This window comes from Amycolatopsis sp. NPDC024027 (assembly GCF_040638975.1).
In the GTDB taxonomy this organism is placed as follows: Bacteria; Actinomycetota; Actinomycetes; order Mycobacteriales; family Pseudonocardiaceae; genus Amycolatopsis.
In genome coordinates, this window is the sequence record NZ_JBEZYY010000009.1 from 56,371 (window position 1) to 112,610 (window position 56,240).

A 56,240-nucleotide genomic window follows, 5' to 3' on the forward strand; every position below is an offset into this window, starting at 1 on the left:
GTTCGATGATTGTTCTGGGTTCGCCTGTGGCTTCCTGACGCGGGTGTCTCCGGTACGAGTACGTGGTGCTGGAGGTGAGCGGTGGCGGTGCCGGAGGCGCTCACGGCCATCCCCGGGGTGCGCACGGCCGCGCAGCTGCGTGAGCCGGACGCGGGGCCGGGTGAGTTGCTGACGGTGCTGCCCGAGCTGGCCCGCCTGCTCCCCGGCGGCGGGCTGCGGCGCGGCAGCACGATCGCGGTGCGCGGAGGAACATCGCTGGTACTGGCCCTCCTCGCGGCGGCCACCCGCAACGGTTCCTGGGCGGCGGTGACCGGCTTGCCGGAACTGGGCTTGGCCGCGGCCGCCGAACTCGGCGTCGACCTGGAGCGCGTCGCGCTGGTGCCGGACCCGGGCGCGGAGCTGGTGGCGGTGTTGTCGGCGCTGGTCGACGGGTTCGATCTGGTGGTCCTCGGCCCGGCACCGGTGTCGGACCAGACGGCCCGCCGCCTGGCGGGCCGGGTCCGCAACCGGGGAACGGTCCTGCTGACGGCGGGCTCCTGGCCGGGAGCCGACCTGGAGCTGAGGGTGTCGGGCCGCCGCTGGCACGGCCTGACCCAGGACGGCCACGGCCATTTGCGCGCCCGCGACGTGGTGGCGACCAGCCGCGGCCGAGGCGCGGCGGCGCGCCCGTCTTCGGTGGGGCTGCTCCTCCCGGGCCCGGAAGGAGCGGTGACCGGTGGCGACCTCCCGGGGCGGCGCCTGGTCGAGGTGGCCGGGTGACCTCGGCGGCGCGGGTGTGGGTGCCGGGGGTTTCGGGCTGGGTTTTGGGCCGGGTTTTGGGCCGGTCGGGGTCCGGGATGAGCGCGGTGCCGAGGCTGCTTGGGTCGGCTGGGTCGGTGGTCGGCTGGGGTGGCCGGGTCAGGTCGGCGGCGGTGGCCGGTCGGGGTGCGGGATGAGCGCGGTGGCGAGGCTGCGCGCGCTGACCGGGGCGGTGCTCGGCCGAGGGCGCCGGATGAGGTCGGTGGCCGGCCGGTCGAGGCGCGGGATCATTGCCGCGCCGAAGCCGCTTGACTGGTGCGTTGGTGGGCGGGTTCGCTGCCCGAGGTCGGTGCCGGTGGCCGGCCGCGGGGTGAGTGGTGCACCGAGGTTGCTCGTCGCGCTGGTTGGCGGATGAGCGATGCGCCACGGTTGCTCGTGCTGTGGTGCCCGGACTGGCCGGTCGTCGCCGCCGGGGCTGCTGCCGGGACCCCGCCCACCTCTGCCGCCGCCGTTTTCTCCGCCAATCGCGTTGTGGCCTGCTCCGCTTCCGCGCGGCACCAGGGCGTCGGGCGGGGGATGCGGCGCCGGGATGCGCAGTCGCGGTGTCCCGGACTCGTGGTGCACCAGCACGATCCCGATCGGGATGCGCGGCTGTTCGAACCCGTGGCCGCCGCCGTCGAAGCGCAGGCCGTCGGGGTCGAAGTCGTGCGGCCCGGGCTGGTCGCCGTGCCCGTCGACGGGGCCGCCGGGTACTTCGGCGGGGAGGCCGCCCTCGCCGAACTGCTCATCGACGAAGCCGCCGCCCGGGCCGGGGTCGAATGCCAGGTCGGGATCGCCGACGGGCTGTTCGCCGCCACCCTCGCCGCCCGCCGATCGGCGCTCGTTCCGCGTGGCCGGGCGCACGAATTCCTCGCGCCGCTCTCGATCGCCGAGCTGAACCAGCCCGGCGACGACCGCGGGGAGCTCGTCGACCTGCTCAAGCGGCTCGGCCTGCGCACCCTCGGTGCGTTCGGCGCGCTGACCGAGCGCGACGTCGCCGGCCGCTTCCCGAAGGACGCCATCACCGCCCACCGCCTCGCGCGGGGCCTCTCCGAACGGCCGCCGCTGCGCCGCGCCCTCCCGCCGGACCTGGCGGTCACCGAAACCTTCGACGAACCTCTGCGAAGAATCGACGAAGCCGCCTTCGTCGCGAAAACCCTCGGCGAGCGCTTCTTCGCCGGGCTCGCGAACCACGGCCTCGCCTGCACGCGCCTGGCCATCGTCGCCGTCACCGAAGCCGGCGAAGAACGCGTACGCGTCTGGCGCTGCGCCGAGCCCCTCACCGCCCGCTCGACGGCCGATCGCGTGCGGTGGCAGTGCGAAGGCTGGCTCACCGCCCGGGACCGGCCCACCGCCGGCATCGTCCGGCTGCGCCTCGACCCCGAAGAGGTCGTCGGCGGCCAAGCGCTGCAGCTGCAGCTCGGCTCCGTGGGCCGCGACGCCGACGCCGCCGAACGCGCCGGCCGCGCCCTGGTCCGCATCCAGGGCCTGCTGGGCCCGGATGCGGTCGTCACCCCGCTGCTGGACGGCGGCCGCGGCCCGGCCGAACGCGTCCGGCTCATCCCGTGGGGCGAGCCGCGCCGGCCCCTGGCCGCGGACCGGCCGTGGCCGGGACGGCTGCCCGCGCCCTCGCCGACGGTGGTGCCGCCCCGCCCGGTGCCGGCCGAGGTGCTCGACGCGGTCGGCGACGTCGTCCGCTGCACCACGCGCGGCGAACTCGGCTACCCGCCGTCGACGGTCGCCGTCGCCGGGGGACCGCCGCGCCGGGTCATCGGCTCGGCGGGCCCGTGGGTCGTGCACCCGGCCCTCCCCGGCCGCCGCGGCGAGCGGCCCCTCGCCCGCGTCCAGGTGGTGCTGGAGGGCGACACCGCGGAAGACGGTGACATCGCGCTCCTGCTCCGGGTCACCGTCGGAGACGATCCACAGTGGACTGTCGAAGGCTGCTACGACTGACCACGAAAGGGTGACGAGACACCACCGAAAGCGACCATCCGGTGGCGAATTCCCCGAAAGAGAAAGAAAGTGTCAGACTTCCGGCCGATCGACGACGTACCGGATCAACGGCTATAACCGAAAGGATCTCCGGAAAGGACATCGACGTGGCCGGTTCGACGATTCTGCTGGCGTTGACCGGAATTCCGCCGGGGTCGGTGCCCGATGACCAGCTGGCGCGGATCTGCGAGCACCTCGCCGAAGACGGCCACGACGTCGTGCGCGCCGGCACCGGCGACGACGCGCTGGCCCTCGTGCAGAGCCGGGCCGATCTCACCGCCGCCCTCGTCAGCTGGGAGCTGGGTGACAGCGACGCGGCCGCCGAAGCCGTGCTGAAAGCGCTGGTCGGGCGGTTCACCCGGCTGCCGGTGTTCCTGGTGACCACCTCGACGTCGGTGGACGACCTGCCGCTGTGGGTGTCCGAAGTGATCTGCGGGTACGTGTGGCTGCTCGAGGACACGCCGGGGTTCATCGCCGGCCGGATCGGCGTGGCCGCCCGCCGGTACCGGGACGAAATACTGCCGCCGTTCTTCCGGGAACTCCGCCGGTTCGACGACACCCACGAATACTCCTGGCACACGCCGGCCCACGCCGGCGGTGTGGCTTTCCTGAAATCGCCGGTCGGGCGGGCGCTGTTCGACTACTACGGCGAACGGCTGTTCCGCACCGACCTCTCGATTTCCGTGGCGGAGCTCGGCTCGCTGTTCGAGCACACCGGGCCGATCGGCGACGCCGAGCGCAACGCCGCCCGGATCTTCGGCGCGGACCTGACGTACTTCGTGCTGCACGGCGATTCCACCGGTGACCGCATCGCCCTGCACGCCAGCATCGCCACCGACGAGCTGGTGCTCGTCGACCGCAACTGCCACAAGGCGATCTACCACGGGCTGACGCTGACCGGCGGCCGCCCGGTCTACCTCGTGCCCACGCGCAACGGCTACGGGCTGATGGGCCCGATCCCGCCCGCCGCGCTCACCCGCGAAGCGGTCGCCGAACTCGTGCCGAGCAGCCCGCTCGCGGCCGAGGCCGCCGCGCCGGAGCCGGTGTACGCGGTCATCACCAACTCGACCTACGACGGCCTGTGCTACGACGCCGTCCGCGTCGCCGAGCTGCTGGGGGCCAGCGTGCCGCGGCTGCACCTGGACGAGGCGTGGTTCGCCTACGCCCGGTTCCACCCGCTCTACGCCCGCCGCTACGGCATGGCCGTCGACAGCGACGCGGTGCCAGACACCCTCCGGCCCACCGTGTTCAGCACCCAGTCCACCCACAAGCTGCTCGCCGCGATGTCGCAGAGCGCGATGCTGCACGTCAAGAACGCGCCCCGGTCGCCGGTCGAGCACCGGCAGTTCAACGAGACGTTCATGATGCACGCGACCACGTCCCCGCTGTACCCGATGATCGCCGGGCTCGACGTCGCCGCCGGCATGATGGACGGGCCGGGCGGCCGGTGGCTGGTCGACGAGGCCGTCACCGAAGCCATCCGGTTCCGGCAGGCGGTGGCCCGCATCGGCCGCCGGATCGCCGCCGCCGGCGACCGGCCCGCCTGGTTCTTCGGCACGTGGCAGCCGGACGAGGTCGGTGACCCGGAAACCGGGCAGCGGTACCCGTTCGCGGACGCCCCGCTGGACCTGCTGCGCGGCGAACCCGCCTGCTGGAACCTCGAACCGGGGGCGGCCTGGCACGGCTTCCCCGATCTGGAGGAGGGGTACTGCCTGCTCGACCCGGTCAAGGTCAGCGTCACCTGCCCGGGCACCGACGCCGCGGGCACCGTGGCGGAGCAGGGCATCCCGGCGCGGATCCTCACCGCCTACCTCGAGACCCGGCGCATCGTCGTCGAGAAGACCGACGCGTACACCTGCTTGATCCTCTTCTCGATGGGCATCACCAAGGGCAAGTGGGGCACGCTCGTCGACGGCCTCCTCGACTTCAAGGCGCTCTACGACACCGGCGCGCGCCTCGCCGACGTCCTGCCCGCCCTGGTCGCGGCCCACCCGGCCCGCTACGGCGAGCTGACCCTGCGGGAACTGTGCGACCGGATGCACGCCCACCTGCGCGAGAGCGACCTCATCCCGCTGCTCGACGCGGCGTTCACCCACCCGCCGCGCCCGGAGCTCACCCCGGCGCAGACCTACCAGCGCCTGCTGCGCGGCGGCACCGAGCCGGTCCGCCTCGCCGAGCTCGCCCACCGGACGGTCGCCACCCAGGTCGTCACCACCCCGCCGGGGATCCCGGTCCTCATGCCGGGCGAGAACGCCGGTGGGCACGACGAGCCGACGCTGCGGTACCTGCGGGCCTTGGAGGACTTCGACCGGCACTTCCCGGGCTTCCCGAGCGAAACCCACGGTGTCGCGCGGGACACCGACGGCGACTACTGGATCACCTGCCTCCGCACCTGGTGACGGTCTTCGGCGGATTTTTCCCGGGGCGTGTCGAGAACGCGCGGCCGGCTCCGACTGGGGGGCATCGGCGGCCGAACGGGCCGCCCCCACGAGTGGAGCACGAACGATGACCAAGGTGACCGCCCAGATGTCGGTGTCCCTCGACGGCTTTTACACCGGCCCGCGGGACCCGCAGGGCAACCAGGACATGCGTGGCTGGATGCGGGGGCCCGAAGCGCCCGGCTTCTTCCGGGTCACCCGCTGGGCCGTCGACGCCATGGCCTGGCGCGAGCGGCAGGGCTTCGCCGGCGGCGAGCAGTCGATCGACTCGCAGATCATCGAGGAGACGTTCGCCGCGGCCGGGGCCTACGTCATGGGCCGGCGCATGTTCGACGCCGGCGAGGTCCCGTGGGGTGAGGAGCCGCCGTTCCGCGCCCCGGTGTTCGTCGTCACCCACCGGCCTCGGGAGGTCCTCGAACGCCGGGGTGGCACGTCCTTCACCTTCGTCACCGAAGGACCCGAGCGGGCCGTCGAGCTGGCCCGGGCCGCCGCCGGCGGCAAGGACGTGGCGGTGGCCGGCGGCGGGGAGCTCCTGCGCCAGGTGCTGGCCGCCGGGCTGCTCGACCAGCTCGAGCTGCACATCGCGCCGGTGCTGCTGGGCGAGGGCCAGCGCCTGTTCGGCCCCGGGCTCGGCCTCGGCCCGGACGACGGCATCGAGCTGGTCCCGGCCCGGGTCGTCGACGCGCCCGGCGTCACCCACCTCCGCTATACCGTCACCGGGCGGTCGAAACTGGTGCTGGACGACCGCGGGGCCAGCGGCGACCTGGTCGGACCGGCCAAGACCGGGCAGTGAGAGAGAGGACCGCGCCATGAAGTACATGCTGCTGATCTACGGCAACGAAGAAGCCTTCACCTCGATCGGCGCGGAGGCGCTCGCCGAGCTCATCCGCGAGACCGATGCGCTCAACCAGGAGCTGTTCGAGTCGGGCGAGCTGGTCGGCGCCTACGGCGTCGCCGACGAGGAGAACACCAAGATGGTCCGGGTCACCGGCGGGACGCCGGTGGTGACCGACGGTCCCTACGCCGAAGCCAAGGAGTTCCTGGGCAGCTTCATGATCGTCGACTGCGACGGCCTGGACCGGGCCTTGGAGATCGCGGCTCGCGCCCCGTCGGCGCGCTACTGGGGGGTCGAGGTGCGGCCGCTGATGCACGAGGCGAACGTCGGGCCGTGACCGGCTGGCAGGCCGTCCGGCGGCTGGTCCCGGAGGTGCTCGGCGTGCTGGTGCGCCGCTACGGCTTGTTCGACGCCTGCGAGGACGCCGTCCAGGAAGCGCTGGCGGCGGCCGCGGCCCAGTGGCCGGTGGCGGGGTGGCCGGAGAACCCGCGGGCCTGGCTGGTGACGGTGGCGTCGCGCCGCCTCGCCGACCAGGTGCGCAGCGACGCCGCCCGCCGCCGGCGGGAGGAGGCCGATGCCCTCCGCACGCCTCCTCCCGCCGGCGGCGAGGCCGAAGCCGGCGACGACACCCTCACGCTGCTGTTCCTGTGCTGCCACCCGGCGCTGACGCCGTCGTCGCAGGTCGCGCTGACCCTGCGGGCCGTCGGTGGCCTGTCGACCGCCGAGATCGCCCGGGCCTTCCTCGTGCCCGAGGCGACCATGGCCCAGCGCATCAGCCGGGCCAAGCACCGCATCAAGGCAGCCGGAGCCGGCTTCGAGCTGCCGCCGCCCGCCGAGCAGGCGGCGCGGCTCGGCGTCGTGCTCCACGTCGTCTACCTCGTCTTCAACGAGGGCTACACGGCCACGTCGGGGACGCGGCTGGTGCGGGCCGAGCTGACGGCCGAGGCCATCCGGCTGGCCCGCGAGCTGCACCGGCTGGTCCCCGGCGACGGCGAGGTGGCCGGGCTCCTGGCCCTGCTGCTGCTGACCGACGCCCGCCGCCCGGCCCGCACCGCCCCGGACGGGTCGCTCGTGCCGCTGAGCGAGCAGGATCGGACGCTCTGGGACACCGGCGCCATCGCCGAGGGCGTGGCCCTCGTGACCGGTGCCCTGTCGAGCGGCCCGATCGGCCCGTACCAGCTCCAGGCCGCGATCGCCGCCGTCCACGACGAGGCACCCACCGCCGGAGTCACCGACTGGCGGCAGATCCTGGCCCTCTACACGGTGCTGGAGCGCGTGGCCCCCAACCCGGCGGTGACGCTCAACCGGGCGGTGGCGGTGGCCGAGGTCCACGGACCCGCGGCCGGGCTGGCCCTGCTCGACGCCCTCTCCGCCGACGAGCGCATCTCCGCCTCCCACCACCTTCTGTCCGTGCGGGCCCACCTGCTGGAGCTGGCGGGCGACCACGAGGCGGCGCGCGCCGGCTACCGAGCGGCGGCCCGGCGCACCACCAGCGAACCCGAGCGGCGCCACCTGCTGACCCGCGCCGCACGGCTGGAGTGACGACTGTCGCTTGTGGCCGGTCACGGTTGACACCGGAAGCGTGCCGGGCGCAGGATCGGTCCACAGTAGTCGATCGTGTGTTCGAACAGTAGTCGCTGGCTTCCCCACAGCGAACGTGGTGGGAGCTGGTGTTGGCGTTCAACAATCCGAGCGTGCCGTGGTCCGAAGTGGAGCGGATCGCCTCCGGGCGGCCGCCCGTTCCCGGGGACGGCAACGACGCCCCGGCGTGGTCGCGCAAACGCGAAGGCTATGCCGGCGCGCCCGAAGACCTCCGGAACCGGCGCGGGCGGGACGACGGCGGGGACCGGATCCGCGCGCCCTACGCCGAGCTGCACGTCCACTCCAACTTCAGCTTCCTCGACGGCGCCAGCCACCCCGAGACCCTCGTCGAGGAGGCCGCGCGGCTCGAGCTCGACGCGCTCGTCCTCACCGACCACGACGGCATGTACGGTGCCGTGCGGTTCAACGACGCCGCGCGGGAGCTCGGGGTGCGGGTCGGGTTCGGGGCCGAACTCTCGCTCGGGCTGCCCGCGCCGCAGGCCGGGGCGCCCGATCCGGCCGGGTCGCACCTGCTGGTGATCGCCCGGCAGCAGACCGGCTACCACCGGCTGTGCCGCGTCATCTCCCGCGCCCAGCTCGCCGGCGGGGAGAAGGGGCGGCCCGTCTACGACTTCGACGAGCTGGCCGAAGAGCTGGCCGGACACGTCGTCGTGCTCACCGGCTGCCGGAAGGGCGGGGTCCGGCGTGCGCTGGCCGAGCGCGGCCCGGCCGCCGCGCACGCCGAGCTCGCGCGGCTCGTGGACCGGTTCGGGCGCTCGCACGTCGCCGTCGAGCTGATCGACCACCGGCAGCCCCGGGACGACGCCGCCAACGACCTCCTCGCCGCGCTGGCCAAGGAACTCCGGCTGCCGACGGTCGTGTCCGGCAACGTGCACTACGCCCGTCCCGAAGACGCCGTCGTGGCGGACGCGGTCGCCGCCGTCCGGGCCCGGCGGTCGGCCGAGGACCTCGAGGGGTGGCGGCCGCCGTCGGGGCAGGCCTTCCTGCGGTCCGGGATGGAGCAGCGGCGCCGCTTCGAACGCCGCTACCCGGGCGCCGTCGGCCGGGCCGCCGTCCTGGGTGTCGAAGTGGCGTTCGACCTCAACCTCGTCGCGCCGGACCTGCCGCCGTTCCCCGTCCCGGCCGGGCACGACGAGATGTCGTTCCTGACCGAGCTGACCCGGCAGGGCGCGGCGAAGCGCTACGGGCCGCGGGACGAGAACCCGAAGGCCTACGCCCAGCTCGACCACGAACTCGCCGTCATCGAACAGCTCGGTTTCCCCGGCTACTTCCTCGTCGTCTGGGACATCGTCCGGTTCTGCCGGGAATCCGGCATCCTCTGCCAGGGTCGCGGTTCGGCCGCGAACTCCGCGGTCTGCTACGCGCTCGAGATCTGCCACGCCGACCCGGTGAAGTGGAACCTGCTGTTCGAACGGTTCCTCGCGCCGGAGCGCGACGGGCCGCCGGACATCGACGTCGACATCGAGTCCGGCCGCCGCGAGGAAGCCATCCAGTACGTCTACGAAAAGCACGGCCGGTTCCACGCCGCCCAGGTCGCCAACGTCATCACCTACCGGGCGCCCTCGGCCATCCGCGACGCCGCGAAGGCCCTCGGCCACAGCCCCGGGCAGCAGGACGCCTACGGCAAGCTCGTCGATCGCTGGGGCGGGGTCGCCGCCACGAAGCAGCAGGCGGCCGGGGTGATCCCGGACGACGTCCTCGACCTGGCGGCGCGGATCGAGGACTTCCCGCGCCACCTCGGCATCCACTCCGGCGGCATGGTGCTCTCGAAGCAGCCGGTGTCCGAAGTGGTCCCGGTCGAGTGGGCGACCATGAAGGACCGCAGCGTCCTGCAGTGGGACAAGGACGACTGCGCCGCCGTCGGGCTGGTCAAGTTCGACCTGCTCGGCCTCGGCATGCTTTCGGCGCTGCACCACATGATCGACCTCGTCGCCGAACACCACGGATCCACTGTGGACATCGGGAAGCTGGACCTCGCCGACCCGGCGGTGTACGACATGCTCTGCGCGGCGGACGCGGTCGGCGTGTTCCAGGTGGAATCGCGCGCCCAGCTGGCGACGCTGCCGCGGCTGCGGCCCCGGAAGTTCTACGACCTCGTCGTCGAAGTCGCCCTCATCCGCCCCGGCCCGATCCAGGGCGGCTCGGTGCACCCCTACATCCGACGTCGCCGCGGTGACGAGGAATGGGAACACGCGCACCCGCTGCTGGCCGCGTCCCTGGACCGCACCCTCGGGGTGCCGCTGTTCCAGGAGCAGGTGATGCAGATGGCGGTCGACGTCGCCTCGTTCACCGCCGCCGAGGCCGACCAGCTGCGGCGGGCGATGGGGGCGAAGCGGTCGAGCGCCAAGATGAAGGCCTTGATGGCGCGGTTTTTCGCCGGTTGTGCGGCCAACGGACTCGACCGGGAACTGGCGACCCGGATCTTCGAGCAGATCCACGCCTTTTCCGGGTACGGCTTCCCCGAAGCGCACTCGATGTCCTTCGCGCTGCTGGTGTACGCGTCGGCGTGGTTCAAGCGCTACTACCCGGCCGCGTTCTGCGCCGGGCTGCTGCGCGCGCAGCCGATGGGCTTCTACAGCCCGCAGTCCCTGGTCGCCGACGCCCGCCGGCACGGCGTGCGCATCCGCGAGCCCGACATCAACGCGAGCCTCGCCGGCGCCACCCTCGAGCCGGACGCCGGCAGCACCGGCGGCGTCGCGCTCCGGCTCGGGCTCGCCGCGGTCCGCCACCTCGGCGACGACGTCGCCGATCTCATTGTCGCGGAACGGGATGCGCACGGCCCGTACACGAGCATCGGCGACCTGACCCGCCGGGTGCCGCTGAAGAAGAACGTCGCCGAAGCGCTGGCGACGGCGGGCGCGTTCAGCGGATTCGGCGGCGACCGGCGGCAGGACCTGTGGGCCGCCGGCGCGGCCGCGGCGACCCGGCCCGGGCACCTGCCCGGCCTGGCGCCGGGCCTCGACGCGCCCGCGCTGCCGGGGATGACGCGGCTGGAGGTGACGGCGGCGGACCTGTGGGCCACGAGCGTCTCCCCGGACAGCCACCCGGTGGAGTACCTGCGCTCGCTCCTGGACCGGCGCGGCGCGCTCACCGTCGCCGAGCTCATGCGGACGGAGGACGGAACGCGCGTGTGGGTCGGCGGCGCGGTCACCCACCGGCAACGCCCCGCGACGGCCGGCGGGATCACGTTCCTCAACCTCGAAGACGAGACGGGCATGGCCAACGTCCTCGTCTCGCCCGGCCTCTGGCAGCGGCAGCGGCTCGTCGCCCGCACGAGCGCCGCCCTGCTCGTCCGCGGGCAGGTGCAAGCCGCCGAAGGCGTCGTCACGCTCGTCGCCGACCGCATCGAAAACCTCGATCTCTCGATGCGGACCGGGCCCTCGCGCGACTTCCGTTGACTTCGGGCCCCCTCGGTGGTTCTCTCCTGAGAGCGCTCCCAGTCATCCGTTCGTGCCCGACGAGTGAGGATGGACCTTCATGACAGCTCGACGTCTGCGCTGGGCAGCGTGGCCGGTGATCGCCGTGCTCGCCGCGGCGGTGCCGGCGACCGGTACCGCCGGGGCGGCGACCACGCCCGCGGCGACCGTCACCGTCAACGCCCGAGCCGGGCTGGCCACCGTGCCGGACACCGGGATCGGCATCAACCACGCGGTCTGGGACAGCCAGCTGGGGACCGACCAGGTGGCCGACCTGTTCGGCGCCGCCGGTGTCCGCACGATGCGGTACCCCGGTGGTTCCTACGGCGACATCTACCACTGGAAGGACAACACCGCGCCGGGCGGGTACGTGGCGCCGAACACCGATTTCGACACCTTCATGGGCGGCGTGCGCCGAGCCGGGGCGCAGCCGATCATCATCGCCAACTACGGCACCGGCACGCCGGAGGAAGCCGCGGACTGGGTGCGGTACGCCAACGTGACCAAGGGTTACGGCGTCAAGTACTGGGAAATCGGCAACGAGCTCTACGGGAACGGGCACTACGGGGCGAACTGGGAAGCCGACAACCACGCCGACAAGAGCCCTGCCGCCTACGCCAACGGGGTGGTCGCCTACGCCGACGCGATGAAGGCCGCCGATCCGGGCGTCAAGATCGGGGCCGTGCTGACGACCCCGGCGAACTGGCCGGACGGCATCGTCGGCGCCGGGGACACCGCCACCTGGAACCAGACCGTGCTGTCGATCGCGGGCCCGCACATCGACTTCGTCATCCTGCACTGGTACCCCAGCGGCTCGACGGCGGCGGAAGCCCTCGCCAAGCCGGAGCAGATCACCGACATGATCTACCTGGCGCGCGAGCAGATCACCCGGTACGCGGGCGCGAACTCCGGCCGGATCGGCATCTCGATGACCGAAACCAACACGCCGGTCGGCATGGACACCCAGCCCGGCGCCCTGTTCGCCGCCGACACCTACAGCTCGCTGCTGGAGAACGGCGTGTTCACCGTCGACTGGTGGGACACGCACAACGGCGGGACGAAACTGTCCACTGTGGCCGGTTATCCGGACTACGGCGACTCCGGCCTGCTCTCCAGCGCGACCTGCCTCGAGGACGGCGCCTGCGAGCCCGCGCTCAACACGCCGTTCGCGCCCTACTACGGGTTGAAGATGCTGAGCACCTTCGCACGCCCGGGTGACCAGTACGTCCGGGCCGCCGCGGACGACCCGCTCGTCGGCGCGCACGCCGTCCGGCGGCCGAACGGCGACCTCGCCGTGCTGCTGCTCAACAAGGACCCGGACCAGGCCAGGACGGTGACCCTGGACTACGCGGGCTACACCCCGGCGGCCGCCGCGCCGCAGGTGTTCACCTTCACCAACGGCGCGACGGCGATCAGCGGCGCCACGACCGGGACGAGCACTTCCCAGACGCTGCCGCCGTATTCGCTGACCACGGTGGTGCTGCACCCCGCGGCCGCCGCGGCCGCCGGGCCCGGGACGCCCGGGCAGCCGGCCGGCACGGCGACCGACCGGACCGCGACGATCAGCTGGCCCGCGGCCGCGCCCGGCGCCCACCCGATCGCGAAGTACGAGGTCTACCGGCAGGTGGGCGCGGTGAGCGAACAGTGGGGCGAGACGACCGGGACGTCGTTCGACGTCGCGAACCTGGTGCCGGGCAGCCGGTACACGGTCAACGTGCTGGCGCGGGACACCGCCGGGAACGTGTCCGCGGCCTCCCCGCCGTTGACGTTCACGACCGGCGCGCCGGCGGCGAGCAGCTGCACGGTCCGGATGACCGACACCAACGACTGGGCGAGCGGCTTCGTCGGCGCCATCCACGTCACCGGCACCGGGGTGGTGGGGGACTGGACCTTGACGTTCGGCTGGCCGACCGCGCGGCAGCGGCTCACCGGCGGCTGGAACGGCACCTGGGCGCAGAACGGCACGACGGTGACGGTCTCGTCGTCGGCCCCGCCGGCGGCGGGGGTGGACGTCGGGTTCACGGCCGACTACAGCGGGCCGAACATCCTGCCGACGGCGTTCACCCTCAACGGCGTCCTCTGCGCGGCGGGCTAGCGACCGGACTCCACGCGATCGCGCACGGCCCGCAGTTCTTCCCCGACGACCACCATCTGCGCGTCGACCGCCGACGGGTCGGTGCCGTCGGGGAAGAACAGGCTGAAGATCAGCTCGGCGCCGGTCAGGTTCGGCACCACGCGGGTGAACAGGCCGAGGTGCGGGGCGTCGGCGCTGACGACGTCGACGACGCCGTGGTCGGCCGCGACCCGCACGGCCACCCGCTGCGGGCCGCCTTCGGTCTGGACGCGCCAGATGTCGTCGTGGTCGTGGTCGACCGCGGTGGCGAACCCCGGCGCCCACTCGGGGATGTGCCGCGGATCGGCCAGGTATTCGACGACCCGCTCCGGCGGGGTGGCGATGGAGATGGTGCGGGTTTCGGCGCGTCCGAGAGGTGTGGAGGTCATGGCGAAAACGATACGCAGCTGCGTACGATCTGTCCACGCGTAAAATCCCGCCGGTGAACGAGGACGACGATCTCGGAGCCCTCTGCGCCGGGGCGGGCCGCGGCCTGGCCGAGGCCGAGCGGCCGGTGCTGGAGCGGCACGGTCTCTCGATGTGGCAGTACGTCGTGCTGTCGGCCCTGGCCGCCGGAGCGGCGCCGAGCCAGCTGGTGCTGGCCCAGCAGATCCGCTACGACAAGACCCGCTTGATCGCCCTCCTCGACGCGCTCGAAGCGGAGGGCCTGGTGGCCCGCGAACCGGACCCGGCCGACCGCCGCGCCCGGGTGGTCCGCCTGACACCGGAGGGAACCCGGCGGCACGCGGCGGTCCGGGCCGCGATCCGCGAGGTGGAGGAGCGCAAGCTGGCGGGGCTGCCGCCCGAGACCCGCCGGCTGCTGCGGTCGGCCTTGGCCCACCTGGCCAACTCGCCCTGACGACAGCGGCTGCCGGGCAGCAACCACCGCTCAGATCGGCCTGGCCGGTGATCGCAGGGGCGAGGACCGGTGATCGCCGGGGCGAGGAACTGGCGGAGCACGCGGCAAGGTCCGCACGGGGCCGGGGCTGAGCAGCCCCCGATTTCCACGCTAGCGGAGGGCACCGACACACCGGCGCCCTCCACAAGGGCTGTCCACAGGCCACGCGCGAACTGACGGCCGGTGGCCCAAGCGGAAAGCGAACCGCCGGCCGGCGGCGCAAGAGGACCAACGACGTCACCAGACCTCCCCCGCCCCTCATCCCAGCCTTCTCTTCAGTCGACGGTCGGGTTTGTCAAGGCACGCTTTCCCGCCTTGACAAACCTGGGCGGCGGCTGAAACTCCCACCGGAGGGGCGGGGGAGGTCGGACCCGCCCTGCCGCGGTAGGGCCCGTAGTAGAAGCCGCGGCAGAGCCCGCCCCTGCCGCTCCACCGCGGTAAACGAACGCCGTAGGACAAAGCTGTCCTCGCCGGACGGGCAGGCTCTGGGATGGCCACCCGGAGCGCTTGTCTCCCACCTTCGCGTGTTTGGGGCGCTGGGTGGTCATCCCGTCGCCTGATTGAGGCCTATCACTTTGAGCCGGGCCCGCAAGCTTGCGCTGTCGTCTCGCGCTGCGCTCTGTGTTGCGGGCCCGGCTCAAAGTGATTTTTGCGGCCTCAGGCGACGGGATGACCACCCCGCTCCTTTGTTTTCAGGCCAGGGGGTGCCGCTTGGTCTCACTGCCGGCGGATCAGTTCGTCCGCCACCCACTGCGCCACTCCCTCGGGATATGGATTGCCCAACCCGAGCACGAAGTGCCCGAACCCGGCCTCCGCCGCCTCGGCGATCTTGCCCCGCGTCAGCTCCGGTCGCTCGTAGTCCACCGGCAGGAAGATCGACCGCGTGATCTCTGCCGGGTCGCGGCCGATCTCCGCGCAGTACTTGTCCAGCAAGCGGCTGCGCCCCGCCAGATCCGCGATGTCGCCGCCGCCCGGGATGTTCCACAGGTTCGCGTGCTCCGCGACCACCCGCAGTGTGGCGCTCGCCCGGCCGCCGATCATGATCGGCGGGTGTGGGCGCTGCACCGGCTTGGGATTCGCGAATGCTCCGGTCAGCCGGACGTGCGACCCCGCGAAGTCGAACGGCTCCGGAGATGTCCACAAGCGACGGATCACCGTGCACGCCTCCGCCAGCGCCGCCACCGCGTCCGCCTGGTCGTGGTAGGGCAGGCCGTGCGCGTCGTACTCGCGCCGCGCCAGCGGGTGGCTCGGCCGGGAGCCCGCGCCGATGCCGAAGTCGAGCCGGCCGCCGGAGACGATGTCGACCGTTGTGGCGATCTTCGCCAGCATTGCCGGTGGGCGGAACCGGTTGCTGGTGACCAACAGGCCGATGCGCAGCCGGGACGTCTGGGCCGCGAGGGCCGAAAGCAGTGTCCAGCCTTCGAGGATCGGGCCGTCCGGGTCGCCGGCGATCGGCATCAGGTGGTCGAACAGCCACGCGTGCTCGATCTCCGGCACTGTGTCCGCTTCACGCCAGACGCGCAGGATTTCTTCGTACCCCACCTGCATCGGTGCGGTCATGATGCCGAACCTCATCGGCGCCGCCGCAGCGACGGGTCGAGCAGGGCCGGCGGCGTGTCGAACTTCTCGCCCGGCGCCAGGTCGGTGCCCGGGGCGACGATCGCGTCGATCTCGTCGAGGACGTCGGCGGACAACACGGTGCCGGCGGCTTCGAGCTGCGAGCGCAGGTGATCGAGCGTCCGGGGGCCGATGAGGGCGCTCGTCACGCCGGGGTGCGCGGTGACGAAGCCGAGCGCGAGCTGGATCAGGGTCAGCCCGGCCTGCTCGGCGAGCTTGGCCAGCTGTTCGACGGCGTCGAGCCGGGCCCGGTTGGCGGGGACGTCGAGGTCGAAGCGCTCCGGCACGACCGTCGCGCGGCTGGTGGTGATCTCCCGGCCCGCGCGGACCGCGCCCGACAGCCAGCCCGAAGCCAGCGGGCTCCACGCCAGCACGCCCATGCCGTACTCCTCGGTCACCGGCAGCACGTGGGCTTCGATGCCGCGCTGCAGGATCGAGTAGCTCGGCTGCTCGGTGACGTACCGGCCGAGGCGGTGTTCGCGGGCGGCCCACTGCGCCTGGACGATGCGGTACGCGGGGAACGTCGAGGACCCGAAGTACCGGATCTTGCCCGCGCGCTGCAGGTCGGTCAGCGCGGAAAGCGCTTCCTCGTCGCTCGTGGTGGGGTCCCAGCGGTGGATCTGGTAGAGGTCGACGTGGTCGACGTCGAGGCGGCGCAGGCTGTCCTCGAGCGCGCGGACCAGCCAGCGGCGCGAGTTGCCTCGGTGGTTGCGCTCTTCGCCCATCGGCATGGTCGCCTTCGTGGCCAGCACGAGGTCGTCGCGGCGGCCGGCGATCGCCTTGCCGACGATCACCTCCGACTCGCCCTGGCCGTACATGTCGGCGGTGTCGACCAGGTTGATCCCGGCTTCGAGCGCGGCGTCGACGATGGCGGTGGCCTCGTCCTGGGGGACGCGCCCGATGGCGCCGAAGTTCATCGCGCCCAGCGCGAGGGTGCTGACCTGGACGCCGGTGCGGCCCAAGGTGCGGTACTGCATGGGGGGTGCCTCCGTGGCATGATGAGCAAACGGAACGTTGCTCCGCTAACGATACGGAACATTGCTCCGCTTAGCAAGGAGGGGTCGGTGGGTGAGCGCAAGCCCAAGCGGGCGGATGCCCGGCGCAACGAAAAGGCGCTGCTGGACGCGGCGGCCGCGGTCTTCGTCGCGTCCGGCGTGGATGCGCCGGTGCGGGACATTGCGGCGAAGGCCGGGGTCGGGATGGGCACGATCTACCGCCACTTCCCGACCCGCGCGGACCTCGTCATCGCCGTCTTCCGGCACCAGGTGGACGCCTGTACGGAGGCGGGCCCGGCGCTGCTGGCCGCCAGTGAATCGCCGTACGCCGCGCTGGCGCGGTGGATCGACCTGTTCGTCGACTTCCTGGTGACCAAGCACGGGCTCGCCGGGGCGCTCCAGTCCGACAACGCCGGCTTCGAGTCGCTGCACGCGTACTTCCTCGACCGCCTGGTGCCGGTGTGCGCCGAGCTGCTCGACGCCGCCGCCGCGGCCGGCGAGATTCGGGCCGAGGTGCCGCCCCTGGACCTCATGCGCGGCGTCGGCAACCTCTGCATCGGCGCGGACGACCCCCGGTACGACGCGCGCCGGATGGTGAAAGTCCTCGTCGCCGGGCTGCGGTGCGGCACGATGGGCGCATGACGGCGTGGCGGGAGTTCGAAGCGGCGGAGCCGGAGTTCGCGCGGCGGGTGCGGGCCCTGTTCGACGCGCACAAGCACAAGACGATCGCGACCCTGCGGGCCGACGGCTCGCCGCGGATCTCGGGGATCGAAACGGTCTTCGAGGACGGTGAGCTGGCCTTCGGGTCGATGCCGAACGCGCGCAAGGGTGCGGACCTGCGGCGGGATCCGCGGTTCGCGCTGCACAGCGCCACGGTCGACCCCGTCGAGGGCGCCGAGGCGCAGTGGCCGGGGGAGGCGAAGATCGCCGGGCGGGCACGCACCGAGGACGGCGAGCGGTTCCTGGCCGACGTCGCCGAGGTCGTCCACACCCACCTGAACGAGGCAGCGACGCTGCTGGTCGTCGAGTGGTGGACGCCGGAAGGCGGTCTGCGCGAGGTCGAGCGCGAGTAGTCGCCCAGCCCGCCCTCCGGTGGCCAGTGATTAAGTCAACTGCTTGACTTAATCGTGGATCATCGCCATGCTCGGGACAGGGGACATTCACCAACGAGAGGCCCGCGATGACGCCCAGCCACACCGACCCGTTGCCGCGTTTCCCGTTCGAGGCCGCCACCGCGCTGGCGCCGCCGGCCGAGTGGGCCGAGTTCCGGGAGAAGTGCCCGGTCGCGCGCGTGGCGCTGGCCAGCGGGGACGAAGCCGCCCTGATCACCCGCTACGACGACGTCAAGACCGTCCTGTCCGATCCGCGGTTCACCCGCCCGACGCCGTCGGACAACGCGGCCCGCGTCGCGGACACCGAGTCGGGCGGGGTGTTCAACAGCGAGATGGCGACCGTGCTCCCGCAGCACGGCGAAGCGCACCTGAAGTGGCGGCGCCTGCTGGGGAAGTGGTTCACCGCCAAGCGGATGAACGCGCTGCGGCCGGGCATGGCGGCGATGGCCGAGCAGCTCATCGACGAGCTGGTCGCGAAGGGCGCGCCCGGCGACCTCAAGGCCGGCCTCGCCTTCCCGCTGCCGGTCTGGGTCATCTGCGACATGCTCGGCGTGCCGGACACCGACCGCGACCGGTTCGCCCACTGGTCGGACGTCATGCTCAGCATGACCCGCTACACCCAGGCGGAGTTCGACGCGGCGCAGGCGGAGTTCGGCCGGTACATGGGCGCGCACATCGCGGCCAAGCGGGCCGAGCCGGGCGAAGACATCCTCAGCGCGCTGATCGCCGAGGGCGTCGACTGGTCCGACGCGATGCTGACCGCCACCGGCATCGGCCTGCTCATCGCCGGCCACGAGACCACCGCGAACATGATCGCGAAGATGACGGCGATGCTGCTGGCCGACCGGAGCCGGTGGGAGCAGCTGCTGGCCGACCCGTCGCTGGTGCGCACGGCGGTGGAGGAAGCGCTGCGAGCGGACGCCAACGCGGGCGTGGGCATGCAGCGTTACCTCACCGAGGAGTTCGAGGTCGGCGGCACGGTGCTGCCGGCCGGGACCACCGCGATGTGCAGCATGGCCGCGGCCAACCGGGACGAAGGCGCCTTCGAGAACGCCGCCGAAATGGACCTGACCCGCAGCCCGAACCCGCACCTGGCCTTCGGCGCCGGCGCGCACGCGTGCCTCGGGCAGCCGCTGGCCCGCACCGAGCTGCAGGTCGTACTGGAAGTGCTGCTGCGCAAGCTGCCGTCGCTGGAGCTCGCGGTCCCGGCGGACGAGCTGCGCCGGGTCGAAGGGCTCGCGGTCGGCGGCCTGCGGGAACTGCCCGTCCGCTGGTGACGGACCGGGCGCGGGCGACGCGGGAGCGGATCCTCGTGGCGGCGGAACGCCTCTACGCCGAACACGGCGTGCTGGCCGTCTCCAACCGGCAGATCAGCGAGGCGGCCGGGCAGGGGAACAACACCGCCGTCGGCTACCACTTCGGCACCCGGGCCGAGCTGGTGCGGGCCATCGTCCGCAAGCACGCCGGATCGATCGAACGGCTGCGGGAGCGCCGGCTGGGCCACGGCCACGCGGAGCTGCGGGACTGGCTCGGGTGCCTGGTGCACCCGACGACCGAGCACCTGGCCGGGCTGGGCACGCCCACCTGGTTCGCCCGGTTCGCCGCCCAGGTGATGACCGAGCCGTCGCTGCGCGCGGTCATCGTCGAGGAGACGCTGACGTCCCCGTCGCTGGCCCGGACCGTCGCGGGGCTCTACCGGTGCCTGCCCGGGCTGCCCGGGGAGGTCCGCGCCGAACGCAACGACATCACCCGGCTCGTGCTGATGCACGCGATGGCCGAGCGCGAACGCGCCCTCGCCGACGGCGCGGGCTCCCCGACGGCCGGCTGGCGCGACACCGCCACCGCCCTCACCGACGTCCTGGCCGGGCTGTGGCTCGCGCCGGTCACGAAGTAAACCGAACGAAAGGAACGGCCATGAAGGTCACTGTGGACGAAGCCAAGTGCTGCGGGGCAGGCACCTGCGTCATGCTCGCCCCGGACGTGTTCGACCAGCGCGACGACGACGGCATCGTCATCCTGCTCGACGAGCACCCCGGCGAGGCACTGCACGGAGTCGTCCGCGAGGCGGCGAGCGTGTGCCCCGGTGTGGCGATTTCGGTCAGCGAGCAGGGATGACCGGCGACGTCCTGGTCGTCGGCTCCTCGGCCGCCGGGCTCGCGACCGTGGAATCCTTGCGCCGCAAGGGTTACGCCGGGCGCGTGACGGTCCTGGGTGCCGAGGCGCACCTGCCCTACGACCGGCCGCCGCTGTCCAAGCAGGTCCTCGGCGGGAGCTGGTCGCCCGAGCAGGCACAGCTCCGGACGCCGGCCGCACTGTCCGCATTGGACACCGAGTTCGTGCTCGGGGACCCGGCGGTGCGCCTGGACGCCGGGGCGCGGACCGTCCACACCGCGGCCGGGCGGACCCTGACCGCGGACGCGGTCGTGCTCGCCACCGGGCTGCGGCCGCGCACCCTGCCCGGGCAGGACGGCCTCGCCGGCGTCCACGTGCTGCGCACCCTCGACGACACGCTGGGCCTGCGCGCGGACCTCGCGCCGGGCAAGCGGGTGGTGGTCGTCGGCGACGGCGTGCTCGGGGCGGAAATCGCCGCGACCGTGTGCGCGGCGGGCGTGCCGGTCACCCTCGCGGGCCCCCAGCCCGCGCCGCTGGCCTACCAGTTCGGCCCCTTCGCCGCGGGCCTGCTCGCCGGACTGCACGCCGCTCGCGGTGTCGAGCTGCGGCTCGGTTCCGCGGTCACCGGGCTGGCCGCCGGCGACGGCCGGGTCGCGGGAGTGCGGCTGGCCTCCGGCGAGGTGCTGCCCGCCGACGTCGTCGTGGTCGCCTTCGGGGCCGCACCGGCGACGGAGTGGCTGGCGGGCAGCGGCGTGCTGTGCGACAACGGCGTCGTGTGCGACTCCCGCTGCCGGGCGGCGGACGGCATCTACGCGGCCGGAGACGTCGCCCGCTGGCACCACGAGGGCCTCGATGTGCTGCTGCGGCTGGAAAACCGGACCAACGCCACCGAACAGGCGGTCGCCGTCGCGGGGAACATTCTGGGCGAAGACCGCCCGTACACGCCGGTGCCCTACTTCTGGACCCACCAGTTCGACGCCCGGATCCACGTGCACGGGACGCTGTCGGCGGACGCCGAAGTGTCCGTTGTGGAGGGTGACCCGGGTGAGGGCCGGTTCGTGGCGCAGTACCGCCGCGGGGGCGCCGTCACCGGTGTGCTCGGCTGGAACATGCCCAAGCAGGCCCGGCTGCGGCGCCAGGACATCGCCGGTGCGGTTCTGGCCGGGCGGCCCTAGTACTGCAACGGCGGTTGGCGGTGTGGTGGTAGATCATCCTGGTGGTGGTCGATGTGGTGATGGATCAGCTGGACCGGGTGCATGAGCGGATCGCGGGCCGGTTCGGACGGTCTGAACAGCGGAATCGGGCTAGGGAGTACGTGGCCCGTGCGCCCCGGCCCCGGCCGACAACCGCCGCCACGCCCGAGCGGGCAACTCCGCGATCAGCTCATCAGCCGCGAGTATGACTGGGCGCGGGTGCCGATCCGGATCGCTGGCAGGCCGGGCGTGGGCACTGGCTGCTCGCCCGCCGCTCGCTCTCAAACCCGACCGAGATCGCCTACTGCGGACCTCGCCGCTCGACGCTGCTGGATCTGGCCCGGATCGCCGGGGCTCGCCGGCGGATCGAGGAGTGCTTCCAGCAAGCCGAGAACGAAGCTTGACTCGATCAATATCAGGTCCGGTCCTGGCGAGCGTGGTATGCCCCACTCGCCCTGTCCATGCTTGCCCACGCCTGGCTCGCCGTCTCTCGATTCCTTGTCACAAAGGGGAACGACGTCGCTGAGCCGGGCATGATCGGTTCACGCCACCGGAGATCCGGCGCCTGCTCACCAAGTTGGTCTTGCGCGCCACCGACACCGCCCGCCGCGTCTGGGCCTGGTCCCGCTGGCGCCGCCGACGACAACACCAAGCCCGGCTCAGCCACTACAAACGCCGCGGCTACCCACTCACCTGACTGCCGTTGCGGCCCTAGCCGAAACCCCCCATCCGTCGGTTGACGGCGGTGCGGCGGCGGCCGATCCTGGTTCGCGTCAACACCGCGGGAAGGGTGCGCCATGGCCACGAAGAGAGCGCTTTCCAGGATCCTCGGCGTGCTGGTGGCCGCGGCCCTGCCGCTGCTGCCCGCCGCGCCCGCCGAGGCGGCCGTCTCCGTGGTCAAGATCGCCGACACCCAGCTCGACGCGAAGGCGCTGTACTTTGTCTCCTACGACGGGCTGGTGAACAACGACTCCTTCCAGCAGAGCGGGATCTTCGGCTACGCGGGCTACCAGTACGCGGCCTGGTACACCGCGGACCGCAGCGCCGTGGTCGCCCGGCGGGCCGGGGGCGCCGGCGCGTGGCAGACCGTCGCGCTGCCGCACAAGCTGTCCGTGGACGACTCGCACAACGTCATTTCGATGGGCGTCTCGGCCGACGACGGCCGGCTGCACGTGGCCATGGACACGCACGGCAACCAGGTCTACTACGTCGAGTCGGTGGCCGGGCTGCTGTCCGCGCCCGCTTCGCACGCCTGGACGTCCTCGGCGTTCGGGGCGGTGCAGCGCACGCTGAACGGCGTCGACCTCGGCGCGATCACGTACCCGCAGTTCGTCGTCACGCCGGAGCGGAAGCTGCAGCTCAGCTACCGGACCGGGGCGTCGGGCAACGGCACCAACGAGCTCGCGGAGTACAGCGGGGGCAGTTGGCGCAAGCTCGGCAAGTGGTCGTCGGCGACCGGCTCGTGGACGTCGGGCAACGGCGTGACCAGCACGACCCGCAACATGTACCTGCACGGCATCACCTACGGACCCGGCGGCCGGCTGCACAGCACGTTCACCTGGCGTGAAGGCAATTCCGGGGTGCTCTGCAACTCCGGCGGGCTGGCCAACCACGACACCGGCTACGTCTACAGCGACGACCGCGGCCGGACCTGGCGGAACAACGCCGGCACCGTCGTCGCGACGACGGGCGGCACGTCGGTGGCCGTGTCTTCGCCGGGCACGGTCGTCGACCCGCTCGGCGTCGACCACGCGCTGATGAACCAGGAGAGCCAGGCCGTCGACTCCGCGGGGCAGCCGCACGCGGTGATCAGCTACGTGCCCGGCCGGTTCACCCAGTGCGTCACGAACTACTCCGCGCAGCGCAAGCAGGACGGCCGGACCTTCTTCCTCAGCCGGGCGGCCGACGGCAGCTGGACCAAGCGCGAAGTGCCGGTCGCGCCCGAGTCCACCCAGCGGACGAAGCTGGTCTTCGACCGCGCCGACAACGCCTACCTCGTCATGCCGTACGGGCGGATCGTCGCGGCCACCAAGGCGAGCGGCTGGACCGACTGGAAGACGGTGTACAGCCCGGACTTGCGCGCTTTCGGCGAGGTCGACGTCGACGACTCGCGGCTGGCCACCGACGGCGTGCTCTCCGTGATGTACCAGCAGGTGTCGAGCGGGACGACGCCGTCGCCGATCCGGGTGGCCGACTTCCGCCTGGGCTGACCGTCACTCCACGGTGACGGACTTGGCCAGGTTGCGCGGCTTGTCGATGTCGTAGCCCAGAGTCAGCGCGGCGTGGTAGGCGAGCAGCTGCAGCGGGATGGTCAGCAGGATCGGGTCGAGCTCCGGCTCGGTCTTGGGCACGACGATCCGCGGGACGTCCAGTTCGCCGAAGTCGACGTTCGCGTGGGTCACCGCCAGTACCGCGCCGCCGCGGGCCTTGATCTGCTGGACCGCGGCCAGGTTGCGCCCGGTCAGCTCGTCCGACGGCACGATGGCGACCGTCGGGAGTGCTTCGTCGATCAGCGCGAGCGGGCCGTGCTTGAGCTCGGAGGTCTGGTACGCCTCGGCGTGGCGGTAGGAGATCTCCTTGAACTTCTGCGCGCCCTCCCGGGCCACCGGGAAGCCGCGGACCCGGCCGACGAAGAAGAGGCTCTTCGCGGCGGCGACGGTTTTCGCGTGCTCGGCGATCTCCGGCTCGAAGTCCAGGATGGACTTGATCTGGCCGGGCAGCGCGCGGATCGCGTCGATGATCCGCTGACCGTCCGCATTGGACAGATCGCGCACCCGGCCGAGGGCCAGCGCGATCAGCGCGAACCCGACGGCCATGTTGGTCAGCGCCTTGGTCGAGGCGACCGCGATCTCCGGGCCGGCGTGCAGGTAGACGCCGCCTTCGCAGGCGCGGGCGATCGTCGAGCCGACGACGTTGACCAGGCCGACGACCCGGCCGCCCTTGCGCTTGATCTCCTCGACGGCGAAGGCGGTGTCGATCGTCTCGCCGGACTGGCTGACCGCGATGTAGAGCGTGTCGGCTTCGATGATCGGGTTGCGGTAGCGGAACTCCGACGCGGCTTCGGCGTCGGCCGGGATCCTCGCCAGCTCCTCGATCATCGTCGCGCCGATCTGGCCGACGTAGTAGGCCGAGCCGCAGCCGAGGATCTTCACGCGGGCGAAGCCGCGCAGCTCCCGCGGCGTCAGGTTGAGGCCGTCCAGGCGGGCGACGCCGAACCGGTCGTCCAGCCGGCCGCGGATGATCCGCTCGACGGATTCGGGCTGTTCCTGGATCTCCTTGGCCATGTAGTGCGGGTAGCCGCCCAGGTCGAGGTCCTCGGCGTCGATGTCGATCTCGGTGGCGGGCTTGGTCGTGTCGCTCTCGTCGACGGTGAAGGTGCGGTAGCCGGTGGCGAAGACGGTCGCGAACTCGCCGTCGTCGAGGTGGGCGACCTGCGAGGTGTGCCGGACGAGCGCGGCGAGGTCGCTGGCGACGAACATCTCCCGCTCGCCGACGCCGATGATCAGTGGCGAGCCGTTGCGCGCGATGACCAGGCGGTCCGGGTGCGCGCTGTCGGTGACGGCGATCGCGTAGGTGCCGGTGATCCGCGAGACCGCCTCCACGACGGCGTCCTCGAGGTTTTCGGCGGTCGAACGCGCGATCAGGTGGGCGAGGACCTCGGTGTCGGTCTCGGAGGTGAGGGTGACGCCGGCGTCGGCGAGCTGGGCGCGCAGCGTGTCGGCGTTGTCGATGATGCCGTTGTGGACGACGCTGATCCGGCCGTCTTCGGACGTGTGCGGGTGGGCGTTGGCTTCCGACGCGGGTCCGTGCGTGGCCCAGCGCGTGTGCCCGATGCCGGCCTTCCCGGCGAGCCGCTTGGGCAGCGCCGCGGTGAGGTTGCGCACCCGGCCGACGACCCGGTGGACCTGGGTGCCGCCCTTGGCGCCGAGGACGGCGATGCCCGCCGAGTCGTACCCGCGGTACTCGAGCCGGGTCAGGCCCTCGAGCAGGATGGGGGCGGCGTTCTGGCCGCCGATGTAGCCGACGATCCCGCACATGGCGAACCTCTTCCTAGCCGTAGACGATGCGGCGCAGCTGCCGCTCGGAGAGGACCGGCGCGGCCACCAGCCGGCCACGGAGCTCGGCGGCGATCAGCGGGAAGATCTCGGGGTTCTTCCGGCCCTGGCCCTGCAGCTCGGCGTGCCGGTGGCGCACGTAGTCCTCGGTGGGAGTCCGGTAGAAGGCCAGGACGTCGTCGACGACCCGGGCGGCGACCCCGGGCGGCAGCCCGGTGGACGCGGCCACGCGCTCGACGATGTCGGTGTCCTCCACGCGGGTCATCATGCCTCTTCGCGCGGTGAACCCCAAATTCTTGCCCGAAATCGGGCAAGTCTTAATTGGTTGGACAGTTTCCGCGGCTTCGGACCAGGGTGGAGGACGTGCGACAAGACGAGATCTGGGACGCCGAAACGGCCGAGCGGTACGACACCCCCGGCAGCGGCATGTTCGCCCCCGAAGTCGTCGGACCCGCGGTGGAGCGCCTGGCCGCGCTGGCGGACGGCGGGCGGGCGCTGGAGTTCGCCATCGGCACCGGGCGGATAGCCGTCCCGCTCGCCGAGCGCGGAGTTTCCGTCACCGGCATCGAACTGTCCGAGCCGATGCTGGACCGGCTGCGGGCCAAGGCCGCGATCCCGGTGGTCGCCGGTGACATGGCGACGGCCACCGCGCCGGGCCGGTTTTCGCTGGTCTACCTCGTGTACAACACGATCTCGAACCTGCTGACCCAGGACGAGCAGGTGGCCTGCTTCCGCAACGCCGCCCGGCACCTGGACCCGGGCGGGCGGTTCGTGATCGAGCTCGGCATCCCCGAACTGCGGCGGCTCCCGCCGGGGCAGGACGGCCTGGTGTTCCGGGCCGAAGACGGGTACGCCGGGGTGGACACTTACGACACCGTGCGCCAGCACCTGGTGTCCCACCACTTCACGTTCGGTTCGGGGCGGCGGGCGAGGGTGAGCCGCTGTCCCCAGCGCTACATCTGGCCGGCCGAGCTCGACCTGATGGGCCGGCTGGGCGGCTTCGAGCTGGAGTCCCGGCACGCGGATTGGACCGGCGCGGAGTTCACGGCGGAGTCGCGATCGCACGTTTCGGTGTACCGGCTGCCCTGATCGCGTCGGCCGGGCCGAGTTCGGCCAGCACCGCCCGGATCGCCGGGCTCGCCTCCGCACTGCGCCGCCACACCGCGTGCACCTCCCGCTTCGGCGGCCGCCGCAACGGCCGCGCCACCAAGCCGTCGCCCAACGGTGGCCGCGCGAGCCGCGGGATCAACGCCACCACTTCGCCCGGAACCACCAGCGACAGCTGCGTCGCGAAGTCGTCCACCGAGTGGCGCACGTCCGGCTGAGCCTGCGCGAACAACCGCCGGAACCACTGGTGGCACACGGTTCCCGGCGGGCTGGTCACCCACGCGTGCCCGGCCAGCGCGGCCTCGTCGAGCGGCGCGTCGAGCCGGGCCAGCGGGTGCGCGCGGCTCATCACCACGTCGCCGAGGTCCGTGTGCACCCAGCGCCGCACCAGCGATGGCGGCAGCGGCGCCGGCAGCAACCCGTCGGCGTCGTGGACGAGCGCCAGGTCCGCCGTTCCCGCGCCGACGCTGTGCAACGCCTCGCCGGGGTCCTGTTCCGTGAGCTCCACGCGCAGCTCCGGGCACCGCGCCGCCAGCCGGGGCACGACCGGGGCGAGCAGGCCGCGGATGGCCGTCGAAAACGCCACCACCCGCAGCGTGCCGCGCGGTGCGGCCGCCGACACCGACCGGGCCGCTTCGGCGCAGCGTTCCAGCGCCTGGAACACCTCGGGCGCCGAGTCGGCGATCGCCTGCCCGGCCGGGGTCAGCACCACCCCGCGGCCCGCCGGTGCCAGCACCGGTACCCCGATCCGGCGTTCCAGCCGCTTGATCTGCTGCGACACCGCCGACGCCGTGAACCCGAGCTCCTCGGCCGCCCGGGCCAGCGTCCCCAGTGCCGCCACCGCCCGCAACGCCCGCAGCGCACCCACCTCGATCATGAAGCGAGGCTACGCAATACCCGCAAAAAAGCATCGCTGGACCGCAGCAGACGCGCTGGGCAAGGTCAGGACATGACCGAATTCGGCGCCAACCTCGTCGCGATGGTGACTCCCATGCAGCCCGGCGGCGCGCTCTGCGAACCCGGCCTCGCCCGGCTCGTCGAACACCTGCTGGCCACCGGGTGCGACGGCCTCGTCGTCGGCGGCACCACCGGCGAGTCCCCGACGCTGTCCGGCGCCGAGTCCGCCGGCCTGATCCGGGCGGTGGTGGCCCGGACCGGAGGCCGCGCGCGGGTGATCGCCGGGGTCGGCACCCATGACACGGCGACGAGCGTCCGCCGCGCCCGCGAAGCCGAGGCGGCCGGCGCCGGCGCCCTGCTGCTCGTCTGCCCCTACTACTCGCGGCCGACGCAGGCCGGGGTGCTCGCCCACTGCCGGGCCGTGGCGGACGCCACCGAGCTGCCGGTGATGCTCTACGACGTCCCCGCGCGCACCGGCCTCGCGATGACGCCGGCGACCCTGATCGAACTGGCCGGCCACCCGCGGATCCGGGCGGTCAAGGACGCCAAGGGCGACCTGTCCGAAGCGATGACGGTCATGTCCCGGACGTCGCTGGCGTACTACTGCGGCATCGACGAGCTCAACCTGCCCTACCTCGCGTGCGGCGCCGCGGGCCTGGTCAGCGTCGTGGCCAACGTGGCCGCCGGGCGCACCGCCGACCTCATCCGCACCGTCCGCGCCGGCGACCTCGAGCGGGCGCGCGCGATCAACGAGGAGCTGATCCCGTTGACGGACCGCCTGATGCGCGCCGGCACGGGCGCGGCGAACGCCAAAGCCGCCCTGGCGGACCTCGGGATCATCCCGCACGCGAGCGTGCGGCTCCCGCTGGTCGAAGCGCAGACCGCCTGATCAGCCCGCCGTCCGGTCGGCAATCGTCTTCGGATCGTCAGTCTCTGAAGGCGTCTTCGGCGCTCGGGTACGTGGGGAAGAAGTCCGCGAGGCCGATCAGCCCGAACGTCCGGCTCAGCCGGGCCGGGAGGGCGGCCAGCGCGACGGCCGCTCCGGCCGCCTCGGCGACGTTGCGGGCCGCGATGAGCGCGGAGATTCCGCTGGAGTCGCAGAACGTCACTCCGGCCAGGTCCACGACCAGCACCTGACCGGGCTTCAGGACGAGCGCGGCCACCTCGGCACGCAGGCGCGGTGCGGTGGCCACGTCGAGCTCTCCCTCGACGGTCACCACCGCGCCGGCTCCGGTGGTGCGCGTCGCGACGGAGAACGGGGTGCCGGTCACGGTCGTTCACCTCCGGGAAGCGGGATGCTCAGCGCGAGCAGGGCCGTGTCGTCCTCGACACCTTCGCCGAAGCCGGCGAGCAGGCCGGTGACCGCCGTGATCACCGCCGGTGCCGTCGTCGGCGCCAGGCCGGTCAGGTGCTCCTGCAGCTGTTCTTCGCTGTAGCGGACGCGGCCCTGCGCGCGGGCTTCGGTCAACCCGTCGGTGTACAGCAGCAGGGTGTCGCCCGGGGTCAGGAAGACGTCCACGGCGGCGAAGCACGCGCGGGGCAGCGCGCCCACCAGCTGGCCGCCCGGGACGGGCAGGAACGCGGACGTGCCGTCGGCGCGGATCAGCAGCGCCGGCGGGTGGCCGCCGGTGGCCAGGGTGATCGCCGCGCCGCCGTCGCCGGGCCGGAGGTGGCCCTGGATGACGGTGCAGTAGCGCGGGTCCGGGCCGCGGTACTCACGGTGCAGCACGGTGTTGAGGTGAGCCAGCACGGTGGCCGGGTCCGGGTCGTGCACCGCGGCGGCGCGCAGCGTGTAGCGCGCCAGCGACGTCACCACGGCCGCGGCGGCGCCCTTCCCGGACACGTCGCCGAGGAAGAACCCCCACGTGTCGCCGGTCAGCGGGAACAGGTCGTAGAAGTCGCCGCCGACCTCGTCGGCCGACGCCGGGTGGTAGTAGGCGGCGACCTGCACCCCGGGCACCTCCGCCAGGGTGGGCGGCAGCAGGGTCTGCTGCAGCGTCCGCGCGAGCCGCTGCACCCGGTCGCGTTCGCGCTCGGCTTCTTCGCGCGCCCGCAGCAGTTCCTGCTCGTAGGCCCGCCGGTCGCGCGCGTCGAAGATCGTGGTCCGGATCAGCTGCGCCTGCCCGCCGGAGCCGGTCTTGACCGTCGAGGTCACCAGCACCGGCAGCCGGCTCCCGTCCGCGGCCTTCAGCTCGAAGGCGACCCCGCCGAGCTGACCCTGCATGCGCAGGAGCGGCGCGAAGTGCGTCTCGTGGTAGATCCGGCCGCCGACGGTGAGCAGATCGGCGAACCGGCGCCGGCCCACGACGTCGTCGCGGTCGTAGCCGAGCCAGCCGAGCAGCGTCGCGTTGATCTTCGCGATCGTGCCGTCCAGCAGTGTCGAGAGGTACCCGCAGGGGGCGTGCTCGTAGAGGTCTTCCGCGCTGTCCTCCAACAAGGCCGAGAATTCCGGTGCGGCGCTTTCCTGACCACCCGGGCCCGGGTGGTCTTCGCACATCATGGCCCGCCCACGAACGCCGTGATCGCGTCGGCCGTCGCCTCCGGCGCGCTGAGCTGGGGGCAGTGCCCGGTCGCGGCCAGCGTCACCAGGGTGCTGCCGCTGATCTGCTCGTGGGTGAACCGCCCCACCTCGGGTGGCGCGATGGCGTCGTTCGAGCATTCGAGCACGAGCGTCGGCACGGCGACCTTCGCCAGATCGGCCCGGTTGTCGGAGAGGAACGTCACCCGGGCGAAGACGCGCGCGATCGCGGGATCGGTGCGGCAGAAGCTGTTCGTCAGCTCCTCGCCCAGCTCCGGCCGGTCCGGGTTGCCCATGATCACCGGCGCCATCGTCGCCGACCAGCCCAGGTAGTTCGATTCGAGCGAGGCGAGCAGCTCGTCGATGTCTTCGCGGCTGAACCCGCCGCGGTAACCGTCGTCGTCGAGGTAGCAGGGGGACGGCGTGAGCAGCACCAGCTTCGCGAACCGCTCCGGTTCCCGGTTGGCGGCCAGCACCGCGATCATCGCGCTGACCGAGTGGCCCACCAGCACGACGTCTCGCAGGTCCAGCTCGTGGCAGATGGCCAGGACGTCGTCGGCGTAGCCGTCGAGGCTGCCGTAGCGCTCGGGCGTCCAGGCGGCCAGGTCCGAGCGCCCGGCGCCGGTGTGGTCGAACAGCACGACCCGGTACCGCCGCGCGAGTTCGGGGACGACGAGGCGCCACAGGTTCTGGTCACAGCCGAAACCGTGGGCGAGCAGGACGGTGGGGCCGTCTTCCCGGCCGGTGACGGTCACGTTGTTCCTGGCGCGCATGCTCACCGCGCACATCCTGCCACCCACCCGGCGCCGCCGTGGGCTGAGCGCGGGTGCCGGCGGCTTCGAGCTCACCGCAGGCGCTGGGCGAAGCCGTCGAGCAGGCAGTCCAGGCCGAGCTCGAAGCGGGCGTCCGCCGTCAGGTCCGGCAGGTCCGGGAGCCAGGCGGCGAGCGAGTCGTCGGCCATCTCGCCCGCGTACGCCTCCAGGTCCTCGGTCGAGCCGATGCCGAACCGCTCGAGCATCACCAGCTCGCGGCTGACGCTCATCGCCGTCCCGGTGACGTAGTTGTCCAGCAGCGAGGCGTAGGCGACGGCCGGTGCGAGGCCCGCGCCGTCGAGGACCGTCAGCAGGAAGGCGGCGCGGCGCAGGGTGCGGGGGCCGAACGGCGGCCGGCCGTCCACGAGCTCGGCGTACCAGCGGTGCCGGCCGATCATCGCCCACAGGCTGGTGGCGAGCCCGCGCAGGTCGCCGCGCCAGTCGCCGCTCGGGGCCGCGGGCACCGCGACCTCGGCCGACACCTCGTCGAGCATCAGGTCGACCAGGCCGTCCTTGTTCAAGACGTACCGGTACAGCGACATCGGCGCCGAGACGCCGAGTGCGTCCGCCACCGCCCGCATGGTCAGGGCGGCGACCCCGCCGGTGTCGGCGACTTCGATGGCCGCGCGCACGACCGACGCGCGGGTCAGGGCGTTCTTCCGGCCCGGCGGCTCCGGGTGGTGCCAGATGAGGCGTGGCATGCGCGGAGTGTACAGCGTACATTCGAGTGTACTACGTACATTCGGGAGGGCGGATGCAGCTCAGGGGGATCAACTACGACACCGGCTTCGGCGGCGCGGTCGGGGACCGGTCGCGCCGGGACTTCGAGCCCGCGGTCGTGCGGCGGGAACTCGAAATCATCGCGACGGACCTGCACTGCGACGCGGTCCGGATCAGCGGCGACGATCCGGACCGGCTCGCGGTGGCCGCGCACGCCGCGATCGACGCCGGGCTGCGCGTGTGGTTTTCGCCGTTCCCGATGGACCGCACGCCGCCGCAGCTGACGCCCTACTTCGCCGAATGTGCCCGGCGGGCGGAGGAGATCCGGGCGCGGGACCCGGAAACGGTGCTCGTGCTCGGCTGCGAAATGTCGCTGTTCTGCACCGGGTTCGTGCCCGGCGCCTTCCTGCTGGAGCGCTTGCGCAACGCGGCGGATCCCGCCGCCTGGGCCGGGTTCTCCCACGAGTGGGACTTCGGCACGGTGCTCCGCGAGCTCGCCACGGTCGCGCGGCGGCACTTCGGCGGCCAGCTCACCTACGCGGCGGGCGAGTGGGAGGAGATCGACTGGGCGGACTTCGATTTCGCCGCCGTCAACCTCTACCGCTCGGCCGCCAACGCCGGCGACTTCGCCCAGCACGTCCGCGCTCATCGGAGCCACGGAAAGCCGCTGGTCGTCACGGAATTCGGCTGTTGCACCCACCGGGGCGCGGCCGACGCGGGCGGGATGGGGTGGACGATCGTCGACTTCGGCGCCCGCCCGCGGGCGCTGAACGGCGACTACGACCGCGACGAGGCCGGTCAGGCGGCGTACTTCACCGAACTGATGGACGTCTTCGAGGCCGAGGGCGTGCACGGCGCGTTCTGGTTCACCTTCGCCGGGTACGAATGCCCGTCCGGTCCGGAGCCCCGGCACGACCTCGACCTGGCGAGCTACGGCGTCGTCAGAGTCCTCGGCGAATCGGACGGCACGGCGTACCCGGGGCTGACGTGGGAGCCGAAGGAGGTCTTCCACGCCGTCGCGGCCCGGTTCGCCCGGCCTTGATCAGCCGAGCGCGTCGTCCCGGGTGGTGGCGACGGCCAGCGCCTCGTGCAGGCCGGTCAGCCGCAGGGTGCGGTTGACGACGCCGCCTTCGGGGGCGACGACCCGGACCCGGGTGCGGGGACCGGCCTCGCGCCGGGCCTCGAGCAGTGCCGTGATGCCGATGGAGGCGAGGAAGGACACCTCGGACAGGTCGATGACCAGCAGTTCCGGCGCGTCGGCGAGGGCGGTGGTGACGCCGTCGCCGAGCACGGGGGCACTGAGCAGGTCGATCTCGCCCGCCACCGCCAGCACGACCGCGCCGCCCGAGTGGTGGGCCGTCACGCGCAGGAGGTCCTGGGGCCGGACCCGGTTGCCCTCAGCGGTCACGATCACCCCTGGGCTGCATGCGGAAATCCCTTCTTCGCCGAGCGGCCGGTCCGCTCCGGGTCGGTGGTACCCCGGGGTCGCAATGACGAAACATCGGGCAACGACCCGAACGGAGTCATCCGAGGGCGGCGAGGCGTCCTGCCGGGCCTCGTCGGGCCGCGCATCGAACGCGATCACGGTGATCGGGGAGGCATCTCGCGTGATCAGCGGGGCATCTCGCGTGACTGGAGGGGCATCACGGTGGAGGTGCGGTCCGGAGGTCAGATCAGCGGCTCCGCCCGGTACCGCCCGATCCGGTCGACCAGGGCACCCACCGCCGCGTCGCCGCGATGCGCGCGCAGGAGCCGCTCCAACGGCGCCAGCCGGTCCTTCGGCCGGACCGAGCCCACGTGCCCGGCCAGCGTGACCGCTTCCCCGCCGATCCGGGTGGCCTCGTCGAGGTCGCCCCGGAGCGCGTGGTTCTGGGCCAGCATGATCAACGTCAACGACCGGCTCCGGGCCATGTCCGCGCCGTAGCGGTCCGCCGCTCCGGTCAGCTGGGTGATCGCTTCGCCGCTGTGGCGGGCCGCCACCACGGTGGCCAGCTCCGTCAGGACCGTGCCGCGCATCGCCGCCATGTCCGTCTCGCGGAAGAACGCCTCCCACGGCCTCGGGTCCGGCCACGAACCCGCCGCCGCGAACGCCGTCTCGGCCTCCGCCAGCCGGGTCAGGGCCGTGCGCTCGTCGCCACCCATCGCGAACGCCCACGCCTCGTTGGCCGCGAGGATCGCCAGGGCCCGGCGGGAATCCGAGCGCCGCGCGGCCGCCCGGCCCCGGGCGAACTCACCCAGCGCACCGGGGACGTCGTGGCGGTGCAGGTGCACGCGGCCGAGCCGGTAGCGGATGTTCGCCACCAGGCTGTCGTTGCCCGCCTCGGCCGCGATGTCCAGCGCGTGTTCGAACCGGCGCCGTGCCGGTTCGTCGTGCCCGATGTCGAACTCCGTCCAGCCCAGCAGGTTGTGCACATCGGCCAGCACTGTGGACAGCCTGGCCCGCAACGGATCCGGGACCGTACCCCAGTGCAGCAGCAGGCTCGCCGTCTTGACCACCCGGACGGCGTCCCGGCAGAACCCGCCGCCCTGCCGGTAATCCAGCGCCCGCAGGACTCCGACAGCCGCTTCCAGCTGGGCGACGTCGGTGTTTTCGATGCTGATCGGAAGCGGAAAACCATCACCTGTCGTCGTCACCATGACCTCACCTCGCGCAAGGGCGCACGCATGGTCGGGTTACCGGCGCAGGAGGAATACCCAGGAGGGGCCCGGCGAAAACGGCCGTCACCCGTCGGGGGACGTCAAGGACGCCGGAACCGCGCGAGCGGCAACCGGGCCTCGGCCATCGCCCGCGCGACGAGCGTGGCGAACTGCTCGGCGCCGTACCGGCTGAGGTGGGTCGCGTCGTCGACACCGTCGTGCGCGAGCGTCAGGTACAGCGGCCAGGACGCGGCTTCGCCCAGGCTTTCCAGCAGCGCCTGGCTGCGGGCGGTCAGGTCGAGCAGCGGGATCTTCTGCTGCCGGGCGACGTCCCGCATCACCGCGGGCAGGTCCACGCCGATGTTGTTGACGACGAGACCGAGCGGGGTGAGCTTGCCGTCCGCGCCGAACCGGTGCCGCACCGGGGGCGTGACCATGACCGGCAGCCCGCCCTGGTCCCGGACCCCGGTGGCCAGGGCGGCGAGGTTGGCGCGGTAGACGTCTTCGGTCGTCTGCTTGTCGTTGTGCGCCAGCTGGATCAGGACCGTGTCCCCGCGCCGGATCATCGGCCGCACCCGGGCGAAGTAGCGCGGGTCGGCGAGGTAGCTGACCGTGCTCGCGCCGGATTGGGCGTAGTTCCGCACGCTCGGCCCGGCGCGGAAGAACTCCGGCAGCGCCTGGGCCCAGCCGTTCTTCGGCAGGTACGCCCAGTCCGACGCGGTGGAGTCGCTGATGACGAAGATCCGCGGGGCCTTCGGTTCCGGTGTCACGGCGATCCGGACCGGCTGCGGCGCCGGACCGGTGAGGTGCACCTGCAGTCCCGGCGTGCCCGGGCCGTCCTGACCGCTCGGCATGCCCTCGGGCGTGCGCACCTCGACCGTCACCGAACGTTCGACGTACTGTCCCGCCCTGGTGGGCACCGGGGCGAGCGCGATCCGCCGGGCCTCGACGTCCAGCCCGGTCGACCCGGCGTCCCGGCCGCCCAGGACCACGTCGATCCGGTAGTCGCCCGCCGGCACGTCGAACGAGCACGAGCCGGTGCACACGGTCCACCGTGGAGCCGCGTCCGCGACGGCCGGGAGAGCGCCGAACGCGAGCAAGGCGGCCAAGGCGAGTCCGAGGATCTTCACGGCGCTTCCTCCGGGGCGATGGCGAGCAGGGCGATGGTGGCGAGGTTCCGCTGGGCGAAGTCGTTGGTGGCGAACGTGGCGAAGTCGCCGGCGGGGTTTGTCGTGGTCCGGGTGGGGATCTCCGTCACCGGACCGGCGACGGCGGAACCGGTGACGCGTTCCGCGGGTGGCCACGGCTTGCCGGCCGGGTCGCCGGTGAACTGGTCCCAGCCGCGCTTGCGCAGGTTCGCGTCGCCGAGCTGCTCGCCCGCCCAGGCCGTCACGCGGGAGTAGATCGTCTTGAACAGCCCCGGGTTGAAGTCGCGGCCGTACCGGGCGATCTTCTCGGCCGACGGCGCCTGCGCGTACCGGGCGAAGTCCAGGTAGGTCCGGCGGAACTCCGGGACGTCGACCAGGTCGAGGGCTTCCCAGAGGATCTGCTCGCCGAGGAAGGCCATCGCCAGGTTGTAGCCGCCGTCGAAGTCGCCCTTCTCCAGGTTCACCAGGTGGCCGGTCGCCGGGTCGAAGCCGACCGCGCCGCCCGCCTCGCCGGTGAACAGCCCGGCGGGGAACGTGGCGATGTCCTTCATGCCGGTGACGATCCGGTCGCGCCAGCGGACGTCGCCGGTGCGCTCCCACTCCGTCAGCCAGTTGCCGACCAGCGCGTACCAGTCCGGTCCGATGCGGACGCGGGCCGGCGCCTTCGTCTGCGGTGGCAGGACTTCGCGCAGCGGGTCCACCGTGCGCAGCGTCTCGTCCACCTGCAGCGACGACCGGATCAGCTCGCCCAGCAGCTCGTCGGCGGTGAGGTAGTAGGAGAACCGCTTCGTGAACGACTCGCCGACCCGCGCCTCCTTGGCGCCGTCGCCCCAGTGCACGACGGCGTGGCGCGACCCGAGCCCGGCGAACCGGCCGCTGTGGTGGGTGTCCACTTCGGACACGTGCTGGGTCATGGCGTGCGCCAGCCGGAACGTCCGGGGATCGCCCGAGCGCAGGAAGGCGTACCAGAGCAGGGCGTCCGTGCCGAGCTCGGCGTTGTCCCAGGCGTACCCGCCGACGTCGTAGCGCCATTCGTGGCGGTCCGCGTCGTAGGTGTGCATGACGTCGCCGTAGTGCCAGAACCCGTACCACTCGCGCTCGTCGACCTGGTCGGCGTAGAACCCGATCTCCCGCGCGATCCCGTCTTCGAGGGCCGCGCGGGCGGGCGTGCTGCGGTCGGGCAGGCTCCAGCGGCCGAACACCCCGGCCGCGTGGTAGGTGCCCGGATCGGCGACGAGCTGCGGCGGCGCGGTCAGGGTGGCCGAGAACGCGGCGATCGTGTCCCGGGGCGGGGTGGCCGCCAGGGCCCACAGCCGCAGCTCGGTCGAGCGCACCATGCCCTGCGGCGTCGCGAAGCCTTCTTGGACGTCTTCGTAGGACAGGTCGAGCCCGTGGGCGACGGTGTCGTAGGTGCGCAGGTCCATCGCCGGGGCCAGCGGGGAGTACGACCAGAGCGTCACCGACGCCGTGTCCGTGGCCGCACCGCGGATGTCCAGGGACCGCGGGGCGCGCTGCCAGAAGTCACGCAGCCCGAAGCCCAGCCCGCCGGCGGGACCGCCGACGTAGCCGAAGCCGGACGCGCGGTCGCCGTGGCCCGCGTGCTTGAGCCAGCTGCCCGCGGCGCTGGTGCGCTTCCACACCGCGAAGTGGCGGGCGGACTCCTGGAACAGCGTGAAGTCGTTCCACAGGGCGAGGTTCTGGTAGCCGTCGCGCACCTGCTGGCCCCACTGCGCGACCGGCGGGGTGGCGGTGCCGTCGGTCTGGGCCTTCCGGACGGCCGTGCCGGGGTCGCGGCGCAGGCCGGTCAGCACCCGGACGGGTTCGCCCCAAACGCCGCCCGCGGCCGTGCCGAAGCGGACGTGCCGGTTGTGCGGCTCGTCGGTCAGCGGAACGGCGAACCGCAGGCCGAGCCCGCGGACGAAGTCGTGGTTTTCGTCGGCGTCCCAGCGGAAACTGTGCACCACGCGCAGGGACTCGTCGCCCGCGCCGAGGTAGACGCGCAGGGTCCAGGGCAGGATCGCGCGGGTGCCGCGCCCGCGGTCGCGCCGGTACCGGCCGGTCAGCTTGACCACCGCGCGCACCGGGCCCGCCTGCTCGACCTCGGCGCGTTCGACGATGCCGGTCCAGTCCTCGCGGCGGGGCACCCGGGTGTCGCCGTCGTCGTCCGGCTGGTCCTGCAGCCGCAGCACCAGCTCACCGTCGCGGGCGACGACCCGACCGGCCCGGGACAGCGACGGCAGCGCGACGGCGCCGGTCGTGGCGAGCTTCAGTTCGACCGTTCCGTTGGCCACGACGATTTCGCGCGGCGAGCGGCGGACGGTGACCGGAACCGGTGGCGGCGCGGGTGCGCCGGGGGCCAGCGCGAAGGTGTCCGCGGTGGCGGCCGACGTCACGGCGTGCCCGGTCCACTTGACCGAGCCGTCCGGCCAGTACGCCAGCGGCCACGACTGCAGCGGGACTCCGCTGCCGTCCCCGGCGTGCAGGGTCAGCGGGACGTTCCTGGACAGCGTTCCCCGCGGCCACGGGACGCCGAAGGCGCAGCCCACCGGGGCGGCGGGGCGGCCGTCCAGCCAGTGCAGGCGCACTTCGCCGCCGCCGGGCGCAGTGGCGGCGTCCGGGGAGGTGGCCGCCGCGGCGGCCACCGGTGGGGTGACGGCGGTGGCGGCCAGTGCCGACACGCCGCCGAGGAAGACTCTGCGGGAAAGGGGGAACTGCGGGGACATCGTCGGCCTCCGGATCAGCTCGTCGCTGCCGCGATGAACCGATTCAAGCCAGACCGTTCCCGGGTTGTCAACCCGGTCGACCCGATCAGTCCAGTCCCTTGAGTAAGCGCTTTCTCGATGATCGGAGGAACGCGTGCGGCCGTTCGACCGATTCGAAAGTTTCGGCGCTTTCGGGGCGATCATTGCTGGTTGACGCCGCCCGCGCGCGGACTTACCGTGCTTGAACCGATTCAAGACCGAATTCCGGTGAGCTCGCCCGGGTGGTGGTCGCCAGAAGGGAAATTCGATGAACGGACGGTTCGGGGTGCGCGCCGGCTGGGCGGCGGTCGTGGCGGTCACGCTGGCGGGACTGGTCACCGGGTGCGGTGGCGGCGGCGACGCGGCGGGACCCACGACGATCCGCTTCGTCTGGTGGGGCAACGAAGACCGCGCCAAGGTCACCAAGGCCGCGGTGGACCTGTTCATGAAAGACAATCCGGGCATCACGGTCCAGACGGAGTACGCCGCGTACGACGCCTACTTCCAGAAGCTCTCGACCCAGGTCGCCGGCGGCGCGTCGCCGGACCTGATCCAGCTGGACCGCGCGACGCTCGGCGAGTACCAGCACCGGCACGTGCTCGAGGACCTGAGCCCGTACGTGGGCAAGGCGGTCGACGTCACCGGGATCGCGCCCGCGCTGCTGGCCGGGGGGAAGATCGACGGGAAGCAGTACGCCGTGCCCGGCGGCCAGACCACGCAGATGCTCGCCTACGACGCGGGCGTCTTCACGAAGGCGGGCGTCGAACCGCCGTCCGGGCCCGGCAAGACCTGGACCTGGGCGCAGTTCGGCGACGGCTTGCGCAAGGTGGCCGCGACCGGGGTGGCCGGCACGACCGACTTCGGCTGGGCGATCGACTGGTTCGAGGTCTGGCTGCACCAGCACGGCAAGCAGCTCTACACCGACGACGGCAAGCTCGGCTTCACCGCCGCCGAGCTGACGCGGTTCTGGACGCTGACCGGCGGCCTGCGCGCGGCCAAGGCCGTCACCGCGCCCGAGGTCACCACGAAGATGGACGGCTCCATGCCGAACTCGGGCCTGGTCACCAAGCGCGCCGGATCGGAGATCAACTACGACTCCAGCCTCAGCGCCTACCTCTCGAGCTACGGCCCGGGGATCAAGGCGGCGCCGCTGCCCACCGACGGCACGGCGTCCGGCATGGCCGCGATGCCGCCGGTCACCTTCGCCGTCGCGCAACGCTCGGCGCACAAGGAGGCCGCCGCCAAGCTGCTGAGTTTCCTGGTCAACAACCCCGAAGCGGGGAAGCTGCTGGGCGTGGCGCGCGGGCTGCCGCCCAACACGGCGATCCGCGAGCAGGTCTGCGGCGCGGCCCAGGCCGCCACGAAGGCGGTGTGCGACTACGAAAAGTCGGTCGCCGACCGGATCGGCCCGGCCACCGGCCTGTGGCCCACCGGGTCCGCGGCGGTCAAGCGCGACTTCCAGCGCGTCTACGACGACGTGATCTTCGGCCGCACGAGTGTCGCCGACGGGGCCGCGCGCGTGGTGCAGACCGCGCAGCAGTCGCTCGGGTCCTGAGGGAGAACGCACGATGACGCAAGCTGTGCTGGACCGGCCGGTGGCGCCGGACCGGGCCGCACCCCGCCGTCGCCGCGCCGGCCAGGGCACCGGCTACCTGTTCCTGTCGCCGTGGCTGATCGGTGTGCTGGCGCTGACCATCGGCCCGATGATCGCGTCGCTGTACCTGTCGTTCACCGACTACGACCTGTTCGACGCGCCGCACTGGGTCGGCCTGGACAACTACGCCACGATGTTCACCCGCGACGAGCGGTTCTGGCACGCCGCCGGCGTCACCGCCCGGTACGTCGGGCTCTCGGTGCCGCTCAAGCTCGGGCTGGCGCTGGCCGTCGCGATGCTGCTGAACCGCGCCCGCCGCGGCGCCGGGCTGTACCGCTCGGCGTTCTACGCGCCCTCGCTGCTCGGCGCGAGCGTGAGCCTCGCCCTGGTGTGGCGCGCGATGTTCTCCACCGGCGGCACGGCGGACCGGGTGCTGGCCGCGTTCGGCCTCGACACGGGCGGGTGGGTCGACCAGCCGCAGTTCGCGCTGCTCGCCGTGATCGCGCTGGCCGTCTGGCAGTTCGGCGCGCCGATGGTCATCTTCCTGGCCGGGCTCAAGCAGATCCCGAAGGAGCTGTACGAGGCGGCGGAACTCGACGGCGCCGGGGCCGTGCGTCGGTTCCGCTCGGTGACCCTGCCGATGCTTTCCCCGGTGCTGCTGTTCAACCTGGTGCTGGAGACCATCCACGCGTTCCAGTCGTTCACCGGCGCGTTCGTCGTCAGCAGCGGCCGCGGCGGGCCCAGCGACTCGACCCTGCTCTACACCCTCTACCTCTACCAGCGCGGCTTCACGGACTTCCGGATGGGCTTCGCCTCGGCGATGGCCTGGGTGCTGCTGGTGGTGATCGGCGTGCTCACCGCGCTGCTGTTCCGCGGCTCGCGCCGGTGGGTCTTCTACGCGGGGGAGGGGCGATGACCCGCCGGCCGTGGGCGTGGCACCTGCTGATGGTGCTCATCCTGGTGGTGCTGCTGTATCCCGTCGGCTGGCTCGTTTCGGCGTCGTTCAAGCCCGCGGAGGAAGTGCTGGCCGGGCTTTCGCTGCTGCCGTCGCACGCCACCGGGGACAACTACACGCAGGTGTTCGCCGGTGTGGCCGGGTACAGCGTCTGGCACTACTTCGCCAACTCGCTGGTGATCTCCGCCGGCGCAGTGATCGGTAACGTCGTGTCCTGCTCGCTCGCCGCCTACGCGTTCGCCCGGCTGCACTTCCGGGGCCGCGGGCCGATGTTCGGGTTCATGCTGTCCACCATCATGCTGCCGCAGCACGTCGTGCTCATCCCGCAGTACGTGATCTTCCAGAAGCTCGGCCTTGTCAACACGTTCTGGCCGCTGGTCCTGCCGAAGTTCCTGGCCACCGACGCGTTCTTCGTCTTCCTGATGGTCCAGTTCATCCGCGCCCTGCCCGGCGAACTCGACGAGGCCGCGACGATCGACGGCTGCGGGCCGGTGCGGACGTTCCGGTACGTGATCGCGCCGCTGCTGCGCCCGGCGCTGATCACCACCGCCATCTTCACCTTCATCTGGACCTGGAACGACTTCTTCTCCCAGCTGATCTACCTCAACGACCCCGGCCGCTTCACCCTGCCGCTGGCGCTGCAGATCTTCGTCGACCAGACGAGCCAGTCGGCGTTCGGCCCGATGTTCGCCATGTCGGTGCTCGCCCTGCTGCCGATCGGGCTGTTCTTCTTCGCCTTCCAGCGGTACTTGGTCGAGGGCGTGGCGACGTCGGGGCTGAAGGGATGAAGACGCAGTACCGCTCGCTGACGCTGCTCGCCGAGGTCCTCTTCGTCGGCCTCCTGGTCTGTGCGGTCTCGGTGTTCGTCGTGACGGCCCTGGCCGCGGCGGCCGCCGGTTCGGTCCTGGTCACCGAGGTCGCCGCGGACGTCCGGGCCCCGACCGTGCGCCGGTTCGCCCGGCTGTTCCGCACGGCGCTGGCCCACCCGGTGGCCGTCCTGGCCCCGCTGGGTCTGCTGGTCGTCGGGGCCGTCGACGTCGTCGCGGTGCTGGGCGGGCTGCCCGGCGGCCGGGTGTTCGGCGCCGTGCTGGGTCTGGTGCTCGCCGCGCTCCTCGCGGCCGGCCTGCGGGGCGCGGCGGCCTGGCGACCGGAGCGGCGCTGGCCGGCGGTGCTGGCGGCGGCCGGGCGGGAAACGGTCCTGGACTGGCGGGGCAGCCTCGGGCTGGTCGCCGCGATCGTCGTCGTGGCCGTCGTGGTGGGGCAGGCGCCGGCCTTCGTGGTCGTCGCTCCGGGCCTGCTCGTGCTGGCCGCGGTCGCGGTGGGCCTCCGGGAACGCCGGTGAAGCCGCCGATCGGCATCCGGGACGTCGCCGTCCGGGCCGAGGTGTCGGTCGGGACGGTGTCGAACGTGCTGAACCGCCCCGACGTGGTCGCCGCCGCCACCCGCGCGCGGGTCCTCGCCGCCATCGACGCGCTCGGGTACGTCCGCAACGAACCGGCGCGCCAGCTGCGTTCGGGCACCGCCCGCACGATCGGCCTGGTGGTGCTCGACGTGGGCAACCCGTTCTTCACCGACGTCGCCCGCGGTGTCGAAGAGGCGGCGAGCGAGGCCGGGCACGCGGTGATCCTGTGCAACAGCGGCGAATCCGTGGCCAAGGAACGCGGGCACGTGGAGCTGCTGGCTTCCCAGCGGGTGCACGGGGTGCTGATCACGCCGGTCGAGTCCGGGCCGGCGCCGGTGCGGTGGCTGCGGGAGCGGGGCATTTCGGTGGTCCTGCTCGACCACCCGACGGCGGAGGAGGACCTGTGCTCGGTCGCGGTGGACGACCGCCACGGCGGCGAGCTCGCGGTCACCCACCTGCTGGCCGAGGGGTGCGAGCGCATCGTGATGGTCACCGGCCCGGCGGGCATCCACCAGGCCGCCGAACGCCACCGCGGTGCCCGCGACGCGATCCGGCTGGCGGGCCGGCCGCCGGACGTCCTCGAGGTGCTGCCCGCGCCGGCCCTCAACGTGGCGTGCGGCCTGCGGGCCGGCGAGCAGCTGCTGGCCAGGACGGTGCTGCCGGACGCCGTCTTCTGCGCGAACGACCTGCTGGCGCTGGGCCTGCTCCAGGCCGCGGTGCGGGCGGGCGTGCGGGTGCCGGAGGACCTGGCGATCGTCGGCTACGACGACATCGACTTCGCGGCGGCGGCCGCGGTGCCGCTGACGTCGGTCCGCCAGCCGCGGCACGCGATCGGCCGCGCGGCCGCGGACCTGGTCATCGCCGAATCGCTGGCGCCGTCCGAACACGAGCACCGGCACGTGGTGTTCACGCCGGAGCTGGTGGTCCGCGAATCGAGCCGCCGCCCCCGGCCTCGCCGGACAGCTTCGAGAACTCGATCAAAGGAGATCGGATGACCGTGTCCCGCACCGGCCGCCTCGCGACGGCGGCCCTGATCCTGGCGACCCTCGCCCTGCCCGTCCCGGCGGCTTCGGCCGCGAACTCCCTCGGCATGCTGGGCGCTGACGTCTCGACCGCCCAGCGGGCGCTCGACCTCGGCGCGAAGTACACCGACGCCGCCGGGGTGGCTCGCGATCCCCTCGACATCCTCAAGGGCGCTGGCGTCAACTACGTGCGCCTGCGCGTGTGGAACAACCCGCGCAGCGGCTACAACAACAAGGCGAAGGTGCTGCAGTACGCCCGCGCGGTGAAAGCCAAGGGGCTCAAGCTCCTGGTCGACTTCCACTACTCCGACACGTGGGCCGACCCCGATACGCAGACCAAGCCCGCGGCCTGGGCCGCGCACCCCATCGGCCGGCTGCAGACCGACGTGTACGACTACACCCACGACGTCTGTTCCGGGCTCAAGGCCCAGGGCACGACCCCCGACAGCGTGCAGATCGGCAACGAGATCAACGTCGGCATGCTCTGGAACGACGGGAAAGTCGTCAACAACGACTTCACCAACCTCGGCCTGCTCCTCAAGGCCGGGTACAACGCCACCAAGGCCTGCAACAGCGGCACCCAGGTGATCATCCACACCGCGGACGCCGACAGCGACGCGCACGCCCGCTGGTTCTACGACGGGATCCGGGCCCAGGGCGTCCCGTGGGACATCACCGGCCTGTCCTACTACTGCTACTGGCACGGCACGCTGGCGAACCTGGCCGGCGTGGTGTCCGACGTGCGGTCCCGGTACGGCAAGCCGGTCGTCCTCGCCGAAACGGCGTACCCGTACACGACGGCCAACGACGACAGCACACCCAACGCCGTCTCGGCCGCGCAGCCGTGCGCGGGGTACCCGGCCACCCCGGCCGGGCAGGCCGCGAACTTCACCGCGGTCCAGGACACCGCCCGCGGCGCCGGTGCGATCGGCGTCTTCTACTGGGAACCCACCTGGTACGCGGTGCACGGCAACGGCTGGGACCCGGCCGACATCACCGGGTCCGGCGACGGCTGGGAGAACCAAGCCGTCTTCGACCGCTCCGGCCGGTTCAACTCCCAGGTGCGCTGGCGGGCCTGACCGGCCATTGTGAAAACGCTTTCTCGAACTCCGGTCCCGGCCAGCTTAACGTTCAGCGGATTGGCCGGTTTCTGTCTCGCCGCCGGTGTTCCACCCGTGGGTCCCGTGTTACCGTGGGAGCGCTCCCAGCCTGAAACTTTCCTGTCGAGTGGTTCTCCAGGAGGTCGGTAATGAACTGGCGATTCCTCCGCGCGCTCGTGGCCGGCCTCCTGGTGGCCGCCTGCGCTGTCGTCGCCCCCGCCGCGGCCGGGGCGGCCACGCCCACGCGGGTCATGGCGCTCGGCGACTCCATCACCGGGTCGCCCGGCTGCTGGCGCGCGCTGTTGTGGAAACACCTCCAGGAGACCGGCCACACCGACATCGACTTCGTCGGCACCCTGCCCGCGCAGGGCTGCGGCTTCACCTACGACGGTGAGAACGAGGGCCACGGCGGGTTCCTGGCGACCGGGATCGTCCGGGACAACCAGCTGCCCGGCTGGCTGTCGTCCACGCACCCGGACATCGTCCTGATGCACCTGGGCACCAACGACGTCTGGAACAACATCCCGGCGAGCACGGTCCTCGACGCCTACACCACCCTCCTCGGGCAGATGCGGGCCGCCAACCCGGCAACCAAGCTGATCGTCGCGAAGATCATCCCGATGAACCCGGCCAACTGCGCCGCCTGCGGCCAGCGGGTGGTGGACCTGAACAACGCCATCCCCGGGTGGGCGCAGGCACACTCCACGGCCGCGTCGCCGATCACCGTCGTCGACCAGTGGACCGGCTTCGACACCGCGGCCGACACCGGTGACGGCGTCCACCCGAACAACACCACCGGCATCCAGAAGATGGAGAGCCGCTGGTACCCGGCCCTGGTCGCGGCGCTCGGCACCGACACGCCCGGCGCGACCGGCCTGCACGTCGACGGCACCCGGATCCTCGAGGGCAACGGCTCACCGTTCGTGATGCGCGGGGTGAACCACGCGTACGTCTGGTACCCGAGCCAGAACCGGGCCTTCGCCGACATCAAGTCCTTCGGCGCCAACACGGTCCGGGTCGTGCTCGGCAGCGGGCAGCGGTGGGGACCGACCCCGGCCGCCGAAGTCACGAGCGTCATCGGGCAGTGCAAGCAGAACCGGCTGATCTGCGTCCTGGAGGTGCACGACACCACCGGGTACGGCGAGCAGAGCGGGGCCGCCACCCTCGACCAGGCGGCCGGTTACTGGATCAGCGTGGCCGACGCGCTGAAGGGCCAGGAAAACTACGTCGTCATCAACCTCGGCAACGAGCCGTTCGGCAACGACCAGCAGGTCAGCGCGACCTGGACGAGCGCGACGAGCAACGCGATCAAGCGGTTGCGGGCCGCCGGGCTGCAGCACCTGCTGATGGCCGACGCGCCGATGTGGGGCCAGGACTGGCAGAACATCATGCGGGACAACGCCCCGGCGGTGTTCAACGCCGACCCGCAGCACAACACGGTCTTCTCCATCCACATGTACGGCGTCTACGACACCGCGGCCGAGATCAACGCGTACTTCGACGCCTTCCGCACCGCCGGGCTGCCCCTGGTCGTCGGCGAGTTCGGCAACATGCACACCGACGGCAACCCGGACGAGGACACGATCATGGCCCAGGCGCAGGCCCGCGGCCTCGGTTACCTCGGCTGGTCCTGGAGCGGCAACAGCAGCGACGTCGCCTACCTCGACATGACGAACAACTTCGACCCGGCGAGCTTGACGGCGTGGGGCGAGCGGTTCCTCAACGGCACCAACGGGATCCGGCAGACGTCGAAGGAAGCCACGATCTACGGCGGCGGCTCGACCGACACCCAGGCCCCGTCCGTGCCGGGCACGCCGGCCGTGTCGGGCGTGACGTCGAGCGGCGCCACGCTGAGCTGGACCGCGTCGACCGACAACGTCGGCGTCACCGGCTACGACGTCCTCCGGGCGCCGGGAGCGAGCGGGGGCACGTTCGCCGTCGTCGGTTCGACGGCGACGACGTCGTACACCGACAGCGGCCTGACGGCTTCGAGCACGTACCGGTACCAGGTGCGGGCGAGGGACGCCGCCGGGAACACCTCGGCCGCCTCCGGGGTTGCGACGGCGACGACGAGCGCCGGCGGCGGGTCCGGCGCGTGCAAGGTGGCCTACACGGCCTCGAACTGGGGCGGGGGCAACGGGTTCACCGCCAACGTCACCATCACGAACACCGGCACGAGCGCGGTCACCGGGTGGACGCTGGCCTTCACCTTCGCCGGCGGGCAGCAGGTGACCTCGCCCGGCTGGGGCGCCACCTTCGCCCAGTCCGGCGGTGCGGTCACCGCCAAGAACCTGAGCTGGAACGGCACGCTGGCGCCGAACGCTTCGACCGGCATCGGTTTCAACGGCACGTTCACCGGCACCAACCCGGCGCCGTCCGCGTTCACGCTCAACGGCAGCACCTGTTCCATCGGCTGAGACAGTCCATTCAGGACTGTACTACCAAGGACAAAGGAGTCCTCGTGTCATTCAGGCAGCGAGCGGTCATCCTCGCCGGCTTGGCCGCGGCCACCCTGGTTCCCGCACCAGCGGTGGCCGCGGCCGTCCGGGATGCGCTTCCCCCGCAGTGCTCGGGAAGCGCGCCGATCAAGTGCCACTTCGCGGTCGCCCCGGGGAACTACGACGTCACCGTCGGGCTCGGCAGCACCACCAGAGCGGCGAACACCTCGATGTCGGCGGAGGCACGACGGCAGGTGCTGAACGCCGTCTCGACGAGCGCGGGCCAGGTCGTCCCCACGACCGTCACGGTCAACGTGCGCAACCCCGAGGGACAGCCGACCGGCCAGGGCGGCACCGGCACCGCGGGCCTGGACCTCACGTTCGGCGGCAGCGCCCCCGCGATCGGTTCGCTGACCGTGACCGCGGCCCAGGCCCCGCTGGTGACGTACCTGGCCGGCGACTCGACCGTCTGCGACCAGCCGGCGGCGCCCTACACCGGCTGGGGCCAGGTCCTGCCCACCGCCGTCCGGAGCGGGGCCGTGATCGCCAACTACGCGGACTCCGGCGAGAGCTCGGGCAGCTTCCTGGCCAACAGCGCGCTGTTCCCGACGCTCAAGCCGTTGATCAAGAGCAAGGACCTGGTGCTCATCCAGTTCGGGCACAACGACAAGCAGACGTCGGCGACGGCGTTCCGCGACAACTTGACCAAGCTGGTCAACGGCGTCCGGGAACGCGGTGGCGTGCCCGTGCTGGTGACGCCGCCGGTGCGACGGCTGTTCAGCGGCAGCACGCTGACGCCGACCGCCCTGCACGTCAACGGCGTGGGCGCCGACCTGCCCGCGGTGATCCGGGCACTGGGCAAGAGCGCGGGCGTGCCGGTGATCGACCTGACGGCCAAGAGCAAGGCCCTGGTCGAATCCCTCGGCCCGTCGGCGTCGCAGCAGATCTACCTCACCCAGGCCGCCGACGGCGTCACCGACAACACGCACTTCTCGGCCTACGGCGCGACCCGGATGTCGGATCTCGTGCTGCAGGGTGTCCGGGAGCTGAACCTTTCCCTTGCCGCCTACCTGCGCTGACCCGATTCGGACGAGAAAGGGGCAGAGGATGCCAATCGGCACGAGGTCGCGGGCGGTCACGCTCGCGGTGGCCGTCGTGGCCGCGGTGAGCACGGCGGTGCACCCGGCTTCGGCCGCCACCGGCGACGGCTCGCCGTCGGACTCGAACATCCGGTACTTCGGGCGCTGGGACACCCGTTCGGCGGGTGCGTACGTGTCCGAATGGGCCGGGGCGTACGTGGTGGTCGGCTTCACCGGGACGACGGTGAAACTGCGCCAGCGCGACGCCGTCGACCTGTTCACCAGCATCGACGGCGGCGCCTGGGTGTCGCGGACGAACGTCCGCGGCACGCTGGACCTGACGCCGGCCCGGCTGCCACAGGGCACGCACACGCTGCGGGTGTCCTACCGGCCCGTCGCCGGTTCGTACCACGGTGACGCGGTGTTCCAGGGCGTGGTCCTGGACTCCGGGGCCCGGACCGTGGTGCCGGCCGTGCCGTCGCGGATCATCGAGTTCGTCGGTGATTCGATCACGGTGGGCCAGCTGTCGTCGAAGCAGGCGCTGACCGCGTACGGCTGGCTGACCGGCGAGGAACTGGGCGCCGGGCACACCCAGATCGCCGTCGGCGGCGCCTGCCTGTACCCGGCCCCGGACGGGTGCCTCGGCATGCGGGACCGGTTCCTGAAGACCGGCCTGGCGACCGGCTCGCCGGACTGGGACTTCGCCCGCTACCAGGCCACCGACGTGGTGATCAACCTCGGCACCAACGACCTGTCGCACGGCGTCTCCGGTGCGCAGTTCCAGAGCGCGTACCTGACGCTGCTGCAACGGGTCCGCGCGAAGTACCCGAACGCGGCCGTCTACGCGATGGAGAACTTCTACCGGCGCTACGCCACCGAGACGAAAGCCGCGGTGACGACCCGGAACAACGCCGGGGACAGCAAGGTCGAGTTCATCGACACCACGGGCTGGATCGACAAGGCCACCGACACCGCGGACGGCACCCACCCGAACGACGCCGGGCACCGGAAGATCGCGGCCCGGCTCGTCGCCGTCCTCGGGTGATCCTCCGGCAAGCACTGCAGAAATGAGGAGCCATGCGTAACTCGGTCAAGCGGCTGGTCCTCGCCGCCGCGGGAGTGCTGGTGGCGGGGCTGGTGCCCGTCCCGGCCGCCGTCGCGGCCACGCCCCGGATCGACAAGCTGAACCGCGGGGTGGTCAGCGTCCACACCGCCCAAGGCAACACCGTCGGCTGGCGCCTGCTCGCCGACGACCCGGCCGGCGTGGCGTTCAACGTCTACCGCGACGGCGCCCGGGTGACCGCGGCCCCGGTGAGCGGCCCGACGAGCTTCGTGGACGCGGGCGCCCCGGCGGGGGCCCGGTACACCGTGCGCGCGGTGACCGGCGGGGTCGAGCGGATGTCGGCCTTCGCCGCGGAAGACTCGCTGACGTTGGAAAGCGGTGCCGCGGCGAGCACCCGCGACGTCCCGATCCAGCCGCCGGCCGGCGGCACGACCCCGTCCGGGGAGAGCTACACCTACACCGCGAACGACGCCAGTGCCGGTGACCTGGACGGCGACGGCCAGTACGAGCTCGTGCTGAAGTGGGACCCGACCAATGCCAAGGACAACTCGCAGTCCGGCTACACCGGGAACGTCTACGTGGACGCCTACCGGCTCGACGGCACCCGCCTCTGGCGGATCGACCTCGGGCGCAACATCCGCGCCGGCGCGCACTACACGCAGTTCCAGGTCTTCGACTACGACGGCGACGGCAAGGCCGAGGTCGCGATGAAGACCGCGGACGGCACCCGATCGGGCACCGGCCAGGTGATCGGCAGCGCGAGCGCCGACTACCGCAACTCGAGCGGGTACGTCCTCTCCGGCCCGGAGTTCCTGACGATGTTCAACGGGCAGACCGGCGCCGCGGTGTCCACGGTGAACTACGACCCGCCGCGCGGCACGGTGTCCTCGTGGGGTGACAGCTACGGCAACCGCGTCGACCGGTTCCTGGCCGGGACGGCCTACCTGGACGGCTCCCACCCCAGCCTGATCATGAGCCGCGGTTACTACACCCGGACCGTGATCGCGGCCTGGGACTTCCGCGGCGGCGCGCTGACCGAGCGGTGGAAGTTCGACTCGAACTCGGCCGGCTCGCAGTACACCGGCCAGGGCGACCACCAGCTGGCCATCGCGGACACCGACGGCGACGGCCGCGACGAGATCGTCTTCGGGGCCATGGCGATCGACGACAACGGAAGTCCACTGTGGAACACCCGGCTCGGCCACGGCGACGCCATGCACGTCGGCGACCTGATCCCCAGCCGCCCCGGCCTGGAAGAGTTCAAAGTGGACGAAGACAAGTCCAAGCCCGCCGCCTGGATGGCCGACGCGAAGACCGGGCAGATCATCTGGCAGAACAGTTCCTGCAACTGCGACAACGGGCGCGGCGTCTCGGACGACATCTACGCTGGCAGCCCCGGCGCCGAGTCGTGGTCGTCCGCGGTGTCCGGGCTGCTGAACACCAGCGGCCAGAACATCGGGCGCAAGCCGTCGTCGACGAACTTCGTCATCTACTGGGACGGCGACGCCCAGCGCGAGCTGCTGGACGGCACCCACATCGACAAGTACGGCACCGGCGGCGACACGCGGCTGCTCACCGCTTCCGGCGTGCACGCGAACAACGGCACGAAGAACACGCCGTCGCTGCAGGCCGACCTCTTCGGCGACTGGCGCGAGGAGGTCGTCTGGCCGACCTCGGACAACCGGGCGCTGCGGATCTACTCGACCACCGACTCGACGAGCATCTCGCACGTGTCGCTGATGCAGGACCGGCAGTACCGGGAGGCCGTGGCGTGGCAGAACACCGCGTACAACCAGCCGCCGCACCCGAGCTTCGCGATGGCCCGGTGATGGCGGTGTCCACGCTGCGGAAAGCCGTCGCCGGGGTGCTGGCGCTCGTGCTCGCGCCGTTGACCGTGGTGTCCGGCACCGCCGGCGCGGGCACCACCGCGGTGAACCGGTACCGGACGGTCACCGACTTCGACGCCGGCTGGCTGTTCAACTACGGTGACGCCAGTGGTGCCGGCGGTGCCTCCTACAACGACGGCGGCTGGCGCAAGCTCAGCGTGCCGCACGACTGGAGCATCGAGGGCAAGAACCCGCCGGCTAACCCGTTCTCGCAGTCGGCGCCGAGCACCGGCCGCGGCGGGTACCTGCCCTCGGGCATCGGCTGGTACCGCAAGCACTTCTCGCTGGCCGGGGTGCCCGCGGGCCGCAAGGTCTTCCTCGAGTTCGACGGCGTGATGGCCAACGCGAGCGTGTACGTCAACGGCACGCTCATCGGCACCCACCCCTACGGCTACACCGGTTTCCGCTACGACGTCACGGCGGCGGCGAACCTGGGCGGCGACAACGTGGTCGCGGTCAAGACGGACACGACGTCGCAGCCGGCGTCGCGCTACTACACCGGTGCCGGGATCTACCGTGACGTCCGGCTGATCGCGACCGATCCGGTGCACGTCGGCCAGTGGGCCACCCACGTCACCACGCCGAACAACAACACCGTGCACGCGGAAACCACGGTGGTCAACGAAGGGGGCGCGGCAGCGAGCGTCAGCGTCCAAGGCGTGCTGAGCGACCCGGGCGGGGCCGCGCTGCCCGCGGTCACCACGGCGGCCAAGACCATCGCCGCCGGGGCGTCGGCCACCTTCGCCTACGACGTGCCGGTGAACAACCCGAAGCTGTGGGACCTGGCGAACCCCAACCTGTACTCGCTGGCCACCACCGTCCTGGTTGGCGGGACAGCGGTGGACGACGACGTCACGTCGGTGGGTATCCGCACGCTGAAGTTCAGCGCCTCGACCGGGATGAGCCTCAACGGCAAGAACGTGAAGTTCCAGGGTGTCGCGCTGCACCAGGACCTCCACGGGCTCGGGATGGCGGCCCCGCAGCGGGCCGTGCAGCGGCGGCTGGCCCAGCTGAAGGCCCTCGGGGTGAACGCCATCCGCACCGCGCACGACCCGCCGAGCCCGGCGTTCCTCGAGCTGACCGATCGGATGGGGTTCCTGGTCCTCGACGAGTTCTTCGACGTCTGGACCCAGCACAAGTACTCCGACGTCGGCGACTACGCGACGTCCTTCAACCGGACGGCGGCCGCGCCCACCGGCACCCCCGCGGTACCCGGCGCGAGCGGCTCGGTGCCGTGGTACCAGGTTGACACCACCAGCGTGGTCATGCGCGACCGCAACCATCCCAGCGTGGCGATGTGGAGCACCGGCAACGAGATCCGCGACCCGATCGCGACCCGGACGCCGCTGCTGACCCGGATGGTCGCGATCGCGCACGCGCTGGACCCGGGCCGTCCGGTCACCCAGGCGCTGTTCCGGCCGGCCGACAGCGGCGACGTCACCGGGGCCACCCGGACCCTCGTCGACGTCTTCGGCGGCAACTACCGGCCGGACGAGGTCATCCAGGCCGCGAAGGCGTCGCCGGCGCGAGCCGGGCTCTTCACCGAGATGGGCACCGACACCTCGGCGTGGACGACGGTCCGGAACAACGCCGTGGTCACCGGCCTGTTCCTCTGGACCGGCGCGGCCTACCTGGGCGAAGCCGACGGGCTGTGGCCACGCGGTGAGCCGGACTTCGGCCTGCTGGACGGCGTGGGCACGGTCCGGCCGATCGGGTACTCGTGGCAGCGCACGTGGGGTGCGCCCACGACGTCGCCGCCGGCGACCGGCACCACGGCGAACCGCGTGCTGCTCTCGCCCGACCACGGCACCGTGTCCACGGACGTCGACGACGTCTCGTACGTCAAGGCCACCGTGGCCGACTCGTCCGGCCGCGTGGTGACCGGCTCCGCCGCCCCGATCTCGTTCAGCGTCAGCGGGCCGGGCGAGCTGGTGGCGGTCGACAGCGGGAGCCCGGTGCAGGAAACCTTCCGCGGCCCGGTGCGGAAGGCCTACCAGGGTGTCGCGTACGGCCTGGTGCGGGCGACGGGCGCGGGCACCATCACGGTGACCGCGAGCTCCGCCGGGCTGACGCTCGGCACGACCACGCTGACCGGCACCACGGCACCGTTCGTGCCGTGTTCCGGCAGCTGCGACTGACCTTTGGAGTGCCGATGAAACTCGCAATCTCCCTCGTGGCGTTCGCGACCGCGGTGACCGTCGCCGGCGCCCCGGCCGCCGCGAGCAGCCCGGCGGCCGGGAAGACCTACTACGTCGCTCCGGCGGGCAGTGACAGCGCCGCCGGGACGCAGGCCGCGCCCTGGGCGTCGGTCGCGCACGCCCAGGCCATCGCGCAGGCCGGCGACACGGTCTACCTCCGGGGCGGCACCTACGCCTACTCCCGGGCGAACAAGGCCTGCGCGAGCCAGACCGACCGGGTGGACGCGATCACGCTGAACAAGAGCGGCACTTCCGGAAACCCGATCCGCTACTGGGCCTACCCCGGCGAAACGCCCGTCTTCGACTTCTCCCGGATCGGCGACGACTGCCGGATCAAGGGCTTCGACGTCACCGGGAACTTCATCCACCTCAAGGGGCTGGAAGTGAAGGGCGTGCCGCAGAACAACAACCTGAACCACGAGTCGTGGGGGATCTGGGTCTCCGGGAGCGACAACACGTTCGAGCTGCTGAACCTGCACAACAACATGGGCCCGGGGTTGTTCATCCAAGACGGCGGCGGCAACCTCGTGCTCAATTCCGATTCTCACGACAACTACGACCCGCGCACGTCCAACGGGGCGGGCGAAAGCGCCGACGGGTTCGGCGCGCACATCTCCGCCGGCCACCCGGGCAACGTCTTCCGCGGCTGCCGCGCGTGGTGGAACTCCGACGACGGGTTCGACCTGATCAACGCGTTCTCGCCGGTGACCATCGAGAACTCGTGGGCCTGGCGCAACGGCTACCTGCCGCAGACGACCACGGCGTCCGGCAACGGCAACGGCTTCAAGGTGGGCGGCTACGGCGGCAAGTACGTCAGCAACGGCGTCAAGCACACCGTCCGCACCTCGGTGGCGTTCAACAACCGGGCCGCCGGCTTCTACGCCAACCACCACACGCTGGCCAACGACTACTTCAACAACACCAGCTACAACAACCACCCGGACTACAACATGCTCGGCATCACCTCGAGCGGCGCGGCCGCCGGACTGGGCAACCTGCGCAACAACATCGCCTACACGGGCACCCTGACGTCGAACATGTCCGGCACGAGTGCCTCGAACAACTCGTGGAACGGGGGCGGCACGCTGTCGGACGCGCAGTTCCGGAGCGTGTCGACGTCCGGCTGGGACGCGCGGCGCCAGGCCGACGGCAGCCTGCCGGTGCTGCCGAACCTGCGCCTGGCGGCGGGCAGCTGGCTGATCGACAAGGGCACCAACGTCGGCCTGCCCTACCAAGGCAGCGCCCCCGACCTCGGCGCCTTCGAATCCTGAGTGGACGGGTCGGTGGTGACGACCCGGGGTTACCCGCCCGGCCGAGCGGGTAACCAGGGTGCACCGAGCGGCAAGACGGGGAGACGACCATGGCCATCCGGCTGGGCAGCACCGTGATCACCTGCGCCGACCTGGATGCCATGACCCGCTTCTGGAGCGCGGCACTCGGCCTCGAGCCGGCGTCCGAGGCCGATGACTTCCGGCTGCTGCGCGGCCCGCACGTCAACCTGTCGCTGCAACGGTCCTCGGCGCCGGTGACGGCGCGGGACCAGATGCACCTGGACCTCTACACGGACGACCAGCGGCACGAGGTCGACCGGCTGGTCGGCTTGGGCGCGCGGTTCGTGCGCCACGTCGAGGACGACCCGGCCGACGACTGGGTCGTCCTGGCCGACCCGGAGGGCAACTTGTTCTGCGTCTGCGCGAAACCGGCGGACGAGGTCCGCGACCCCGGAGCGCGGGCGGGGACCCCGGGAGCGGGCCCGGCGGCGTAGTCTCGGTCCGTGCTGATGCCGACCGAGCGGAAGAGCGGATCGTTCTCGCCGGCCCGTGACCACCTCTGCCGGGGGTACCGGAGGCAGGGCGAATTCGTGACCCACGCGCAGGAGTTCCTGGCCGAGGGCCTGGCGGCCGGCGAGCGGGTGCTCTACGTCGCCCCGGGCGACGACGCCGCGCTGACCGGGCAGCTGCGGGCGGACGAACGCTGCGACGAGGGCCTCGAACGCGGGGCCGTCCAGGTCGCTTCGGTCGAGGCGACCTACCGCACGGGAGCCGTCGTCGACCCCACCGGCCAGGTCGAGCACTACGCCGCGGCGACGTCCGAAGCGCTGGCGGCCGGGTTCACCGGGCTGCGGGTCGCGGCCGACGCGACGTCGCTGGTGCGCACGCCGGCCCAGCTGGACGCCTTCGCCCGCTACGAGCACCTGGTGGACCGCTACCTGGCCGAACACCCGATGTCCGCGATGTGCGGCTACGACGTGGCCGAGCTCGGCGGCGAAGTCGTCGCGCAGCTCGCGTGCATGCACCCGCCCGCCCCCGACGGCGGGGCACCGTTCCACCTGCACGGTCACGTGCGCGACGGCAGCGCCGCGGCGCTCGACGGCGATCTGGACCTGGAGTCCCGCCGGCTCTGGCCGCTGGCGCTGGAGCGCGCCGGCCTGCGGCCCGAGGGCGGCACGGTCGCCATCGACGCCGCCGGCCTGGACTTCGTCGACCACCGCAGCCTCGTCGCACTGGCCGGCTACGCCGGGCGGCACGCCACCACGGTGGTGCTGCGGACGCGGTCCTCCACGGCCGCCCGGCTCGTCGAGCTGCTGGACCTGACCGGCGTGCGCGTGGAGCGTGCCGCATGAGCGTCGGCCAGGACCGGGGTTACGACCACGCCGCCGTCCACTACGACGGCGACGACGAACTGCTCGCCGTCGCCGTGCCGTTCCTCGAAGGTGGGCTGGCCGCCGGCGAGCCGACGCTGGTGTCGATGGAGCCGGAACGCGCCGAGCTGCTGCGCGGCGCCCTCCCGCCGTCGGCGCGGGTGGAGTACCTGTCCACCCGCGACCTGTACGCGCGGCCGGCGGCGGCGATCAAGTCCTACCGGGAGCTGATGGCCCGGTTCGTCGCCGGCGGCGCGGCCGGGATCCGCATCTTCGGCGAGATCCCGCCGGCCGCGATCGACACGTCGTGGGACTGGTGGGCCCGCTACGAGTCGGCGGTCAACCACGCCTACGACGAGTTCCCGCTGCGCAGCATGTGCGCGTACGACACCCGCACGACCCCGCGGCACGTCCTCGACGACGTCGCCCGGACGCACCCGTTCGTGGCCATCCCCGGCGGCGGCCGGCACCCGAACACCGGCTACATCGACCCGCTGTCCTTCCTGGCCGGCCCCCGGCCGATGACGCCGCTCCCGATCGAGCTCACCCCGCCGCTCGCGGAGCTGGCCGACCCCCGGCCCGCGGACGCGCGCCGGGCGGTCATAGCCATCGCCCCGCTGGACCTGCCCGCGGCCGAGATCGACGACCTCGTCCTGGCGGTGAGCGAGATCGTCGACAACGCGCTGCGGCACGGCCGCCCGCCGGTCCGCGTCCGGATTTGGGCGGGCCCGGGGCAGATGGTGGTCTCGGTGCACGACACGGGCGAAGGGCCGGCCGACCCGTTCGCCGGGCTGCTGCCGGCGGCCCACAGCATCGGTGGCCGGGGGTTGTGGATCGCCCACCAGATCTGCAGCCAGGTGACGTTGCACAGCGACGAAACCGGCTTCACGGCCCGCCTCACGGCGGGCCGCCCCTGGTAGCGCGCGGCACCCCTGCGCGACGGCTCACCCCGCCGCCGGCGGCCCGCGGCTTCCGGAGGCCGCGGCAAACTGTCGGTGCCTGCCGGTAGCGTGGCAATCGGGGGCGGCGCCCCAACGGCTCAGGCTGCGGGCTCCTGGTCGGTGCGCCGAGCATTGCGCGGGGGCGGTGCCCCAACGGGCTCAGGCTGCGGGTTCTCGGTCGGTGCG

Annotated in this window: 48 protein-coding genes and 1 pseudogene; 35 read left to right on the plus strand and 14 right to left on the minus strand. The window is 72.2% G+C overall.

The window, feature by feature from the left end; all coding sequences use genetic code 11:
- Positions 1–81: 81 nt before the first annotated feature.
- The 8 genes from AB0F52_RS22600 to AB0F52_RS22635 all read left to right on the plus strand — a co-directional run bounded on the left by AB0F52_RS22600 (position 82) and on the right by AB0F52_RS22635 (position 13,155).
- Positions 82–759: a hypothetical protein gene (locus AB0F52_RS22600; protein ID WP_360174169.1), complete on the plus strand. Its 678-nt coding sequence runs from the start codon at positions 82–84 to the stop codon at positions 757–759.
- A gap of 390 nt (positions 760–1,149) precedes the next feature.
- The gene (locus AB0F52_RS22605) at positions 1,150–2,730 is read left to right on the plus strand and encodes a DNA polymerase Y family protein (RefSeq protein ID WP_360174172.1); all 1,581 of its coding nucleotides are present in this window, start codon (positions 1,150–1,152) and stop codon (positions 2,728–2,730) included.
- Between the two features lie 146 nt (positions 2,731–2,876).
- The gene (locus tag AB0F52_RS22610; RefSeq protein ID WP_360174175.1) at positions 2,877–5,168 is read left to right on the plus strand and encodes an Orn/Lys/Arg decarboxylase N-terminal domain-containing protein; all 2,292 of its coding nucleotides are present in this window, start codon (positions 2,877–2,879) and stop codon (positions 5,166–5,168) included.
- 106 nt (positions 5,169–5,274) lie between these two features.
- Positions 5,275–6,000 (plus strand): dihydrofolate reductase family protein, encoded by a 726-nt coding sequence (locus AB0F52_RS22615; RefSeq protein ID WP_360174178.1) that lies wholly within the window; start codon positions 5,275–5,277, stop codon positions 5,998–6,000.
- Positions 6,001–6,016: 16 nt separating this feature from the next.
- Positions 6,017–6,379, plus strand: a complete 363-nt coding sequence (locus AB0F52_RS22620) for a YciI family protein (RefSeq protein ID WP_103341150.1) — start codon at positions 6,017–6,019, stop codon at positions 6,377–6,379.
- Positions 6,376–7,584: a DUF6596 domain-containing protein gene (locus AB0F52_RS22625; RefSeq protein WP_360174181.1), complete on the plus strand. Its 1,209-nt coding sequence runs from the start codon at positions 6,376–6,378 to the stop codon at positions 7,582–7,584. Before AB0F52_RS22620 ends, AB0F52_RS22625 begins: the two co-directional genes overlap by 4 nt.
- 131 nt (positions 7,585–7,715) lie before the next feature.
- Positions 7,716–11,042, plus strand: a complete 3,327-nt coding sequence (locus tag AB0F52_RS22630) for an error-prone DNA polymerase (protein ID WP_360174184.1) — start codon at positions 7,716–7,718, stop codon at positions 11,040–11,042.
- Between the two features lie 79 nt (positions 11,043–11,121).
- Positions 11,122–13,155: a cellulose binding domain-containing protein gene (locus tag AB0F52_RS22635; protein WP_360174187.1), complete on the plus strand. Its 2,034-nt coding sequence runs from the start codon at positions 11,122–11,124 to the stop codon at positions 13,153–13,155.
- On the opposite strand, the gene AB0F52_RS22640 is transcribed toward AB0F52_RS22635, so the two are convergent.
- Positions 13,152–13,562, minus strand: a complete 411-nt coding sequence (locus AB0F52_RS22640) for an SRPBCC family protein (protein WP_360174190.1) — start codon at positions 13,560–13,562, stop codon at positions 13,152–13,154. The genes AB0F52_RS22635 and AB0F52_RS22640 overlap by 4 nt on opposite strands.
- Before the next feature lie 53 nt (positions 13,563–13,615).
- Here AB0F52_RS22640 and AB0F52_RS22645 point away from each other — a divergent pair, with 53 nt between their 5' ends.
- Positions 13,616–14,032, plus strand: a complete 417-nt coding sequence (locus AB0F52_RS22645) for a MarR family transcriptional regulator (protein ID WP_360174193.1) — start codon at positions 13,616–13,618, stop codon at positions 14,030–14,032.
- A gap of 756 nt (positions 14,033–14,788) precedes the next feature.
- Here AB0F52_RS22645 and AB0F52_RS22650 read toward each other — a convergent pair.
- Positions 14,789–15,646 carry an LLM class flavin-dependent oxidoreductase gene (locus tag AB0F52_RS22650; RefSeq protein ID WP_360174196.1) on the minus strand — a complete coding sequence of 286 codons (858 nt, stop codon included), beginning with the start codon at positions 15,644–15,646 and terminating at the stop codon, positions 14,789–14,791.
- Entirely contained in the window at positions 15,643–16,665 is a 1,023-nt protein-coding gene (locus AB0F52_RS22655; RefSeq protein WP_360174199.1) for an aldo/keto reductase, read from the minus strand. The genes AB0F52_RS22650 and AB0F52_RS22655 overlap by 4 nt, the downstream gene beginning before the upstream one ends.
- Before the next feature lie 87 nt (positions 16,666–16,752).
- Between AB0F52_RS22655 and AB0F52_RS22660 the strand changes: the two genes are divergently transcribed.
- The 8 genes and pseudogenes from AB0F52_RS22660 to AB0F52_RS22695 all read left to right on the plus strand — a co-directional run bounded on the left by AB0F52_RS22660 (position 16,753) and on the right by AB0F52_RS22695 (position 23,310).
- Entirely contained in the window at positions 16,753–17,325 is a 573-nt protein-coding gene (locus AB0F52_RS22660) for a TetR/AcrR family transcriptional regulator (protein ID WP_360174202.1), read from the plus strand.
- The gene (locus AB0F52_RS22665) at positions 17,322–17,756 is read left to right on the plus strand and encodes a pyridoxamine 5'-phosphate oxidase family protein (protein ID WP_360174205.1); all 435 of its coding nucleotides are present in this window, start codon (positions 17,322–17,324) and stop codon (positions 17,754–17,756) included. Before AB0F52_RS22660 ends, AB0F52_RS22665 begins: the two co-directional genes overlap by 4 nt.
- 107 nt (positions 17,757–17,863) lie before the next feature.
- On the plus strand, positions 17,864–19,072 hold the full coding sequence (locus tag AB0F52_RS22670; protein ID WP_360174208.1) for a cytochrome P450: 1,209 nt from the start codon (positions 17,864–17,866) through the stop codon (positions 19,070–19,072).
- Complete coding sequence (locus tag AB0F52_RS22675; RefSeq protein ID WP_360174211.1) at positions 19,069–19,689, plus strand: TetR family transcriptional regulator; 621 nt, start codon at positions 19,069–19,071, stop codon at positions 19,687–19,689. Before AB0F52_RS22670 ends, AB0F52_RS22675 begins: the two co-directional genes overlap by 4 nt.
- Before the next feature lie 20 nt (positions 19,690–19,709).
- Positions 19,710–19,910, plus strand: coding sequence for a ferredoxin (locus AB0F52_RS22680; protein ID WP_285985589.1), 201 nt, complete (start codon positions 19,710–19,712; stop codon positions 19,908–19,910).
- Entirely contained in the window at positions 19,907–21,082 is a 1,176-nt protein-coding gene (locus AB0F52_RS22685) for an FAD-dependent oxidoreductase (RefSeq protein WP_360174214.1), read from the plus strand. The genes AB0F52_RS22680 and AB0F52_RS22685 overlap by 4 nt, the downstream gene beginning before the upstream one ends.
- Positions 21,083–21,298: 216 nt before the next feature.
- Positions 21,299–21,594 (plus strand): annotated as a pseudogene (locus tag AB0F52_RS22690) (IS701 family transposase); the annotation flags it as partial.
- 303 nt (positions 21,595–21,897) lie between these two features.
- On the plus strand, positions 21,898–23,310 hold the full coding sequence (locus tag AB0F52_RS22695; protein WP_360174217.1) for a BNR repeat-containing protein: 1,413 nt from the start codon (positions 21,898–21,900) through the stop codon (positions 23,308–23,310).
- A 3-nt stretch (positions 23,311–23,313) separates the two neighbouring features.
- Here AB0F52_RS22695 and glmS read toward each other — a convergent pair whose 3' ends face one another.
- Together glmS and AB0F52_RS22705 are read right to left on the minus strand one after the other, a co-directional pair.
- Complete coding sequence (gene glmS / locus AB0F52_RS22700; protein WP_360174220.1) at positions 23,314–25,137, minus strand: glutamine--fructose-6-phosphate transaminase (isomerizing); 1,824 nt, start codon at positions 25,135–25,137, stop codon at positions 23,314–23,316.
- A gap of 13 nt (positions 25,138–25,150) precedes the next feature.
- A complete protein-coding gene (locus AB0F52_RS22705; protein WP_360174223.1) occupies positions 25,151–25,423 on the minus strand; it encodes a hypothetical protein in 273 nt (90 codons plus the stop codon).
- Between the two features lie 95 nt (positions 25,424–25,518).
- On the opposite strand from AB0F52_RS22705, the gene AB0F52_RS22710 reads away from it, so the two are divergent.
- On the plus strand, positions 25,519–26,244 hold the full coding sequence (locus AB0F52_RS22710; RefSeq protein ID WP_360174226.1) for a class I SAM-dependent methyltransferase: 726 nt from the start codon (positions 25,519–25,521) through the stop codon (positions 26,242–26,244).
- Here AB0F52_RS22710 and AB0F52_RS22715 read toward each other — a convergent pair.
- The gene (locus AB0F52_RS22715) at positions 26,198–27,139 is read right to left on the minus strand and encodes a LysR substrate-binding domain-containing protein (protein WP_360174229.1); all 942 of its coding nucleotides are present in this window, start codon (positions 27,137–27,139) and stop codon (positions 26,198–26,200) included. The genes AB0F52_RS22710 and AB0F52_RS22715 overlap by 47 nt on opposite strands.
- Positions 27,140–27,211: 72 nt before the next feature.
- Here AB0F52_RS22715 and dapA point away from each other — a divergent pair, with 72 nt between their 5' ends.
- Positions 27,212–28,048, plus strand: coding sequence for a 4-hydroxy-tetrahydrodipicolinate synthase (dapA, locus tag AB0F52_RS22720; RefSeq protein WP_360174232.1), 837 nt, complete (start codon positions 27,212–27,214; stop codon positions 28,046–28,048).
- Between the two features lie 37 nt (positions 28,049–28,085).
- On the opposite strand, the gene AB0F52_RS22725 is transcribed toward dapA, so the two are convergent.
- The 4 genes from AB0F52_RS22725 to AB0F52_RS22740 all read right to left on the minus strand — a co-directional run bounded on the left by AB0F52_RS22725 (position 28,086) and on the right by AB0F52_RS22740 (position 31,190).
- Entirely contained in the window at positions 28,086–28,430 is a 345-nt protein-coding gene (locus tag AB0F52_RS22725; protein ID WP_360174235.1) for an STAS domain-containing protein, read from the minus strand.
- A complete protein-coding gene (locus tag AB0F52_RS22730) occupies positions 28,427–29,593 on the minus strand; it encodes a SpoIIE family protein phosphatase (protein ID WP_360174238.1) in 1,167 nt (388 codons plus the stop codon). Before AB0F52_RS22730 ends, AB0F52_RS22725 begins: the two co-directional genes overlap by 4 nt.
- 62 nt (positions 29,594–29,655) lie before the next feature.
- Positions 29,656–30,465, minus strand: coding sequence for an alpha/beta hydrolase (locus AB0F52_RS22735; RefSeq protein ID WP_360174241.1), 810 nt, complete (start codon positions 30,463–30,465; stop codon positions 29,656–29,658).
- A gap of 56 nt (positions 30,466–30,521) precedes the next feature.
- A complete protein-coding gene (locus AB0F52_RS22740) occupies positions 30,522–31,190 on the minus strand; it encodes a TetR/AcrR family transcriptional regulator C-terminal domain-containing protein (RefSeq protein WP_360174244.1) in 669 nt (222 codons plus the stop codon).
- 53 nt (positions 31,191–31,243) lie between these two features.
- Here AB0F52_RS22740 and AB0F52_RS22745 point away from each other — a divergent pair, with 53 nt between their 5' ends.
- Positions 31,244–32,251, plus strand: coding sequence for a hypothetical protein (locus AB0F52_RS22745; protein ID WP_360174247.1), 1,008 nt, complete (start codon positions 31,244–31,246; stop codon positions 32,249–32,251).
- On the opposite strand, the gene AB0F52_RS22750 is transcribed toward AB0F52_RS22745, so the two are convergent.
- The 4 genes from AB0F52_RS22750 to AB0F52_RS22765 form a co-directional block, all read right to left on the minus strand.
- Positions 32,252–32,623 carry an STAS domain-containing protein gene (locus AB0F52_RS22750; RefSeq protein ID WP_360174250.1) on the minus strand — a complete coding sequence of 124 codons (372 nt, stop codon included), beginning with the start codon at positions 32,621–32,623 and terminating at the stop codon, positions 32,252–32,254. It abuts the gene before it with no gap.
- Positions 32,624–32,877: 254 nt separating this feature from the next.
- Positions 32,878–33,846 (minus strand): hypothetical protein, encoded by a 969-nt coding sequence (locus AB0F52_RS22755; RefSeq protein WP_360174253.1) that lies wholly within the window; start codon positions 33,844–33,846, stop codon positions 32,878–32,880.
- A 101-nt stretch (positions 33,847–33,947) separates the two neighbouring features.
- Positions 33,948–34,976: a GDSL-type esterase/lipase family protein gene (locus tag AB0F52_RS22760; protein WP_360174256.1), complete on the minus strand. Its 1,029-nt coding sequence runs from the start codon at positions 34,974–34,976 to the stop codon at positions 33,948–33,950.
- Positions 34,973–37,717 carry a hypothetical protein gene (locus tag AB0F52_RS22765; RefSeq protein WP_360174259.1) on the minus strand — a complete coding sequence of 915 codons (2,745 nt, stop codon included), beginning with the start codon at positions 37,715–37,717 and terminating at the stop codon, positions 34,973–34,975. The genes AB0F52_RS22760 and AB0F52_RS22765 overlap by 4 nt, the downstream gene beginning before the upstream one ends.
- Before the next feature lie 286 nt (positions 37,718–38,003).
- Here AB0F52_RS22765 and AB0F52_RS22770 point away from each other — a divergent pair, with 286 nt between their 5' ends.
- From AB0F52_RS22770 to AB0F52_RS22840, 15 genes are all read left to right on the plus strand, one after another.
- Complete coding sequence (locus AB0F52_RS22770; protein WP_360174262.1) at positions 38,004–39,290, plus strand: extracellular solute-binding protein; 1,287 nt, start codon at positions 38,004–38,006, stop codon at positions 39,288–39,290.
- A 13-nt stretch (positions 39,291–39,303) separates the two neighbouring features.
- Positions 39,304–40,245 carry a sugar ABC transporter permease gene (locus tag AB0F52_RS22775; protein WP_360174265.1) on the plus strand — a complete coding sequence of 314 codons (942 nt, stop codon included), beginning with the start codon at positions 39,304–39,306 and terminating at the stop codon, positions 40,243–40,245.
- Positions 40,242–41,072: a carbohydrate ABC transporter permease gene (locus tag AB0F52_RS22780; protein ID WP_360174268.1), complete on the plus strand. Its 831-nt coding sequence runs from the start codon at positions 40,242–40,244 to the stop codon at positions 41,070–41,072. The genes AB0F52_RS22775 and AB0F52_RS22780 overlap by 4 nt, the downstream gene beginning before the upstream one ends.
- On the plus strand, positions 41,069–41,626 hold the full coding sequence (locus AB0F52_RS22785; RefSeq protein WP_360174271.1) for a hypothetical protein: 558 nt from the start codon (positions 41,069–41,071) through the stop codon (positions 41,624–41,626). The genes AB0F52_RS22780 and AB0F52_RS22785 overlap by 4 nt, the downstream gene beginning before the upstream one ends.
- On the plus strand, positions 41,623–42,681 hold the full coding sequence (locus AB0F52_RS22790) for a LacI family DNA-binding transcriptional regulator (protein WP_360174274.1): 1,059 nt from the start codon (positions 41,623–41,625) through the stop codon (positions 42,679–42,681). Before AB0F52_RS22785 ends, AB0F52_RS22790 begins: the two co-directional genes overlap by 4 nt.
- A complete protein-coding gene (locus AB0F52_RS22795; RefSeq protein WP_360174277.1) occupies positions 42,678–43,787 on the plus strand; it encodes a glycosyl hydrolase 53 family protein in 1,110 nt (369 codons plus the stop codon). Before AB0F52_RS22790 ends, AB0F52_RS22795 begins: the two co-directional genes overlap by 4 nt.
- 170 nt (positions 43,788–43,957) lie before the next feature.
- A complete protein-coding gene (locus AB0F52_RS22800) occupies positions 43,958–46,225 on the plus strand; it encodes a cellulase family glycosylhydrolase (protein ID WP_360174280.1) in 2,268 nt (755 codons plus the stop codon).
- A 44-nt stretch (positions 46,226–46,269) separates the two neighbouring features.
- Positions 46,270–47,325, plus strand: a complete 1,056-nt coding sequence (locus tag AB0F52_RS22805; protein WP_360174283.1) for a rhamnogalacturonan acetylesterase — start codon at positions 46,270–46,272, stop codon at positions 47,323–47,325.
- A 28-nt stretch (positions 47,326–47,353) separates the two neighbouring features.
- A complete protein-coding gene (locus AB0F52_RS22810) occupies positions 47,354–48,370 on the plus strand; it encodes a GDSL-type esterase/lipase family protein (RefSeq protein ID WP_360174286.1) in 1,017 nt (338 codons plus the stop codon).
- A gap of 32 nt (positions 48,371–48,402) precedes the next feature.
- Complete coding sequence (locus tag AB0F52_RS22815) at positions 48,403–50,217, plus strand: rhamnogalacturonan lyase (protein ID WP_360174289.1); 1,815 nt, start codon at positions 48,403–48,405, stop codon at positions 50,215–50,217.
- The gene (locus AB0F52_RS22820; RefSeq protein ID WP_360174292.1) at positions 50,217–52,412 is read left to right on the plus strand and encodes a glycoside hydrolase family 2 TIM barrel-domain containing protein; all 2,196 of its coding nucleotides are present in this window, start codon (positions 50,217–50,219) and stop codon (positions 52,410–52,412) included. Before AB0F52_RS22815 ends, AB0F52_RS22820 begins: the two co-directional genes overlap by 1 nt.
- A 14-nt stretch (positions 52,413–52,426) precedes the next feature.
- Entirely contained in the window at positions 52,427–53,743 is a 1,317-nt protein-coding gene (locus AB0F52_RS22825; RefSeq protein ID WP_360174295.1) for a right-handed parallel beta-helix repeat-containing protein, read from the plus strand.
- 89 nt (positions 53,744–53,832) lie between these two features.
- Positions 53,833–54,237, plus strand: a complete 405-nt coding sequence (locus AB0F52_RS22830; RefSeq protein ID WP_360174298.1) for a VOC family protein — start codon at positions 53,833–53,835, stop codon at positions 54,235–54,237.
- Positions 54,238–54,252: 15 nt separating this feature from the next.
- Positions 54,253–55,095 carry an MEDS domain-containing protein gene (locus tag AB0F52_RS22835; RefSeq protein WP_360175024.1) on the plus strand — a complete coding sequence of 281 codons (843 nt, stop codon included), beginning with the start codon at positions 54,253–54,255 and terminating at the stop codon, positions 55,093–55,095.
- Complete coding sequence (locus tag AB0F52_RS22840) at positions 55,092–56,033, plus strand: anti-sigma factor RsbA family regulatory protein (protein WP_360174301.1); 942 nt, start codon at positions 55,092–55,094, stop codon at positions 56,031–56,033. Before AB0F52_RS22835 ends, AB0F52_RS22840 begins: the two co-directional genes overlap by 4 nt.
- The last annotated feature ends 207 nt before the right edge of the window (positions 56,034–56,240 follow it).

Bases quoted from the DNA above. Each gene is read 5' to 3' on its own strand.
- AB0F52_RS22795 (WP_360174277.1), top strand. From the start codon at position 42,678: ATGACCGTGTCCCGCACCGGCCGCCTCGCGACGGCGGCCCTGATCCTG.
- AB0F52_RS22640 (WP_360174190.1), bottom strand. From the start codon at position 13,562: ATGACCTCCACACCTCTCGGACGCGCCGAAACCCGCACCATCTCCATC.
- AB0F52_RS22830 (WP_360174298.1), top strand. From the start codon at position 53,833: ATGGCCATCCGGCTGGGCAGCACCGTGATCACCTGCGCCGACCTGGAT.
- AB0F52_RS22735 (WP_360174241.1), bottom strand. From the start codon at position 30,465: ATGTGCGCGGTGAGCATGCGCGCCAGGAACAACGTGACCGTCACCGGC.
- AB0F52_RS22695 (WP_360174217.1), top strand. From the start codon at position 21,898: ATGGCCACGAAGAGAGCGCTTTCCAGGATCCTCGGCGTGCTGGTGGCC.
- AB0F52_RS22620 (WP_103341150.1), top strand. From the start codon at position 6,017: ATGAAGTACATGCTGCTGATCTACGGCAACGAAGAAGCCTTCACCTCG.
- AB0F52_RS22635 (WP_360174187.1), top strand. From the start codon at position 11,122: ATGACAGCTCGACGTCTGCGCTGGGCAGCGTGGCCGGTGATCGCCGTG.
- glmS (WP_360174220.1), bottom strand. From the start codon at position 25,137: ATGTGCGGGATCGTCGGCTACATCGGCGGCCAGAACGCCGCCCCCATC.
- AB0F52_RS22840 (WP_360174301.1), top strand. From the start codon at position 55,092: ATGAGCGTCGGCCAGGACCGGGGTTACGACCACGCCGCCGTCCACTAC.
- AB0F52_RS22825 (WP_360174295.1), top strand. From the start codon at position 52,427: ATGAAACTCGCAATCTCCCTCGTGGCGTTCGCGACCGCGGTGACCGTC.
- AB0F52_RS22785 (WP_360174271.1), top strand. From the start codon at position 41,069: ATGAAGACGCAGTACCGCTCGCTGACGCTGCTCGCCGAGGTCCTCTTC.
- AB0F52_RS22815 (WP_360174289.1), top strand. From the start codon at position 48,403: ATGCGTAACTCGGTCAAGCGGCTGGTCCTCGCCGCCGCGGGAGTGCTG.
- AB0F52_RS22715 (WP_360174229.1), bottom strand. From the start codon at position 27,139: ATGATCGAGGTGGGTGCGCTGCGGGCGTTGCGGGCGGTGGCGGCACTG.
- AB0F52_RS22685 (WP_360174214.1), top strand. From the start codon at position 19,907: ATGACCGGCGACGTCCTGGTCGTCGGCTCCTCGGCCGCCGGGCTCGCG.
- AB0F52_RS22680 (WP_285985589.1), top strand. From the start codon at position 19,710: ATGAAGGTCACTGTGGACGAAGCCAAGTGCTGCGGGGCAGGCACCTGC.
- AB0F52_RS22615 (WP_360174178.1), top strand. From the start codon at position 5,275: ATGACCAAGGTGACCGCCCAGATGTCGGTGTCCCTCGACGGCTTTTAC.
- AB0F52_RS22665 (WP_360174205.1), top strand. From the start codon at position 17,322: ATGACGGCGTGGCGGGAGTTCGAAGCGGCGGAGCCGGAGTTCGCGCGG.
- AB0F52_RS22780 (WP_360174268.1), top strand. From the start codon at position 40,242: ATGACCCGCCGGCCGTGGGCGTGGCACCTGCTGATGGTGCTCATCCTG.
- AB0F52_RS22740 (WP_360174244.1), bottom strand. From the start codon at position 31,190: ATGCCACGCCTCATCTGGCACCACCCGGAGCCGCCGGGCCGGAAGAAC.
- AB0F52_RS22835 (WP_360175024.1), top strand. From the start codon at position 54,253: ATGCCGACCGAGCGGAAGAGCGGATCGTTCTCGCCGGCCCGTGACCAC.
- AB0F52_RS22650 (WP_360174196.1), bottom strand. From the start codon at position 15,646: ATGAGGTTCGGCATCATGACCGCACCGATGCAGGTGGGGTACGAAGAA.
- AB0F52_RS22755 (WP_360174253.1), bottom strand. From the start codon at position 33,846: ATGGTGACGACGACAGGTGATGGTTTTCCGCTTCCGATCAGCATCGAA.
- AB0F52_RS22810 (WP_360174286.1), top strand. From the start codon at position 47,354: ATGCCAATCGGCACGAGGTCGCGGGCGGTCACGCTCGCGGTGGCCGTC.
- AB0F52_RS22800 (WP_360174280.1), top strand. From the start codon at position 43,958: ATGAACTGGCGATTCCTCCGCGCGCTCGTGGCCGGCCTCCTGGTGGCC.
- dapA (WP_360174232.1), top strand. From the start codon at position 27,212: ATGACCGAATTCGGCGCCAACCTCGTCGCGATGGTGACTCCCATGCAG.
- AB0F52_RS22745 (WP_360174247.1), top strand. From the start codon at position 31,244: ATGCAGCTCAGGGGGATCAACTACGACACCGGCTTCGGCGGCGCGGTC.
- AB0F52_RS22605 (WP_360174172.1), top strand. From the start codon at position 1,150: ATGAGCGATGCGCCACGGTTGCTCGTGCTGTGGTGCCCGGACTGGCCG.
- AB0F52_RS22820 (WP_360174292.1), top strand. From the start codon at position 50,217: ATGGCGGTGTCCACGCTGCGGAAAGCCGTCGCCGGGGTGCTGGCGCTC.
- AB0F52_RS22705 (WP_360174223.1), bottom strand. From the start codon at position 25,423: ATGATGACCCGCGTGGAGGACACCGACATCGTCGAGCGCGTGGCCGCG.
- AB0F52_RS22775 (WP_360174265.1), top strand. From the start codon at position 39,304: ATGACGCAAGCTGTGCTGGACCGGCCGGTGGCGCCGGACCGGGCCGCA.
- AB0F52_RS22655 (WP_360174199.1), bottom strand. From the start codon at position 16,665: ATGCAGTACCGCACCTTGGGCCGCACCGGCGTCCAGGTCAGCACCCTC.
- AB0F52_RS22770 (WP_360174262.1), top strand. From the start codon at position 38,004: ATGAACGGACGGTTCGGGGTGCGCGCCGGCTGGGCGGCGGTCGTGGCG.
- AB0F52_RS22765 (WP_360174259.1), bottom strand. From the start codon at position 37,717: ATGTCCCCGCAGTTCCCCCTTTCCCGCAGAGTCTTCCTCGGCGGCGTG.
- AB0F52_RS22670 (WP_360174208.1), top strand. From the start codon at position 17,864: ATGACGCCCAGCCACACCGACCCGTTGCCGCGTTTCCCGTTCGAGGCC.